Origin of the sequence: Actinopolyspora mortivallis DSM 44261 (assembly GCF_000384035.1) — a bacterium.
GTDB classification, from domain to species: Bacteria; Actinomycetota; Actinomycetes; order Mycobacteriales; family Pseudonocardiaceae; genus Actinopolyspora; species Actinopolyspora mortivallis.
The window spans coordinates 1,687,148-1,744,818 of sequence record NZ_KB913024.1 but is presented as its reverse complement, the minus strand read 5'-3'; the positions used below and the strand labels follow the sequence as shown (position 1 = coordinate 1,744,818).

At 67.7% G+C, this 57,671-nt stretch carries 45 protein-coding genes and 3 rRNA genes (2 of these 48 running past the window's edge); 7 read left to right on the top strand and 41 right to left on the bottom strand.

The window, feature by feature from the left end; translation table 11 throughout:
- Positions 1-164 carry the 3' portion of a MarR family winged helix-turn-helix transcriptional regulator gene (locus ACTMO_RS0108415; protein WP_019854241.1) on the top strand. 328 nt of this gene lie to the left of the window's left edge, so the window shows 164 of its 492 coding nt (coding positions 329-492); its start codon lies beyond the left edge, outside the window; the stop codon is at positions 162-164.
- A gap of 145 nt (positions 165-309) precedes the next feature.
- On the opposite strand, the gene ACTMO_RS0108410 is transcribed toward ACTMO_RS0108415, so the two are convergent.
- The 7 genes from ACTMO_RS0108410 to ACTMO_RS0108380 all read right to left on the bottom strand — a co-directional run bounded on the left by ACTMO_RS0108410 (position 310) and on the right by ACTMO_RS0108380 (position 10,903).
- Positions 310-1,233 carry a sulfite exporter TauE/SafE family protein gene (locus ACTMO_RS0108410; protein WP_051099051.1) on the bottom strand — a complete coding sequence of 308 codons (924 nt, stop codon included), beginning with the start codon at positions 1,231-1,233 and terminating at the stop codon, positions 310-312.
- 136 nt (positions 1,234-1,369) lie between these two features.
- Positions 1,370-1,825 (bottom strand): RrF2 family transcriptional regulator, encoded by a 456-nt coding sequence (locus ACTMO_RS0108405; RefSeq protein ID WP_026449003.1) that lies wholly within the window; start codon positions 1,823-1,825, stop codon positions 1,370-1,372.
- Between the two features lie 147 nt (positions 1,826-1,972).
- Entirely contained in the window at positions 1,973-3,112 is a 1,140-nt protein-coding gene (locus ACTMO_RS0108400; RefSeq protein WP_026449002.1) for a S1 family peptidase, read from the bottom strand.
- Between the two features lie 587 nt (positions 3,113-3,699).
- On the bottom strand, positions 3,700-5,151 hold the full coding sequence (locus ACTMO_RS0108395) for a glutamate synthase subunit beta (RefSeq protein WP_026449001.1): 1,452 nt from the start codon (positions 5,149-5,151) through the stop codon (positions 3,700-3,702).
- Positions 5,144-9,715, bottom strand: coding sequence for a glutamate synthase large subunit (gene gltB, locus ACTMO_RS0108390; RefSeq protein ID WP_019854236.1), 4,572 nt, complete (start codon positions 9,713-9,715; stop codon positions 5,144-5,146). Before gltB ends, ACTMO_RS0108395 begins: the two co-directional genes overlap by 8 nt.
- A gap of 628 nt (positions 9,716-10,343) precedes the next feature.
- Positions 10,344-10,631 carry a 4a-hydroxytetrahydrobiopterin dehydratase gene (locus tag ACTMO_RS0108385; RefSeq protein ID WP_019854235.1) on the bottom strand — a complete coding sequence of 96 codons (288 nt, stop codon included), beginning with the start codon at positions 10,629-10,631 and terminating at the stop codon, positions 10,344-10,346.
- Positions 10,632-10,690: 59 nt separating this feature from the next.
- The gene (locus tag ACTMO_RS0108380; RefSeq protein ID WP_026449000.1) at positions 10,691-10,903 is read right to left on the bottom strand and encodes a DUF2795 domain-containing protein; all 213 of its coding nucleotides are present in this window, start codon (positions 10,901-10,903) and stop codon (positions 10,691-10,693) included.
- Positions 10,904-11,059: 156 nt separating this feature from the next.
- Here ACTMO_RS0108380 and cutA point away from each other — a divergent pair, with 156 nt between their 5' ends.
- From cutA to ACTMO_RS0108360, 4 genes are all read left to right on the top strand, one after another.
- Positions 11,060-11,377, top strand: coding sequence for a divalent-cation tolerance protein CutA (gene cutA, locus ACTMO_RS0108375; RefSeq protein WP_019854233.1), 318 nt, complete (start codon positions 11,060-11,062; stop codon positions 11,375-11,377).
- A 102-nt stretch (positions 11,378-11,479) separates the two neighbouring features.
- A complete protein-coding gene (locus ACTMO_RS0108370) occupies positions 11,480-11,797 on the top strand; it encodes a hypothetical protein (RefSeq protein WP_019854232.1) in 318 nt (105 codons plus the stop codon).
- 207 nt (positions 11,798-12,004) lie between these two features.
- Complete coding sequence (locus ACTMO_RS0108365) at positions 12,005-13,360, top strand: NupC/NupG family nucleoside CNT transporter (RefSeq protein ID WP_019854231.1); 1,356 nt, start codon at positions 12,005-12,007, stop codon at positions 13,358-13,360.
- Between the two features lie 91 nt (positions 13,361-13,451).
- On the top strand, positions 13,452-15,545 hold the full coding sequence (locus tag ACTMO_RS0108360; RefSeq protein ID WP_026448998.1) for a prolyl oligopeptidase family serine peptidase: 2,094 nt from the start codon (positions 13,452-13,454) through the stop codon (positions 15,543-15,545).
- 95 nt (positions 15,546-15,640) lie between these two features.
- On the opposite strand, the gene ACTMO_RS0108355 is transcribed toward ACTMO_RS0108360, so the two are convergent.
- The 4 genes from ACTMO_RS0108355 to cmk form a co-directional block, all read right to left on the bottom strand.
- A complete protein-coding gene (locus ACTMO_RS0108355; RefSeq protein ID WP_026448997.1) occupies positions 15,641-16,474 on the bottom strand; it encodes an aldo/keto reductase in 834 nt (277 codons plus the stop codon).
- Positions 16,475-16,669: 195 nt separating this feature from the next.
- Positions 16,670-18,118 carry a ribosome biogenesis GTPase Der gene (gene der, locus ACTMO_RS0108350; protein ID WP_019854228.1) on the bottom strand — a complete coding sequence of 483 codons (1,449 nt, stop codon included), beginning with the start codon at positions 18,116-18,118 and terminating at the stop codon, positions 16,670-16,672.
- A complete protein-coding gene (locus ACTMO_RS0108345) occupies positions 18,115-18,822 on the bottom strand; it encodes a lysophospholipid acyltransferase family protein (RefSeq protein WP_019854227.1) in 708 nt (235 codons plus the stop codon). The genes der and ACTMO_RS0108345 overlap by 4 nt, the downstream gene beginning before the upstream one ends.
- Positions 18,819-19,544: a (d)CMP kinase gene (gene cmk, locus ACTMO_RS0108340; RefSeq protein WP_019854226.1), complete on the bottom strand. Its 726-nt coding sequence runs from the start codon at positions 19,542-19,544 to the stop codon at positions 18,819-18,821. Before cmk ends, ACTMO_RS0108345 begins: the two co-directional genes overlap by 4 nt.
- A 180-nt stretch (positions 19,545-19,724) precedes the next feature.
- On the opposite strand from cmk, the gene ACTMO_RS0108335 reads away from it, so the two are divergent.
- Both ACTMO_RS0108335 and ACTMO_RS0108330 read left to right on the top strand, forming a co-directional pair.
- Positions 19,725-20,207 carry a cation:proton antiporter regulatory subunit gene (locus tag ACTMO_RS0108335; protein ID WP_019854225.1) on the top strand — a complete coding sequence of 161 codons (483 nt, stop codon included), beginning with the start codon at positions 19,725-19,727 and terminating at the stop codon, positions 20,205-20,207.
- Between the two features lie 70 nt (positions 20,208-20,277).
- Positions 20,278-21,456: a cation:proton antiporter gene (locus ACTMO_RS0108330; RefSeq protein WP_026448996.1), complete on the top strand. Its 1,179-nt coding sequence runs from the start codon at positions 20,278-20,280 to the stop codon at positions 21,454-21,456.
- Positions 21,457-21,495: 39 nt separating this feature from the next.
- Here ACTMO_RS0108330 and ACTMO_RS0108325 read toward each other — a convergent pair whose 3' ends face one another.
- From ACTMO_RS0108325 to ACTMO_RS0108180, 30 genes are all read right to left on the bottom strand, one after another.
- Entirely contained in the window at positions 21,496-22,281 is a 786-nt protein-coding gene (locus ACTMO_RS0108325; protein WP_051099047.1) for a pseudouridine synthase, read from the bottom strand.
- Positions 22,274-22,933, bottom strand: a complete 660-nt coding sequence (gene scpB / locus ACTMO_RS0108320) for an SMC-Scp complex subunit ScpB (RefSeq protein ID WP_019854222.1) — start codon at positions 22,931-22,933, stop codon at positions 22,274-22,276. Before scpB ends, ACTMO_RS0108325 begins: the two co-directional genes overlap by 8 nt.
- Complete coding sequence (locus ACTMO_RS0108315; RefSeq protein WP_019854221.1) at positions 22,930-23,805, bottom strand: segregation and condensation protein A; 876 nt, start codon at positions 23,803-23,805, stop codon at positions 22,930-22,932. Before ACTMO_RS0108315 ends, scpB begins: the two co-directional genes overlap by 4 nt.
- Positions 23,806-23,825: 20 nt before the next feature.
- Positions 23,826-24,773, bottom strand: coding sequence for a ParA family protein (locus ACTMO_RS0108310; RefSeq protein WP_019854220.1), 948 nt, complete (start codon positions 24,771-24,773; stop codon positions 23,826-23,828).
- Positions 24,774-24,926: 153 nt separating this feature from the next.
- On the bottom strand, positions 24,927-25,877 hold the full coding sequence (locus tag ACTMO_RS0108305; RefSeq protein ID WP_019854219.1) for a site-specific tyrosine recombinase XerD: 951 nt from the start codon (positions 25,875-25,877) through the stop codon (positions 24,927-24,929).
- A gap of 54 nt (positions 25,878-25,931) precedes the next feature.
- On the bottom strand, positions 25,932-26,600 hold the full coding sequence (locus ACTMO_RS0108300) for an NUDIX domain-containing protein (RefSeq protein WP_019854218.1): 669 nt from the start codon (positions 26,598-26,600) through the stop codon (positions 25,932-25,934).
- An 8-nt stretch (positions 26,601-26,608) separates the two neighbouring features.
- Positions 26,609-28,312, bottom strand: a complete 1,704-nt coding sequence (locus ACTMO_RS0108295; protein ID WP_026448994.1) for a CTP synthase — start codon at positions 28,310-28,312, stop codon at positions 26,609-26,611.
- 352 nt (positions 28,313-28,664) lie between these two features.
- Positions 28,665-29,858 carry a putative cytokinetic ring protein SteA gene (gene steA, locus ACTMO_RS0108290; RefSeq protein WP_019854216.1) on the bottom strand — a complete coding sequence of 398 codons (1,194 nt, stop codon included), beginning with the start codon at positions 29,856-29,858 and terminating at the stop codon, positions 28,665-28,667.
- 80 nt (positions 29,859-29,938) lie between these two features.
- The gene (gene recN / locus ACTMO_RS0108285; RefSeq protein ID WP_026448993.1) at positions 29,939-31,717 is read right to left on the bottom strand and encodes a DNA repair protein RecN; all 1,779 of its coding nucleotides are present in this window, start codon (positions 31,715-31,717) and stop codon (positions 29,939-29,941) included.
- Positions 31,718-31,830: 113 nt separating this feature from the next.
- On the bottom strand, positions 31,831-32,724 hold the full coding sequence (locus ACTMO_RS0108280) for an NAD kinase (RefSeq protein WP_019854214.1): 894 nt from the start codon (positions 32,722-32,724) through the stop codon (positions 31,831-31,833).
- Positions 32,721-33,605 (bottom strand): TlyA family RNA methyltransferase, encoded by an 885-nt coding sequence (locus ACTMO_RS20745; protein ID WP_084792097.1) that lies wholly within the window; start codon positions 33,603-33,605, stop codon positions 32,721-32,723. Before ACTMO_RS20745 ends, ACTMO_RS0108280 begins: the two co-directional genes overlap by 4 nt.
- Before the next feature lie 4 nt (positions 33,606-33,609).
- Positions 33,610-33,852, bottom strand: a complete 243-nt coding sequence (locus tag ACTMO_RS0108270; protein WP_019854212.1) for a hypothetical protein — start codon at positions 33,850-33,852, stop codon at positions 33,610-33,612.
- A gap of 191 nt (positions 33,853-34,043) precedes the next feature.
- Positions 34,044-35,084, bottom strand: coding sequence for an HAD hydrolase-like protein (locus tag ACTMO_RS0108265; protein ID WP_019854211.1), 1,041 nt, complete (start codon positions 35,082-35,084; stop codon positions 34,044-34,046).
- Positions 35,085-35,197: 113 nt separating this feature from the next.
- Positions 35,198-35,965, bottom strand: coding sequence for a tetratricopeptide repeat protein (locus ACTMO_RS0108260; protein WP_211212926.1), 768 nt, complete (start codon positions 35,963-35,965; stop codon positions 35,198-35,200).
- Between the two features lie 544 nt (positions 35,966-36,509).
- Positions 36,510-36,627 (bottom strand): 5S ribosomal RNA (gene rrf, locus ACTMO_RS0108255).
- Positions 36,628-36,736: 109 nt separating this feature from the next.
- Positions 36,737-39,847, bottom strand: a 23S ribosomal RNA gene (locus tag ACTMO_RS0108250).
- 153 nt (positions 39,848-40,000) lie between these two features.
- Positions 40,001-41,564 (bottom strand): 16S ribosomal RNA (locus ACTMO_RS0108245).
- Together the 16S, 23S and 5S rRNA genes form the textbook arrangement of a ribosomal RNA operon.
- Positions 41,565-42,040: 476 nt before the next feature.
- Positions 42,041-43,312, bottom strand: coding sequence for a tyrosine--tRNA ligase (tyrS, locus tag ACTMO_RS0108240; RefSeq protein WP_026448992.1), 1,272 nt, complete (start codon positions 43,310-43,312; stop codon positions 42,041-42,043).
- 70 nt (positions 43,313-43,382) lie between these two features.
- Positions 43,383-44,036 carry a DNA-3-methyladenine glycosylase gene (locus tag ACTMO_RS0108235; RefSeq protein ID WP_211213052.1) on the bottom strand — a complete coding sequence of 218 codons (654 nt, stop codon included), beginning with the start codon at positions 44,034-44,036 and terminating at the stop codon, positions 43,383-43,385.
- 19 nt (positions 44,037-44,055) lie between these two features.
- Positions 44,056-45,525 carry an argininosuccinate lyase gene (argH, locus tag ACTMO_RS20740; protein WP_084792327.1) on the bottom strand — a complete coding sequence of 490 codons (1,470 nt, stop codon included), beginning with the start codon at positions 45,523-45,525 and terminating at the stop codon, positions 44,056-44,058.
- A 132-nt stretch (positions 45,526-45,657) separates the two neighbouring features.
- The gene (locus tag ACTMO_RS0108225; protein ID WP_019854206.1) at positions 45,658-46,854 is read right to left on the bottom strand and encodes an argininosuccinate synthase; all 1,197 of its coding nucleotides are present in this window, start codon (positions 46,852-46,854) and stop codon (positions 45,658-45,660) included.
- Entirely contained in the window at positions 46,847-47,416 is a 570-nt protein-coding gene (locus tag ACTMO_RS0108220) for an arginine repressor (RefSeq protein WP_019854205.1), read from the bottom strand. The genes ACTMO_RS0108225 and ACTMO_RS0108220 overlap by 8 nt, the downstream gene beginning before the upstream one ends.
- On the bottom strand, positions 47,413-48,339 hold the full coding sequence (gene argF / locus ACTMO_RS0108215) for an ornithine carbamoyltransferase (RefSeq protein WP_019854204.1): 927 nt from the start codon (positions 48,337-48,339) through the stop codon (positions 47,413-47,415). Before argF ends, ACTMO_RS0108220 begins: the two co-directional genes overlap by 4 nt.
- Positions 48,339-49,562, bottom strand: coding sequence for an acetylornithine transaminase (locus tag ACTMO_RS0108210; RefSeq protein WP_019854203.1), 1,224 nt, complete (start codon positions 49,560-49,562; stop codon positions 48,339-48,341). Before ACTMO_RS0108210 ends, argF begins: the two co-directional genes overlap by 1 nt.
- Complete coding sequence (argB, locus tag ACTMO_RS0108205) at positions 49,562-50,485, bottom strand: acetylglutamate kinase (RefSeq protein WP_019854202.1); 924 nt, start codon at positions 50,483-50,485, stop codon at positions 49,562-49,564. The genes ACTMO_RS0108210 and argB overlap by 1 nt, the downstream gene beginning before the upstream one ends.
- Positions 50,482-51,648, bottom strand: coding sequence for a bifunctional glutamate N-acetyltransferase/amino-acid acetyltransferase ArgJ (gene argJ / locus ACTMO_RS0108200; RefSeq protein WP_026448991.1), 1,167 nt, complete (start codon positions 51,646-51,648; stop codon positions 50,482-50,484). Before argJ ends, argB begins: the two co-directional genes overlap by 4 nt.
- A 155-nt stretch (positions 51,649-51,803) precedes the next feature.
- A complete protein-coding gene (gene argC / locus ACTMO_RS0108195) occupies positions 51,804-52,829 on the bottom strand; it encodes an N-acetyl-gamma-glutamyl-phosphate reductase (protein ID WP_026448990.1) in 1,026 nt (341 codons plus the stop codon).
- Positions 52,830-53,057: 228 nt separating this feature from the next.
- On the bottom strand, positions 53,058-55,550 hold the full coding sequence (gene pheT, locus ACTMO_RS0108190) for a phenylalanine--tRNA ligase subunit beta (RefSeq protein WP_019854199.1): 2,493 nt from the start codon (positions 55,548-55,550) through the stop codon (positions 53,058-53,060).
- 70 nt (positions 55,551-55,620) lie between these two features.
- A complete protein-coding gene (pheS, locus tag ACTMO_RS0108185) occupies positions 55,621-56,688 on the bottom strand; it encodes a phenylalanine--tRNA ligase subunit alpha (RefSeq protein ID WP_019854198.1) in 1,068 nt (355 codons plus the stop codon).
- Positions 56,689-56,856: 168 nt separating this feature from the next.
- Positions 56,857-57,671, bottom strand: the 3' portion of a protein-coding gene (locus tag ACTMO_RS0108180; protein WP_019854197.1) for a TrmH family RNA methyltransferase. It continues 34 nt past the right edge of the window; the window shows 815 of its 849 coding nt (coding positions 35-849); its start codon lies beyond the right edge, outside the window — the gene reads right to left on this strand; it ends in the stop codon at positions 56,857-56,859.

Below are 57,671 nucleotides of genomic sequence, written 5' to 3'. Positions count from 1 at the left end.
TCACCTACGTCGTGCTGACCGACCACGGCCGCAGAACCGCAGAGGAGGCCAAACACGCCTGTGCCGAGATCCTGCGTCGCACCGTGCTGGCCCCCCTGGGGCCGGAGAACTCGGAACGACTCGCGGAGGCGATGCGCACCCTGCGGACGGCGAACGCCGAATAACGCCCCTTTCGGTCAGAGGCGACCGGGCGGCCACACACGAGACCGGCCCGACGAGGCGGAACATCGCGTCGCCGGGCCGGGTGGCACCGGAAGAGCCCCGGACGGGGAACGCGGGGCACCCTCCCGTCGGGGCTGTGGGAACTTCCTACCGGGCCCTCTCACACAGCGATTCCGGATCCGCGGAGGCCGCCTCTAACCTGGCCAGCCGTCGCTGGTACACCTCCGTGCGCACGGCCCAGACCAGACCGGCCATCCAGACCAAGCCGACCACCACGCTGACGAAGGCCGTCGCCCCCGTGGGAACCCCGACCACACCGAGCAGCACACGGGCGTTGGTGAACACGATCAGACCACCGGCTCCCACCCCCAGGACGCGGACCGGCAGTACCCGCACCAGCCACGCCGCCAGCGGAGCGGCCAGCACACCACCGACCAGCAAGCCGAGAATGACGGGCCACTTCCACGCCTGCCCACCGTTGTGCGCCAGGAAACCCGAGGTGGCACCGAGCGAGACGATCAGTTCGCTCGTGTTGACCGTGCCCACCGTGCGGCGCGGCAGAACCCGGCCCGTGCTCAACAACGTGGAGGTGGTCACCGGCCCCCAGCCGCCGCCCCCCACGGCGTCCACGAAACCCCCCACTCCCCCGAGCGGCACCAGCCAACGTCGCCCGGCGGGGGTGAGCCCGCCCCCGTGGACCGGACGCGACCACGCCGAGAACCGCACCACCACGTAGCTGCCCAGCACGAGCAGCAGCACGGCCATCCAGACCCGTGCGGAGCCGGTGGCCACTGAGGAGAGCGCCGTGGCCCCCAGGAACCCGCCGAGACCTCCGGGGATGGCCAGCCAACCGACCATCCGCCAGTCCACGTTCCGCATCCTCCAGTGGGAGGCCCCGGAGGCGACGGCGGTACCGATCTTGGCCAGGTGTACCGAGGCCGAAGCCATCACGGGCACGGTTCCCACGGCCAACAGGCCTGTGGTGGCCGTAACGCCGAATCCCATGCCCAGCGATCCGTCGACCAGTTGGGCGAGAAATCCGGCCACTGCCACGAGTAACAGAGTGGGCACCAATGCCTCCAGACCGTTCCCGCTCGCACTCCGCGAGCCCGAGCGGCTTTTACAACTAAGTTGATAAAAACGGTACACTTTCTGCCGAACCGGTCAAGGCGCTCCCACCACTCGGGAGAGCCTCGACCGCGGTTGTTCACCGCGACTCCCAGACCCCGCTCTCACTGGTCCGGGCCGCCACGTCCGGGGGAAGCTGTCCGGAGACGAGCTGGGCTATGGTGACATTCTCGAGCACTTCGCGCAGACTGCTGCGCACGGCGATCCACACCCACTGCAGGATGGCCACCGAGGGCTCGTAGCACACGTCCTCGGCGCGTGTGCCGTGCACACTGACGAGAGGTCCGTCGGTGGCCCTGATCACGTCGGCGATGGAGATGCTCGCGGGGTCCCGGTCCAGGACCCATCCACCGGCCTGGCCCCGTCGACTCGCCACGAATCCGGCCCGGCGCAGATCGCTGAGCACCGCCTGCAGAAAGTTACGGGGGATTCCCTGGGCGAGCGCCACGTCCTCGGCGCTGACCGGCCCGGTCTGCGCGCGGGCTATCTGGATCAGCGCGCGCAACGCGTAGTCCACCTTGGCCGAAATTCGCATGACCCGATTGTTCATCACCGCCGAGCCCTCGCGCCGCCAGCCCGTGAGCACCCCGCGGGAACGACTCGGGGCCACCCGCCCAGTGGACGGGTGGCCCCGAGGTGTCCTCCCCGGCGGGGATGGCCCCTTTCCGGCGGGAGATGCGGATCAGCCGGTCACCAGGTTCACCCCGTAGGCGTTCAGCGCCTCGTTCACCGGCTGGAAGTAGGTGGTTCCACCGTAGGTGCAGTTTCCGGACCCACCGGAGGTCATTCCCTGGGCCTGGTTCCCGGAGATGAACGAACCACCGGAGTCCCCCGGCTCGGCACACACGTCAGTGCGGGTCAGACCCCGGACGGTGCCGCTGGGGTAGCGCACGGTCTGGTTCTTGGCCTCGATGGTGCCGCAGTGCCAACCGGTGGTCTGCCCGGAACGGCACACCGAGGAGCCGACGGGAGCGGAGCGGGAACCGCGCACCGTGCGCACGGAGCCGTCGTAGGTGTCCACCCACGGCCGCAACGTGTCGTCCGAGCCCGTCCGCACGTAGGCGTAGTCGTTGCCGGGGAACGAGGAACCGGCGAAGGTTCCGCTCGGACTGCTGGTTCGGTCTCCCGGATCACCGCAGTGCCCGGCGGTGACGAAACCACCGGAAACCGCGAAACCGACCGAGCAGACGGTGGAACCGTTGATGGTGTAACGCTGCCCGCCGATCACGTCCGCGTAGGTACGGGGCCGTTCACCGGACTCGACCACCCGCACCCTGTCCGGTGAGACTCCCGTCGAACGTACGAACCGTTCGGCCCGCTCGGCCGTGCCGTGCTCCGTGGTCACCACCACGGAGTTGCTCGCGGAGTCCACGTACCACCCCGTCACCGAGCGCGGGGCACGCTGCGCGTGCCCGTCCAGCACCTTGCCGGCCCGGCGCAGCTCGGCACGGCTGTCGTCGACCAGTTCCGGTACCGCTCCGTGGGCGCGGACCTCGTCGAAACGGTCGGGATCTGTCACCGAGACGACGAGAGCCCCGCTCGCGGCGTCGTAGCGGAAACCGCCGAACCCGGAGCCCAACACGTCCTTGAGACGGTCGGCGGCCTGCCGGGCCGCGGCCTCGTCGGCGAGTCGTTGGCGTGCTTCGTCCCGGGTGAGTCCCAGGTCACGCTGCATGGCCTGCATCATGGTGGTCGCCCGTTCCGGGCCTTCACCCCGGGAATCGGCCACGGAGTTCGCCGTGGCCGGTGCCGTCATGGCGGTCAGGGTTCCGACCGCCAGTAACGCGGTCGCGGCCATCCGACCGGCTAATTTTCGTCGCATCCGTGTTCTCCTTAGCCACGAAACGGATCTGATTCGGTGGCCGAAGAGTTTCCGGAGAAAAGAGAACGACGACAATACTGCTTTTGCAGCAACGTTCGCAAAAGGAGTAGCACCGAGCGATCACCGTCCGTGCAGAAGCACGGACGAGAAGCGATGATCCGGATCGGAACAGAGGAAGCAGTCGACCGCTTTGCGTTGACAGGATCACCACGACTGATAGAGTTTTTTGCTTTCTCTTGGAAGAGAGAAGGAAAATGCCAGGTGAGAGGAGGTTACGTTCCCTCCCTCCCCCATCCGGACCGACCTCGACCCGGCGATGACGCAGAGTGTTCACAGCGAAGAGCGAAACGGGACACATGGAAAGCGAAACGCGAAAAACGGGAACGAAAAAGTATGTTCCAACCGGGAACCATCGCTTCCGCCTCCCCCTTTTCCCTTCCACTTGTCCGGACGGAACAGCGCTCTTACGGGTTGTCCACTACCAGAAAATCTTCTTCGATCTTTAACGCCGACGAAGCAATTCGATCTTTTCGAACCACGAAAAGTGGGGCCCCGTAGGGCCCCACTGACGTTCCGTGAACGAGGAGTCAGGAAAGCGGACGATCCGTCGGAGCGATCGGGGCCGGAAGGGTGTCCCGTCCCATCAGATAACGATCCACTCCCGCGGCCGCCGACCTTCCCTCGGAAATGGCCCAGACGATCAGGGACTGGCCACGTCCCATGTCACCGGCGCTGAACACACCGTCCACGCTGGTCATGAAGGAGGAGTCCCGTGCGACGTTGCCCCGGGCGTCGAGTTCGACCCCCAGCTCCTCGACCATTCCGGTCCGCTCGGGTCCCACGAACCCCATGGCCAGCAGCGCCAACTGGCACGGCAGTTCACGCTCGGTGCCCTCCACCGGGACGAACCCGCCGTTCTCCCGGCGGACCTCGACCAGACGCAGCGCGCGTACCCGTCCCCGCTCGTCGCCGAGGAACTCCTGCGTGTTCACCGAGAACAACCGCTGACCACCCTCCTCGTGGGCGGAGGAGACCCGGTAGAGCATCGGGTAGGTGGGCCAGGGCTGGTTGTCCGGCCTGCTGCTCGGCGGGGTCGGCATGATCTCCAGCTGGGTCACCGAGGCGGCTCCCTGGCGGTGGGCCGTACCGAGGCAGTCCGCACCGGTGTCCCCACCGCCGATGATGACCACGTGCTTACCGGCCGCGTCGATGGGGGCGCTCTCCAGATCACCCTCCCGCACCCGGTTGGCCTGCGGAAGGTACTCCATCGCCTGGTGCACCCCGTCGAGCTCCCTGCCCGGAACGGGCAGGTCTCTGGAGACCGTCGAGCCGCCCGCCAGCACCACGGCGTCGTGCTCGTCGCGCAACTGCTCGACGGTGAGGTCCACACCCACGTTCACACCGGTGCGGAACTCGGTCCCCTCGGCACGCATCTGTTCCAGCCTGCGGTTCAGCCGGAACTTCTCCATCTTGAACTCGGGAATACCGTAGCGCAGCAGGCCACCGATCCGGTCGGCCCGCTCGTAGACCACCACACGGTGCCCGGCGCGTGTGAGCTGCTGGGCGGCGGCGAGCCCCGCCGGTCCCGAGCCGACCACGGCCACGGTACGGCCGGTCGAGGAGGTGGGGGGCTGCGGAGGTACCCACCCCTCCTCCCAGGCACGATCGATGATCTCGATCTCCACCTGCTTGATGCTCACCGCGTCCGAGTTGATCCCCAGCACACAGGCAGCCTCGCAGGGAGCGGGGCACAGCGTGCCGGTGAACTCCGGAAAGTTGTTGGTGGCGTGCAACCGCTCCAGAGCGGCGTGCCAGTCCTCCCTCCAGACCAGGTCGTTCCACTCCGGAATGAGGTTGCCCAGCGGACACCCCTGGTGGCAGAAGGGAATCCCGCAGTCCATGCACCGCCCGGCCTGCTGCTGGAGGTGCTGGTGGGAGAACTCCTCGTAGACCTCCCGCCAGTCCTTGAGCCGAATGTCCACCGGCCGGCGCCGCGGCGTCTCGCGCGGCGTGGTCAGAAAGCCCTTCGGGTCAGCCATGAGCGGCCTCCATGATCGCCTCGTTGACGTCGCGGCCCTCGCGCTCGGCGTCGGCCTTGGCACTGAGCACGCGCTTGAAATCCTTCGGCATGACTTTGACGAAACGCCGCACGGCGCTCTCCCAGTCATCCAGCAACCGGCGTGCCACGGTGGAACCGGTCTCGTGGTGATGCCTCTCGAGCAACTCGGCGAGTTCCCGACGGTCCTGTTCACCGAGCGGATCCAGATCCACCATGTCCGGATTGACCCGTTCGGACCTCAGGTCGAGCACGTAGGCGATTCCTCCGGACATCCCGGCGGCGAAGTTGCGTCCCGTGGTCCCGAGCACGACCACCCGACCTCCGGTCATGTACTCGCAGCCGTGGTCACCCACTCCTTCCACGACCGCCGAGGCACCGGAGTTGCGCACGGCGAAACGCTCGCCGACGACACCACGGACGAACATCTCGCCCTGGGTCGCCCCGTAGAGCAGTACGTTCCCCGCGATCACGTTCTCCTCGGCGGAGAAGGCCGCCTCCTCCGGGGGACGCAGCACGATCCGCCCGCCGGACAGCCCCTTGCCGACGTAGTCGTTGGCGTCACCGGTCAACCGCAGGGTGATCCCGCGCGGCACGAAGGCACCGAACGACTGCCCCGCCGAGCCGGTGAAGGTGACGTCGATGGTGTCGTCGGCCAGCCCGGCACCACCCCACCTGCGGGTGAGTTCGTACCCGAGCATGGTGCCGACCGACCGGTTGACGTTGCGTACCGGCAACTCCAGGGTCAGCGGTGTTCCTTCCGTCAGCGCCCCCTCGCTGAGCTGGATCAGGGTGTTGTCCAGCGCCTTCTCCAGCCCGTGCTCCTGGCTGGAGGTACAGTGCCTGGCCTCTCCCGCGGCGACCTCGGGCACGTGCAGGATCGGGGACAGATCGATGCCCTCGGTCTTCCAGTGTCGACAGGCGGGGTCGGTGTCCAGTACCTCGGTGTGGCCGACCGCCTCCTCGACGGAGCGGAAGCCCAGCGCGGCCAGGTGCTCCCGGACCTCCTGGGCGACGAACTCGAAGAACCGGACGATGTACTCGGCACGCCCGTCGAACTTCGCCCGCAGCTCGGGGTTCTGCGTGGCGACCCCCACCGGGCAGGTGTCCAGGTGGCACACCCGCATCATGACGCATCCGGAGACCACCAGCGGAGCGGTCGCGAACCCGAACTCCTCGGCTCCCAACAGGGCGGCGATGACCACGTCACGCCCGGTCTTGAGCTGACCGTCGGTCTGCACCACGATCCGGTCCCTGAGTCCGTTGGCCAGCAGTGTCTGCTGGGTCTCGGCCAAGCCGAGCTCCCAGGGGGCCCCGGCGTGTTTGATCGAGGACAGCGGCGAGGCTCCGGTACCACCGTCGTGCCCGGAAACGAGCACCACGTCGGCGTGCGCCTTGCTCACTCCGGCCGCGACCGTGCCCACCCCGACCTCGGAGACCAGCTTGACGTGCACCCGGGCCCGCGGGTTGGCGTTCTTGAGGTCGTAGATCAGCTGGGCGATGTCCTCGATGGAGTAGATGTCGTGGTGCGGCGGGGGCGAGATCAGCCCGACTCCGGGGGTGGAGTGGCGCGTGTCGGCGATCCACGGGTAGACCTTGTGGCCGGGCAGCTGACCGCCCTCACCCGGCTTGGCTCCCTGGGCGATCTTGATCTGGATGTCGTCGGCGTTGACCAGGTACTCGCTGGTCACACCGAAACGCCCACTGGCGGCCTGCTTGATGGCCGAACGGCGCCAGTCGCCGTTGGGGTCCACCGTGAACCTGTCGGCGTCCTCTCCGCCCTCACCGGTGTTCGACTTGCCTCCGAGACGGTTCATCGCGATCGCGAGCACCTCGTGCATCTCCTTGGAGATGGAACCGTAGGAGATGCCGCCGGTGGCGAACCGTTTCACGATCTCCGAGACGGGCTCGACCTCGTCGATGTCCACCGGTTCGCGTACGCCCTCTTTGAACCGCAGCAGCCCACGCAGCGTCATCAGCCGCTCGGACTGCTCGTCGACGTGGTTGGTGTACTCCTTGAAGACGTCGTACTGCCCGCTGCGCGTGGAGTGCTGCAGCTTGAACACCGTGTGCGGGTTGAACAGGTGGGGATCGCCCTCGCGTCGCCACTGGTACTCCCCGCCCACGTCCAGTTCCCTGTGGTGGGCCTTGAGCCCGTGTTCGGGGAAGGTCCTGCGGTGCCGCTGGGCGATCTCGTCGGCGAGGGTGTCGAAGTCGAGCCCACCCAACCGGGAGGTGGTGCCCGCGAAGCACCGCTCGACGATCTCCTCGCCGAGGCCGATCGCCTCGAAGATCTGTGCCCCGGTGTAGGAGGACACGGTGGAGACACCGATCTTCGACATGGTCTTGCGCAGCCCCTTGCCGAGCGCCTTGATCAGGTTCTCGGTGGCCTTCTTTCCATCCACCTCGGACAGTTCGCCGCGTCCGGCCAGATCCTCCACGCTGGCCATGGCCAGGTACGGGTTGACCGCCGCTGCTCCGTACCCGATCAGCAGGGCCACGTGGTGCACCTCGCGCACGTCACCCGCCTCGACGACGAGCCCCACCTGGGTCCGGGTCTTCTCCCGGATGAGGTGGTGATGCACCGCCCCCGTCAACAGCAATGAGGGAATCGCCGCGTACTCGGCGTCGGCCCCGCGGTCGGAGAGCACGATGATCCGCGCCCCCGAGGCCACGGCCTCGGAGACCTCGCGGCAGATCTCGTCGAGCCGTTCCCGCAGCGCCTGGCCGCCCCCCGCGGCGCGGTAGACCATGTGCACGGTCACCGACTGCAGGTCGGGACGGTCCCCGTCGTCGTTGATGTGGACGAGCTTGGCCAGTTCGTCGTTGTCCAGTACCGGGAAGGGCAGCACGAGCTGGTGACAGGCGGCGGGGTCGGTCTCCAGCAGGTTGTGCTCGGGACCGACGTGGGTGCTCAGCGAGGTCACCAGCTCCTCGCGGATGGCGTCCAGCGCCGGATTCGTCACCTGGGCGAACAGCTGCGTGAAGTAGTCGAACAACTGGCGCGGACGCTCGGACAACGGCGCGAGCGGAACGTCGTTACCCATGGAGCCGACCGGCTCGGCACCGCCGACGGCCATCGGCTTGAGCAGCTTGTCGACTTCCTCCTGGGTGTAGCCGAACAGCTGCTGGCGCTGCACCAGCGAGGAGTGCGTGGGCACCTCCCGGGAACGCCGCGGCAGGTCCTCGAGGTACACCATTCCTTCGTCGAGCCACTGGCGGTAGGGGTACTGGGAGGCCAGCTCGCTCTTCACCTCGTCGTCGGGAACCACCCGTGCCTGCTCGGTGTCGACGAGGAACATCCTGCCCGGCTGCAACCTTCCCTTGCGGGCGATCCGTTCCGGTGCGATGTCCAGTACACCGGTTTCACTGGCCAGCACGACCATGTTGTCGTGCGTGATCCAGTAGCGTCCCGGACGCAGCCCGTTGCGGTCGAGTACCGCACCGACCCGTGCGCCGTCGGTGAAGGTGACCAGCGCCGGCCCGTCCCACGGCTCCATGAGGTTGTTGTGGAACTCGTAGAAGGCACGGCGTTGCGGATCCATCTCCGCGTGGTTCTCCCACGCCTCCGGGATCATCATGAGCACCGCGTGCGGCAGGGAGCGTCCACCGAGGTGCAGCAGTTCGAGCACCTCGTCGAAGGTGGCCGAATCACTGGCGTCCGGGGTGGCTATCGGATAGAGCCTGGACAGATCCCCCGGGATCAGGTCGGTGTCGAGCATGCTCTCGCGGGTCCGCATCCAGTTCCGGTTCCCGCGCATGGTGTTGATCTCACCGTTGTGCGCGATGTACCGGTACGGATGTGCCAGCGGCCACGAGGGGAAGGTGTTGGTGGAGAACCGCGAGTGCACCAGTCCGATCGCGCTGGTGAACCGCTCGTCGGTCAGATCCATGAAGAAGGCGTCGAGCTGCGCCTCGGTCAGCATCCCCTTGTAGACGAGAGTGCGCGCCGACAGGCTGGGGAAATAGACGTCGACACTGTGCTCGGCCCGCTTGCGCAGGCAGAAGGCGCGGCGTTCCAGCCGCATCACGGGGTCCTGCCCGTCGGTGCCGGCGCTCGACCGCTCGGCGACGAACAGTTGGCGAAAGCGCGGCATCACACTCCGCGCCAGCGAGCCCGCGCAGCTCGGCTCGACCGGCAGTTCCCTCCACCCGAGAACACGCAGCCCCTCCTCCGTGGCGAGACGCTCGATCTCGGCCACGGCGCGTTCGCACTCGACCTCGTCGTCGGGAAGAAAAGCGTTGCCGACCGCGTAGGAACCGGCGGCGGGCAGCTCGAAGGGGACCACCTCACGCAGGAAGGCGTCCGGAACCTGCGTCAGGATTCCCACACCGTCACCGGTGTCCGGATCCGCGCCTTTGGCGCCCCGGTGTTCCAGGTTACGCAGGGCCTGCAGCGCGTTACGTACGATGGCGTGGTCCTTGCGGCCGCTCATGTCGGCGACGAGCGCCACACCGCACGCATCGTGATCGTTGGCAGGGTCGTAGAGCCCCGCACCGTCGGCGCCCCGTTGCGCACGACCTCTCGCATTCTGGGAAACCGGCATTCGGATCCTCCCGTCCTCAGGCAACGATCCCAACCGCGTGGACACGACAGAGTGAGACCGTAGAAACCTCTCCGGAGCTGACAAGAAGGATGCGCCGTTGCACTCTTGGTCAGTTCGCGAAACTATACAGATCGCCGCCGCGCTCGACTACGTGTAAGTAACACGCGTTACACTCGCGCGTCGTTTTCCCACGAAGTGGGAACTCGTGGCGGTGTACGGCAGTCCGGGCCCGACCGGTCGGACGCCACCGGTCCGAGAGCTCGTTCGTCGAGTGCGTGTTCGGCGAGGAGGTTGTTTTCCCTTCGGAAGGTAGCAGCGATCCTCCTGGGGAACAAAGATTTCATTCAATACTGAAACAACAGTGACTATAGACACGTTGTTCCGCTCCCCATCACACCACGAAGCCCGAAGAACGAGAGAGAAGCGGCTCCCTCACCAAAAAGAAGAACGAAAACATTCTTCCGGCGAATTCGCCAAACGGAAAGAATTCCTCTAAAAGTCCCAGCCGCTCACCGGGATTCCACGGGTTGGCCCGGAACACGCCCCCTGCCACCACACCGGAGACGGCACGAGGGCGTTCCCCTACGCCCCGGCGAAACCGGACGCCGGGGTCACGGACGAGAGAGTCTCATTCCGCGTTGTGCAGCCGCTCGATCCGCTCGGCCAACCCCAGGTCGTTCTCGGTCACCCCACCGGCGGAGTGTGTGGTGACGCGTACGGTCAGCCGGTTGTAGTCGTGCACGGACAGATCGGGATGATGGTTGGCCTCGTTGGCCAGGTGCGCGATCGCGTTGGCCATGCTCATCGCCGTGAGGAAACCCTTGAGCTGCCAGGTCCTGTGCACCGCCCCGTCACGGTACTCCCAACCCGACGCCAGCCTGCTCACGATGGTCTCGCGATCCAACAACTCGGGCACTGCGTCCACCTCGCCTTCACGTACACGTACCGCGTGCCACCACCCCGTGACGGGTCGTCTCACTCGGAGCCCTCCCGTTCGGGGCGTTGGGGAAGAGAGTTCTCGACCTCCGCACCGTCCTGGTAGACCCCGGCGGGAAGCGCCCGCAGTGCGCGCAGCGTCCGCGGATCCGCCTGTCGCTGCTCCGCGTAACGGAGCAGCTGTTCCCGGTCCGCCGGAAACTCCAGTCCCTGTAGGGCCTTGCTCACCCGTCGTTCGTCCGCGTCGGTCATGATCCTCTCCTCACGGGCACGGTACGCGTTCCTTCGGTGCTCGGAGACCACCGGGCGATCATCGACTCACCCTCTCCCCGGGGAATACCGTCCGTCCGAGGCGGGTAAACCTCGCCTGGTGGATCTTCGCCCGCCCGCCGCAGCTAGCCTGAGGCCATGGCGGAACACCTACAGGTCGTCACGACCACCGACTCGGCAGACACCGCCGCGGAGCTGGCGCGCGGGGTGGTCCACGGCCACCACGGAGCGTGTGTGCAGGTCGCGGAGGTGCGCAGTTTCTTCCGTTGGGAAGGGGGGGTCCAGGACGAGCGGGAGTGGCAACTGCAGATCAAGACTTCGCGGAGTCGCCTCGACGGACTCATCGAGCATCTCCGCAAGCACCACAACTACGAGGTCCCGGAAATCATCGCCACACCGATCGTCTCCGGCGATCCGGAGTACCTGTCCTGGATCGACGAGGAAACCAGCCAGTAGGAGCTCGCCGCGGCGTTCGCCCCCGTCGGACGCCGCGGCGACGGAGACGACCACCAGCCCGAACACGGACGTCGCGAGCGCGACACCCAAGGATCCAGCCGGATGAAACAGCCGACCATCACCCGCACCGACATCTACACCGCGACCGTCGGGCCGGCACTGGGAACACTCCTGGCGACGCTCACCCTGCACTGGGAGTGGATCCCGGCCGGCGTGTTCGTCGCGCTGGCGGGACTGGTGCTGATCCGCCTGCACCGCGCCGCCGCGGACTGGGGGAACCGCGCGGGTGTGCTGGCCCTGCTGGCGGGGCTGTTGCTGTGGCTGTGGCTGGACGACGGCAGGTGGGCGGTGCTGGGGGCCTTCCCGCTCGTGTTCGTGTTCATCCACAGACTCGCGGCCGCCGTGGAACGGCGTCGTTGACCGTTCACAACCCCGGGGATCCTGACCACCGAGTGTGCCCACCCGCCTCCGGCACGAAACCCGGATGCTGATCCTCTTCCGCTCACCGAAAGACTCCGGTTCCACGCCGCGACGAAACGTGTCCCGCTCTGTCCGTCCGCTCGGCCACGTGTCAACATTCGGCGATCCGACAATGGTGACGTAGGCGGTCAGCGTTCGCGAAACGTGATGAACCGCCCACCGGGCGAAAGCAGAAAGGACTGTTTCGTGCACATACTGTGGGGCATCGGCGGCATGATCGTGCTGCTGCTGATCGCGGTCGCCCTGTCCACGAGTCCCCGTTCCATCCGACCGCGCACGGTGCTCGGAGCCCTGGCGATCCAAGTTATTTTCGCTTTTTTGGTGCTGCGGTGGGAGCCGGGAACACGGGTTCTGGGTGTGGTGGCCGACGGCGTCGGCAGAGTGATCGACTCGGCCAACGAGGGCATCGAGTTCATGGTCGGCCCGCTGCTCGGGCAGCTCGAGGGCAACGCCACCGTGTTCGCCTTCCAGGTACTGCCCATCATCGTGTTCATCGCCTCGCTGACCGCGGTGCTCTACCACTGGAACATCCTGCAGTGGGTGGTGCGCCTCATCGGAGGAGGTCTGCAGAAAGTACTCGGCACCACCAGGGCCGAGTCCCTGAACGCCACCGCGAACATCTTCGTGGGACAGACGGAGGCCCCCCTGGTCGTACGGCCCTATCTGGCGCGGATGACCCGATCCGAGTTCTTCGCCGTCATGGCCGGAGGACTGTCCACGGTGGCGGGAACGGTACTCGTGGGGTACTCCCTGCTGGGAGCCAACCTGGAGTACCTGATCGCCGCGAGCTTCATGGCCGCCCCGGCCGGGCTGCTGATGGCCAAGATCATCGTTCCCGAAACGGAGAAGTCCACCAGTGACCGGGCCGTGCTCGCCAGCACGGGCGGCTCGGCCACGAGCTCCGCGGAAACCCCCGAGGAGGGGTCCGCCGACACCGACGCCCCCGACGAGGAGGAGGCCCCGGCCACGCCGGAGAGCTCCGAGAAACCACGCAACGTGATCGACGCCGCCGCCGTCGGTGCCTCCGACGGGATGCGACTCGCGCTCAACGTGGGGGCGATGCTGTTCGCCTTCATCTCGCTGATCGCGCTGCTCAACCTGATCCTCGGTGGAGTCGGCGGCCTGTTCGGACTGGAGGACCTCACCTTCCAACGCGTGCTCGGCTACGTCTTCTCACCGGTGATGGTCGCCATCGGCGTACCGCTCAACGAGGCCGTGGAGGCGGGGAGTTTCCTGGGGCAGAAACTGGCCCTCAACGAGTTCGTCGCCTTCGCCGACTTCGGCCCCGCCGCCGAGGGGCTCTCCGACCGCACCACCGTCATCGTCACCTTCGCACTGACCGGATTCGCCAACTTCGGCTCGCTGGGCATCCTCCTCGGAGGACTCGGAGGAATGGTCCCCTCCCGGAGACCCCTGATCGCCCAGTTCGCCATCCGGGCCGTGCTGGCCGGCACGCTGGCGAACCTGATGAGTGCGGCGATCGCCGGCATCCTCGTGCCCTGAGGAGTCGTGTCCCCCGTCCCGACGGCCAGGGGCGGGGGACGCACCGGCCCACCCTCCACACGGCCGGACGAGGGTTTGACAGGCTACTGCCATGACCGCAGCCGATACGTTTCCTCGTCACAGCGCCCGAACCCAGGGATTCACCCTGGGGGCGCCACGCGATTTCACTGTGTCACCGGACGGGCGGCGGGTGCTGTTCCTGCGGTCCTCGAGCGGCACGGACCGCAACAACGCCCTGTGGATGTTCACCCCGGAGGACGGACGGGAACGCCGTGTGGCCGACCCGGCCGAACTGGACGACACCGACGACGCCTCCCCCGCGGAGAGGGCCCGGAGGGAGCGCGTCCGTGAACGTGCTTCGGGAATCACGAGCTATGCGACCGACTCCCCGGTGTCCACGGTCGCTTTCGCGCTTTCCGGGGCGCTGTTCGTCGTCGACCTCGACACCGGGGACGTCACCCGGCTGCCCGCTCAGCATCCGGTGGCCGATCCCCGACCCAGCCCGGACGGGACACGAATCGCCTACACCTCCGGGGGCGCCCTACGGGTGATCGGCTCCGACGGCAGCGGGGACCGGGCGTTGGCCGAGCCCGAACACGACCAACAGAGCTGGGGCACCGCGGAGTTCATCGCCGCCGAGGAGATGAACCGCCGACGCGGTTACTGGTGGTCGCCGGACGGATCGGCGGTGCTGGCCACCCGGGTCGACGAGTCCGCCGTGGCCCGCTGGAACCTCACCGATCCCACCGACCCCACCCTTCCCCCGCGCACCACCGCCTATCCCGCCGCGGGCAAGGCCAACGCCGAGGTCCGACTGGAACTGATCGACCTCGACGGGTCCCGGCGTCTTCCGGTGCGCTGGGACCACGAGAACCATCCGTACCTGGTCACCGTGCACTGGTCCGCGTACGGACCGCCGCTGCTGGCCGTGCAGACCCGCAACCAGCGCAGTCAACCGGTGCTCGCCCTCGACACGGAGACCGGCGAGACCCGCGAAGTGCACCGGGAAACCGACGAGCACTGGGTGGAGATCAAGACCGGCTGGCCCGCCTGGACTCCCGAGGGCTCACTCGTGCGGATCTCACCCGTGGACGGGGCGTACCGCCTGCTGGTCGACGGCGAGGACCGCACCGGTGACGAACTGCAGGTCCGTGCGGTGCTGGACATCGGTGAGGACGACATCATGATCGCCGCCTCCGACGGGGACCCGACGCAGATACACGTCTGTCTGGTCGACGCTTCGGGGGTGCACAGGCTCAGCGACACTCCGGGGGTGCACGGTGCCGCACGCGGCGGCCCCGTCACGGTCCTGGCTTCGGCGGGTCTGCGGGAACTGCGCACCCGTGTACGGGTGCTGCGCGGAGGGGAGACCGTTGCCGAGATCCCCTCCCACGCGGAGGAGAGCACGATCGTCCCCCGAGTCGAACTCCTCCGACTCGGCGCGCGGGAGCTCGCCGGAGCGCTGCTGCTGCCCAGCTGGCACACACCCGAGCACGGCAGCCTCCCCGTACTCCTCGATCCCTACGGCGGACCGCAGGCACAGCGGGTGCTGCACCGCAGACACGGGTACCTGACCTCACAGTGGTTCGCCGAACAGGGATTCGCCGTGCTGGTCGTCGACGGGCGCGGGACCGGCGGGCGCGGCCCGGCGTGGGACCGCGCCATCGCGGGGGACACGGCCGGACCGCCGCTTCAGGACCAGGTGGACGCCCTGCACGCCTGCGCCGCCGAGCACGAGGAACTGGACCTGAAGCGGGTGGCCATCCGCGGGTGGTCGTTCGGGGGCTACCTGGCGGCCCTGGCGGTGCTGCGTCGTCCCGACGTGTTCCACACCGCGATCGCGGGGGCCCCGGTCAGCGACTGGCTGCTGTACGACACGCACTACACCGAACGCTACCTGGGTGATCCGAACGAACACCCCGAGGTCTACACCGCGAACTCGTTGCCCCACCTGGCCGGAGAGCTGGGAGGAGAGCTGCTGCTGATCCACGGGACGGTGGACGACAACGTGGTGTTCGCGCACTCCCTGCTGCTTTCCGAGGCCCTGACCAACGCGGGCAAGGCCCACACCCTGCTCCCGCTGCCCGGGGTCAGCCACATGCCCACCTCGGAGAGCAAGACCGAGAACCTGCTGCTGTTGCAGCTGGACTTCCTGCGCAGAACACTGCCCTCCCCCGACGCCTGAGCGGGCCCGCCCCGTGGTGCCCACCCGTCCACCGGGAGGGTGCCACGGGGCCGTCGACCGGGAAGCCTCCTCCACGGTGCTCACGGAGCGACAGCTCAGAGGATCTCCAACGGCCGGGGCCGCCGTGGCGGGGGAAAGTGCTCGTCCAACTCACGCAGCTCCTCGGCCTCCAGCGTGATCCCCAATGCCGCACGGTTTCGCTCGACATGCTCCACGGTGGCCGCTTTGGGGATCGCACACACCCCCTCGGTGTTCAGCACCCACGCCAGGGCGATCTGGGCGGGCGTCACCCCACGCCGTTCGGCCAGGCTCCGCAGCACCGGCTCCCCCCGCAGACGGCCCTGCTCGATCGGAGAGTAGGCCATCACCGGCAGGTCCCGCCGCCGACACCACGGCAGCAGGTCGAACTCGGGACCGCGTCGGGTCAGGTTGTAGAGCACCTGGTCGGTCTGCACCCGTGCTCCCGCGGAGGTCCCGAACAGCTCGGTCATGTCGGCGGGATCGAAGTTGCTCACCCCGAAACAACGGATCTTCCCGCTGCGCTGGAGGTCCTCGAAGGCCTCCATCGTCTCCTCCAGGGGAACGGATCCCCGCCAGTGCAGCAGATACAGGTCCAGTCGGTCGGTTCCGAGCCGCCGCAGACTGCGTTCGCAGGCGGCGACCGTACCGGCACGGTCCGCGTGGTGCGGAAGGACCTTGGACACCACGAACGCCTCGTCACGGCGGCCGGACAGGGCCGTGCCGACCACCTTCTCCGCCCCACCGGAGCCGTACATCTCCGCGGTGTCCACCAGACCGATCCCGAGATCCAGTCCGTGTCGCAGAGCTCTCACTTCCGCGTCGTGGTCGGAGGTGCGCTCCCCCATCCCCCAGGTTCCCTGGCCGAGGACGGGCAGTTCTCCTCCGTCGGGCAGTCGTAGACCACGCACAGTCATGCACCTTCCGTTGTCACTCGAACGGGCGGTGCCGGGCGTGACCACCCTACCGACGTCACCGAGGAACCCCGTGGAAGGGTTCCCGTGGAGCGCCGGAGCGACAGCCACGAGGACCGAACCACTCCGGTACGCGGAACGACCGCCCGACAGGGCATTCCGAACCCTCTTCGGAGAGCGGGGACACGGTGACTAGCTACGCGCGTTCCGGTTCTCCCTGACCCGAACCACGACCCGAACGGGCGTACCGGCGAAACCGAAGGCCTCCCGGAACCTGCGCTCCAGGAACCTGCGGTATCCGGCCTCCAGGAAACCGGTGCTGAACAGCACGAGTGTCGGCGGTCGGGTCTGCGCCTGCGTGGCGAACATGATCTTCGGCTGTTTACCCCCACGGACCGGAGGTGGCTGGGCGGCCACGACCTCCGAGATCCAGGAGTTGATCCTGCCCGTGGAGATGCGCTGGTCCCACGACTCCAACGCCCGGCGCAGCGCGGGGGCCAGCTTGCCGAGCGCGCGTCCTGTCTCGGCGGAGACGTTGACCCGTTCCGCCCACCGCACCTGGACGAGGTCGCGGTCGATCTCCTTCTCCAGCTTCCTGCGGCGCTCGTCGTCGACGAGGTCCCACTTGTTGTAGGCGATCACCAGAGCGCGTCCGGTCTCGATGACGGTGCCGATGATCCGCAGGTCCTGCTCGGTCAGTGGAACGGAACCGTCGATGAGCACCACGGCCACCTCGGCGGCCTCGATGGCGGAGCGGGTGCGCAGGGACGCGTAGTACTCGGTCCCGTCGGCCGTCTTCACCCGCTTGCGCAGACCCGCCGTGTCCACGAACCGCCAGACCTCGTTGTCCAGCTCCACCAGCGAGTCCACCGGATCCACGGTGGTTCCCGCCGTCTCGTCGACGACGGCGCGCTGCTGCCCCACCAGCCGGTTGAGCATGCTGGACTTGCCCACGTTGGGCTTGCCCACCAGCGCGACCCGCCGTGGCCCCCCGCTCGGGGAGAGCTGCTCCCGCGGTGTCTCCGGCAGTCGCCGCAGCATCTCGTCGAGCAGGTCACCGGAGCCACGTCCGTGCAGGGCACTCACGGGGTAGGGTTCCCCGAGCCCGAGGGACCACAGCTCGGCGACCTGCGCCTCCGCCGCCTGGTTGTCGACCTTGTTGGCCACGACCAGCACCGGACGGTCGGAACGGCGCAGCACCTTGGCCACGGCCTCGTCGGTGACGCTCACCCCCACGTTGGCGTCGACCACGAGCAGGATCGCGTCCGCCGTGGACATGGCCATCTCCGCCTGGGCGGTCACACTCGCGTAAACCCCCTCGGCGTCCGGATCCCAGCCCCCGGTGTCGACGACGGTGAAACCACGTCCGCTCCACACCGCGTCGTAGCTGACCCGGTCCCTCGTGACCCCGGGCGTGTCCTTGACCACCGCCTGACGGCGGCCCAACAGCCTGTTGACCAGGGTCGACTTGCCGACGTTGGGCCTGCCCACCACGGCGACCACCGGCTGTGCGAGCGGCGTGTCCCGCTCGTCCTCCCACTGCTGCTCGCCGAACCGGTCGTAGTCAGCCCAGTCCGACTCGTCGGACCAGGTTCCGTCGAGACCGGCGTCGCCGGCATCGGCAAGCGGTTCCTCACTCACGCCTCATTACCTCTCAGGTCTTCGTCTGGATCGTCGCGCTCGGGTCGGGATCCGTCCAACTCGGCGAGCAGCCCCACCAGCTCGGTACGTATCCGCTCGGTGGCCGCGGTCAACCCGGCCCTTCCCGGCCGCGGCCGCTCCATCGGTTCCCCGACGAGAACGTCCACTCTGGGACGGAAACGCCACCCCGACGGGCCACGAGCGGTTCCCCGGCAGGCCACCGGCACGATTCTGGCCCCGGCGGAACGAGCCAGCCAGGCCGCACCGTGTTGCGCGGCGGCCATCGTCCCCTGCCGAGTGCCCTCCGGGAACACCCCGACCACTCCTCCGGCCCGCAGCACCCCGGATGCGGCCAGAAGGGCACCACGGTCGGCGACACCCCTGCGGATCGGAACCTGTCCCAGCTTACGCAACACCCATCCGAGCGGCCCGCGGAACAGCTCGTGTTTCACCAGAAACGTCGCATCCCGCGGCAACACCGCGAACAGCACCGGACCGTCGAGCAGCGAACTGTGGTTGGCCACCAGCACCACCGGACCGCTCTCCGGTAAACGTTCCCCGTGCCACAGGCGGATCCGCCACCCCGCGCGTAGTCCGAACCGCCCCACCCGACGGGCGAACCCACGCAGCCCCGGAGAACTCCCCACCGGCAGCGTACCCGGTGTGGGCCTCGCGGGTCGCACACCGTCACCGTCCGAGCTCATCGCCGACTTCGCTCCGAGCACGCCAGCAGTCCCCGTTGCGCGACGAGGTCGTGCAGCCGGCGCAGCACCTGCTCCAGGTCCAGGTCGGTGGTGTCCACCAACACCGCGTCCTCCGCCATCCTCAGGGGGGCGATCCCCCTGTTCGAGTCGAGCGAGTCCCTGCGCGTGACGTCGGCCCGCACCCGACGCGGATCGGCCTCCCTGCCCGCCGCGGCGTCCTGGGCCGAACGGCGACAGGCCCTGGCCTCGGAGGAAGCGGTGAGATAGACCTTCAGCCCGGCCTCGGGGGAGACCACCGTGCCCACGTCACGCCCCTCGACGACGATGCCTCCGACGGGAGTGGTGGCCACCGTGATCAGTCGACGTTGCTGCGCCACCAGGATCTCCCGCACCTCGGCAACCGCGGAGACGGCGGAAACGGCCTCGGTCACCGCACCACCCCTGATCTCGGAGCCGACGTCGACCCCGTCGAGGGTCACCCCCGGAGACTCCGGGTCGGTACGCATCTCCACACGACAGCGGCGCGCCACCTCGGCTACCGCCTCCTGGTCGGTGGGTTCCCTCCCGGCACGCAGCACCGCCGAGGTCACGGCACGGTACATGGCCCCGGTGTCCAGGTACGCAGCACCGAGGGAGTCGGCGAGCCGACGGGCCGCGGTGGACTTTCCCGTCCCGGACGGCCCGTCAACCGCCACGATTCCGTTGAGCTCGGGCTGGGACACCTCGCATGACCTCCTCGTGCCGTGGCCGGAACGCATCGCTCGGTCGGACTAACCGACCGGACACTCATTCTGCCCGCCCGGTACCGGACGCTCCCAATCGCGTCCCCACCTGGACCGCGGGAGGGGCGAAAACCCCACCACCGGTTACTCGTGGAGCGGAAAAGCCCTAAGATCGAGGGCGTGGATGTCACCGTGACCCCGCTTCCGGGGCTGGGCACGCAGCAGGAGTTCACCACCGGTTCGGGACGCAGGATCGGGGTGATCACTCACCGGGACGGTCGCATCGAGCTGATCGTGTCGGACGCGCAGGATCCGGACAAGATCTGCGCCGCGACCGAGCTGACCGGTGAGGAGACCAGCACGCTCGCCAACCTGCTCGGCGCACCGCAACTGGTGGGCAAACTCACCGAGCAACAACGTGAGGTGACGGGGGTGACCACCTGGCAGCTCCCGCTCGTACCCGGCTCCCCCTACGACGGCCGCACCCTCGGTGAGACCGAGATGCGCACCAGAACCTCCGTGTCGATCGTCGCCGTCATCAGGGACGGCTCGGTACATCCCTCCCCCCGTCCGGATTTCGTGTTCGCCGGAGAGGACCTCGTGGTCATGGTGGGCACCGCCGAAGGGCTCCGCGCGGCGAGCGAGATCCTGGAAAACGGCTGACCGCGAAACCACTCATCGACGGATCAGGATCCGTCCGGGACGCGCGTGTCCGGCGGGCGAGAGGAACCACGTGCAACACACGGCAACAGCGTTGATCGAACTGGGAGCCGTCTTCTTCGGCCTGGGAGTCCTCGGGCGACTCGCCTGGAGGATCGGACTGTCCCCCATACCGCTCTACCTGCTCGGGGGACTCGCCTTCGGCCAGGGGGGACTGGTTCCGCTGACCGGGATCGAACCGTTCACCGAGCTCGCCTCGGAGATCGGGGTGGTGCTGCTGCTGTTGCTGCTCGGCCTCGAGTACTCGGCGAGTGAACTGGTCACCGGACTGCGCCGCTCGTGGACGGCCGGACTGATCGACGCCGTGCTCAACGCGGCTCCCGGCGCGCTCGTGGCCCTGCTGCTCGGATGGGGACCGACCGCCGCCCTGGTCCTGGCCGGAGTCACCTACATCTCCTCCTCCGGGATCATCGCCAAGGTCCTGGCGGATCTCGGGCGACTCGGCAACAGGGAGACTCCGGTGGTGTTGTCCGTGCTCGTGTTCGAGGACCTGGCCATGGCCGTGTACCTGCCGATCCTGACGGCCCTGCTGGCCGGGGTGGGGATCATGGGAGGACTCGGCACCGTCGGCATCTCCGTGCTGGTGATCAGCCTGGTGCTGGTGCTGGCCCTGCGCTACGGGCGCTACGTCTCGGCGGTGGTGGACAGTCCCGACCCCGAGGTGTTCCTGCTCCGTCTGCTCGGAGCCGCGCTGCTGGTGGCCGGCGTCGCCGCCCGGTTGCAGGTCTCGGCGGCCGTGGGGGCCTTCCTGCTCGGGATCGCCATCTCCGGGTCGACGGCGACCAACGCCAGCAGGATACTGAGTCCCCTGCGGGACCTGTTCGCCGCGGTGTTCTTCGTGGTGTTCGGCCTCAACACCGACCCCTCGGCCATCCCGCCGGTGCTGCCCTTCGCGCTGCTGCTGGTGGTGATGACCACGACGACGAAGTTCCTCACCGGCTGGGTGGCCGCCGCCAGACAGGGGATCCGGCGGATGGGACGTGCCCGGGCGGGGGCAGCGCTGATCGCACGCGGCGAGTTCTCCATCGTCATCGCGGGGCTGGCGGTCGGCTCGGGCGCGGTTCCCGGGCAACTGGCCGCGCTTTCCACCACCTACGTGCTGTTGATGGCGGTCATCGGCCCGGTGGCCGCACGGGTCGTGGAACCCGTCGCCCACCGGGTCGTCAACACCGTGGCCGGGAGCCGGAGCTAGTCCCCGGGCGCCGGGAGGACACCAGCGGGATCCGGGGGTTCACAGTCCCACAGCGCGGTAGAGCGAGCCCAGTTCCTTGTTGTTCAACGGTCGGATCGCCCCGGGGCGTTCGTTGGTCAGCCGCACCTCGCCGATCGCCGTGCGCACGAGCCGCTGCACGGGGTATCCCGTCTCCTTGAAGAGACGTCGCACGATGCGCTTGCGCCCCTCGTGCAGCACCACCTGGACCAGGGTCCGTGTTCCGCTGCTGTTGCGGTCGACGAGGCGGAAGGAGTCGACCTTGGCCGGCCCGTCCTCCAGTTCGACCCCCTCCTGGACCCTGCGTCCCAGGTCCTTGGGAATGGGACCCTGCAACTCGACGAGATAGGTCTTGGGCACCTGGTAGGAGGGGTGCATCAACCGGTTGGCCAGTTCCCCGTCGTTGCTGATCAACAACAGCCCCTCGCTGTTGAAGTCCAGTCTTCCCACGTGGAACAGTCCCGAGTCCCGCTTGGGCAGGTAGTCGCCGATGCAGGGGCGGTCCTGGTCGTCGGACATGGCACACAGGATGCCCGGCGGTTTGTTGAGCAGCAGATAGGTGGCCTTCTGATCGGTCACCACCCTGGTGCCGTCCACGTGGATCACCGATTCGTCGGGGTTCACGCGGGTACCGAGCGTGGTCACGGGCTGACCGTCAACCTCAACGCGCCCCTCGACGATCATCTCCTCGGCCGCTCGCCGGGACGCGACCCCAGCCTGCGACAGCACCTTCTGCAACCTAACCCCTTCCGCTCCGCCACCGGAAGCGCGGGTGTTCGCACCTGTCGAGTCACGTTTTTCAGACATCATCGATCGCATCCACTTCGGGCAACAGGGGGGCCAGCGGCGGCAGCTCCCGCAACGAGGACAGGCCGAGCCGTTCGAGGAACAGCTCGGTCGTGCAGTAAGCGGTACCGCCGGAATCGGGGTCCGTACCGGCCTCGTGGATGAGCCCACGCGCCAACAGAGTACGTACTACCCCGTCCACGTTAACACCACGCACGGCGGCCACCTTCGAGCGCGTCACCGGTTGCCGGTAGGCGATGACCGCGAGTGTCTCCAACGCCGCCCTGGTGAGTTTCGCGCGCTGGCCGTCGAGCAGATAGCGCTCCACCACGGGGGCGTAGACGTCACGGGTGTAGAGGCGCCATCCCTCACCCACCCTACGCAGCTCGACACCGCGTCCCGCTTCCGTGTAGCTCGCGGCGAGCCGTTCCAGCGCCGCCGTCACCCGCTCAACCGGTTGCCGTACGACACCGGCCAGCAACTCCTCCCCCGCGGGCACGTCCACCACGAGCAGCAGCGCCTCCAGCGCCGCCTCCAGGGCCGCGTCCGACTCCAGGTCGGGCCACTGCCCTCCTCGTTCCGAAGGGCCGTTTCCCGGGTGCCGTTCCCTCTCCCCGGCGGCCTCCCCCTCGACAGGGACCTCGCCCGTGTCGCCGTCTTCCTCCTCGCTCACCCGTAATCCTCTTCCTCGACACTGTCGCGTTCCCGGGCAGCGATCTCGCGTGCCTCTTCCACGCTGCCCCCCACCCAGCGCACCACCAGCTCCTCCAACGGAGCGGCCTGTTCGAACGTCACGACGGTCTCGCGGTACAACTCCAGCAACGCCAGGAACCGCGCCACCTTCTCGAGCACGGTGCCGCAGTCCCGCACCAGCTCCGCGAATCCCGCGCTGGTCCTTTCGGCGAGCAACACACGCAGCACCGCCGCGTGCTCCCGCACCGAGACCTGGGGAGCGTGCAGGTGCTCCAGCGAGACCGACGGAGGGGGTTTCGGACGGAACACGGCCGCGGCCACCTCGGCCAGACCGTGCGCATCGACCCCGAGCACCACCTCGGGCATCAGGTCCAGATAGCGCTGCTCCAGCGAAACGGCACGGGGATAACGACGTGCCGCCCCGGCCTCCCACTCCCGGAACGTCTCGGCCACCCGCTTGTAGGCCCGGTACTGCAGCAGCCGCGCGAACAGGAGGTCCCGCGCCTCCAGCAGGGCGAGGTCCTCCTCGTCCTCCACCTCGGCCGCGGGAACCAGCCGGGACGCCTTCAGGTCCAGCAGAGTGGCCGCGACCACCAGGAACTCACTGGTCTCGTCCAGATCCGCGTGTTGGCCTAGTTCCTTGGTGTAGGCGATGAAGTCGTCGGTGACCCGGTGCAGCGCTACCTCGGTGACGTCGAGACGGTGCTGGGAGATGAGCTGCAACAGCAGGTCGAAAGGTCCCTCGAAATTGTCCAGCCGTACCGTGAAACGCCCTCCGGAGGACTCCTGGGCCGCGGCGACCTCGGAGAGTTCCCGTGACGTGTCCTCCTCAGCGGTTCGTTCCCCGCTCACCTCTGCCTTTCACTGACGAGTCACCGTGCTATGACCTCCCGCGCCAGTGCACGGTACGCCTTCGATCCCGAGGAGCGGGGAGCCCATCGGGTGATCGGCTCCCCGGCGACCGTGGTCTCCGGGAACCGGACGGTACGGTTGATCACACTGTCGAACACGATGTCCCCGAACGCCTCGACCACCCGGGACATCACCTCACGCGAGTGTAGCGTGCGCGGGTCGAACATGGTCGCGAGAATCCCGCTGATCTCCAGCTCCGGATTCAGCCGCTCCCGCACCTTCTCGATCGTGTCGATCAGTAGGGCCACTCCGCGCAGACTGAAGAACTCGCACTCCAGCGGGATCATCACCCCGTGCGCCGCGGCCAGCGCGTTGACGGTGAGCAGCCCGAGCGAGGGCTGACAGTCGATCAGCACGAAGTCGTACTCGGCGACCACCGGCCGCAGCGCACGTTCCAGCGCCTGTTCCCTGCCGACCTCGGCGACGAGCTGTACCTCCGCCGCGGAGAGGTCGATGTTGCTCGGCAGCAGGTCCATCCCCGCCACGCTGGTCGATCTGATCACGTCCTGCAGCCCCACCGAACGCTCCATGATGACGTTGTAGATGGTCTGCTCCAGTTGGTGCGGCTGCACACCGAGACCTACCGACAGCGCGCCTTGCGGATCGAAATCGACCAGCAACACCCTGCGGCCGTACTCGGCGAGGGCGGCCCCCAGATTGATGGTCGAGGTGGTCTTGCCCACCCCGCCCTTCTGGTTGCACATCGCCAGCACCGAGGCGGGTCCGTGTTCCTCCAGCGGAGGGGGTTCCGGGATGTGCCGACGTGGTCTCCCCGTCGGACCGACGTCTCCACCGAACGGGTCGCTGTCGACGACCTCACCGTTGGCCGATTCCGAAGTGTCCGGGGTGATGCTCAGGTCGACCGCGCCCCGGTACCGCCCACCGGCGGAGGGCTGCGGCGTCGACATGGCGGTGGTGACTCCTTAATCGGGTGACTGCATTGCGGAAAACTCTCCGGTGCGCAGCCTAGGCCGCGCACACACACCACGGCAACGCGCCTCGCCGTCCAACCGGCGAAAACCGCGTCACCCGGCCAGGATATCCGAGGAACACCGCGGATATCACCGTTTCGGTCCCTGCGCGCGGGGATGGCTCGTGGCGTAGACCTCGCGCAGCGTGCGCATCGTGATTCGCGTGTACACCTGGGTCGTCGCGACCGAGGCGTGCCCGAGCAGTTCCTGCACGACCCGGACGTCGGCCCCACCCTCCAACAGGTGCGTGGCGAAGGAGTGCCGCAGCACGTGCGGAGACACCGACGTGTCCACCCCAGCACGCTCGGCGGCGGACTTCAGAATCTGCCATCCCCCCTGTCTGGACAGTCTGCCCCCTCTGGCGTTCAGGAACAGCGCCGGAACCGAACGCACCCGCCCCACCAGCCCCGGACGGGCCCGTACCAGGTAGGCCTCGAGCGCGTCGAGGGCGGGACGCCCTACCGGAACCCGACGTTGCCCACCTCCCTTGCCGTCGAGCAGTACCGTGCGCTCCCGCGTGTCCACGTCGTCCAGGTCCAGCCCGACCGCCTCGGAGATGCGCGCCCCACTGGAGTACAGCAGTTCCAGCAGTGCACGGTCCCGCAGCCCCCGAACACCGGTGGCGACTCCCTGTTCCAGAAGCCGCAGCACGTCGTCCACCGGTAACGCCTTGGGCAGACGCCGGGGCAGGGCGGGAGGAGTGACCTCGCGTGCGGGGTCGTGGTCGACCAGCCCCTCGGCGAAGGCGAAGCGGTGTAGCCCCCGCACCGCCACGATCGTGCGAGCCGCCGAGGCGGGAGCCAGTGCCACGCCTCCGGACTCCCCGGTGCGCAGGGTGGCGAGGAACTCGCCGACCACCTCGGAACTCACCTCACGCAGTGTTCCCACACCACGACCCACCAGGTACGTTCCGTAACGTCGCAGGTCGCGCGTATAGGCCTCCAACGTCGCCGAAGCGGTACCGCGTTCCACCGCGAGGTGGTTCAGATAGGCGCCGAGCGTTCCACCCAGCCCCTCCGGAAACTCCTCGAACTCCGCCACGGAAACGCTCCGTCGAACGACCGTACCGACACGCCCCCGTCAACAGGGCCGTCTTCAGTCCCGCCCCCGCGCCGCGAACCGTCTCGGACGGTCCGTCCACTCCGCCTCGCTGCTCCTGGGTACCATCCGTCCGTCCCGCACGGCCTGAGCCGCCAACAGCCCGGAAACGGCCGGTGCGTTCACGATCTCACCGGCGAAAACGGCTTCGACGGCTCGATCCAGTTCCGTCCGGCGCACCACGAGGTCGGCCTCCTCGTCGGAAACCGGTTCGGGTCGACCGACCTCGGAGAGCCCCCGGGCGAGATAGACCCGTTCGGCCTGGTCGGTGAACCCGGGAGAGGCCGCCACGTCCACCAGCACCGACCACTCCTCCGCCGCCAGGCCGACCTCCTCGGCCAGTTCACGCCGTGCGGTGTGCAGGGGATCCTCCCCCGCCACGTCGAGCAACCCCGCCGGCAACTCCCACAGCCTTCTGCCCAGCGGATAGCGGTACTGGTGGACGAGGACCACCCTGTCGTGCTCGTCCAAGGCGACCACCGCGACCGCACCGGGGTGTTCGACCACCTCCCTGCGGGAGCGTCCTCCCCCCGGCATGGCGACCTCATCACTGCGCAGCGCCAGAATGGTGCCGACGTAGACGTCGGAACTGGACAGTGTGTCGAACCGGTGTCGTCCGTCCGTCCGGTTGACCGGACCTTCCGCGGACCCGAGGTTGGGGGACATCGTGCTCCTCAGACGCTCGCTGCCGTGTGGGTGGACTCCGGAAGCTCCACCGGAAGTCTCTCGGCCGCCCGATAGTCCAGCGCGGCTCGGACGAAAGCGCTGAACAGCGGATGAGGCCGAGTGGGGCGGCTGGTCAGTTCGGGATGCGCCTGGGTTCCCACGAAGAACGGGTGCTGCTCCCTCGGCAGCTCGAGGAACTCGACGAGCCGCCCGTCCGGCGAGGTTCCGGAGAACACCATCCCGGCGTCACTCAGCCGTTGCCGGTAGGCGTTGTTCACCTCGTAACGATGCCGGTGCCGTTCGGATACCCGCAGGGTTCCGTAGGCCTGGGCCACGATCGAGTCCTCCCGCAGTTCCGCGGTGTAGGAGCCCAGGCGCATGGTTCCGCCCATGTCCCGCTCCCCCGCCACCACGTCGTGCTGGTCGGCCATCGTGCTGATCACGGGGTGCTGGCAGGAGTCCGCGAACTCGGTGGAGTTCGCCTGCGGCAGCCCGGCCACGTTGCGCGCGAGTTCGATCACCATGCACTGCAGACCCAGGCACAGTCCCAGAAGCGGGATGCCGTTCCTGCGGGCGTACTCGATCACCCCGAGCTTGCCCTCTATACCGCGCACCCCGAAACCACCGGGGATCAGTATGCCGTCCACACCGGACAGCGCGCGCGCCGCGGCGGCCTCGTTCTCACAGTCGTCCGAGGGAACCCAGGAGATGTCCACCTTGGCATGATGGGCGAATCCTCCGGCACGCAGCGCCTCGGTGACCGAGAGGTAGGCGTCGGGCAGGTCCACGTACTTGCCGACCAGCGCGATCCGCACCCGCTCCGTGGGATTGTGCACCCGGTCCAGCAGGTCGCTCCACACCGACCAGTCCACGTCGCGGAAGGGCAGACCGAGCCTGCGCACCAGGTAGGCGTCCAACCCCTCGGAATGCAGCACCCGCGGAATGTCGTAGATCGAGGGCGCGTCCGGGCAGGCCACGACACCGTCTGAGTCGACGTCGCACATCAACGCGATCTTGTTCTTGAGCTCGGTGGAAAGCTCGCGGTCCGCCCTGCACACCAGCGCGTCCGGGGCGATCCCGATGTTGCGCAGCTCCTTGACCGAATGCTGGGTGGGTTTGGTCTTGAGTTCCCCGGAGGGGGCGAGATACGGAACCAGGGAGACGTGCAGGAAGAAGCAGTGGTCCCGCCCGACGTCGTGCCGAAGCTGCCTGCAGGCCTCCAGGAACGGGAGTGACTCGATGTCGCCGATCGTTCCACCGACCTCGGTGATGACCACGTCCGGGGTCTGCCCGTGTTCGTCGGGCTCGGCCATCGAACGGATACGGGCCTTGATCTGGTCGGTGATGTGCGGAATCACCTGTACTGTATCTCCCAGGTACTCCCCCCGACGCTCCTTGGCGATCACCGAGGAGTACACCTGTCCGGTGGTGATGTTGGCGTTGCGGGTCAACGCACGGTCGAGGAAACGCTCGTAGTGCCCGATGTCGAGATCGGTCTCGGCCCCGTCCTCGGTGACGAAGACCTCCCCGTGCTGGAAGGGGTTCATCGTCCCCGGGTCAACATTGAGATACGGGTCGAGCTTTTGCATGGTCACCCGGAGTCCCCGGGAGGTCAGCAACTCGCCCAGGCTGGAAGCCGTGAGCCCCTTACCGAGGGAGGAGGAAACCCCTCCGGTAACGAATACGTGCTTGATCGTGCGTGCTTGCGGCACCAAGAAAAGCTCCCCGTGGTCGATGCCGTCACCGTACAGGTGTCTGTGCTGGCAGGAACCGTTGACACCGTCGTTCCCACGGGATTTCAGCGTATCGCACCGGCACGGCGACGCCCAGCCGGCCCCACCGCCGGCCGCCCGCCTCGGACCCTCCGAGCACTCCACGCGCCCCTTGAATCATCCGGTCGAAGTATGTCGCCACTGCCGGCTGTCCGGCACCCTCGACCGAAGAGTGCGCACACCGACGGCCCGGCGGGACGCTCCCTCCCCGATCGCGCCGGGCCCGGCCGGGCGGCTGTCACCTACCACACGCCGCCCGGCGCACTCGGGGCGAGGTACGCGACCGACTCCCTCACGGAAGCAGCCCCCGACCGAACTCGAGCACGGACTCCGCGAACCCCCACAGGAACGTGAACCGGGGCCCCTCCCCGTACAACGCCACAGCGAGGAACCCCGCCAGCAGCGTTCCGAGAACCAGCAGGAGCACCATCACGTTCGAACGGCGAGCCCGCTCGAGTTCCGGCACGGCGGCACCGTCCACCACCTTGCCCCCCAGCCGCATCCGGATCAGAAAGGTGGACGGGTTGGACCGCGCCCGCCGCGCGTCCAGGAACTCGTCGAGGGTGGCCCTGAACCCGGCGGTCACCACGAGGGAGGCACCGTGCACGTCAGCCAGCAACAACGCGAGGTCCTCCGGATTGCCTCCGGCGGGAAAGGTCACCGCGCCGAGCCCCAACTGCCGGATTCGCTCCGTTCCCGGAGCGCTCCCGTCCGTTCCCGCCGGGATGACCACCTCCGCCGCGGCACCGAGGGCCCGCTCGTCCACCGAGGTGGGATCTCCCACGACCACGTCCGGTTTCAGGCCGGCGGAGTGCAGCGTCTCGGCGCCCTTGCCCACTCCCACCAGCAGGGGAGAACACTCGCGGATGTAACGTCGCAGTCGACGCAGCTCGGTGTCGTGCCCTTCCCCCGGAGCCAGCACCAGCACGTGCCGTCCCGACATGTCGACCCTGAGCTCGGGAACCCCGATCCCGTCCAGCACGAGCATGCGTTCCCGGCGCAGGAACTCGACCGAGTTCACCGCGAAATCCTCGATCCGTGCCCGCATCGCGGACTTGGCCTCGCTCATGCGGGCCGCCACGGTGTCGGACCGCTGCTCCGAACCGTGGACGATCAGCTGCTCCCCCTTCTTGTCGCGGAGGAACACCCCTCCGCTGTGCAGCCGCACGGTGGCCCCGTCCCGAATCCGGTGCAGCACCTCCCGACCCACGTCGTCGATCAACGTGACCCCGGCGGCCAGCAGGACCTCGGGACCGAGATTCGGATACTTCCCCGAGATGGAGGAGGAGGCGTTGATCACCGCGGACGCCTCGCACTCGACGATCACCTCCGCCGTTCGACGGTCCAGATCGACCCGGTCGAGGAACACGATGTCCCGCGGCGCGATACGTGGCGGGAGTTCACCGTCCCGCCGCTGCACCCGAGCGGTTCCGACGATGCCCGGCAAGGTTTCCTGCTGGCTTCCGAGCAGGTCAGTGAGTCGCATACACCGATGGTGACAAAACGAACACCCGGAGTTTCCACGCCACGCCGAACACCCGCCGCGACAACCCCCTTCCGGGGGCGTCACCCTCCCGCCGAGCTCCGCGCTCCGCACTCGGACTTGTACCGGTCGGCCACGGACAACAGTTCCTCGGCGTGGGCACGTCCGGTCTCGGTGGAATCCAGACCGGCCAGCATCCGTGCGAGTTCGGAAACCCGCTGCTCGTCGGAAACGATGCGCACGTCACTGTGGGTGAAACCGGTGGTCTCCTGCGCCTTGTCCACCACGAGATGCCGGTCGGCGTAGGCGGCCACCTGCGGCAGATGGGTCACCACCACCACCTGGTGGCTACGGGCCAGCCGCGCGAGCCTGCGTCCGATCTCCACCGCCGCTCGTCCGCCCACTCCGGCGTCGACCTCGTCGAAGACGAGAGTGGGAACGGTGTCGGCGTCGGCCAGCACCACCTCCAGACCGAGCATCACGCGAGAAAGCTCTCCCCCCGAGGCTCCCTTGTGCAGCGGAAGCGGCGGCGCCCCACCGTGGGCGCGCAGTCGCATCTCCACCTCGTCGACCCCCTCGGAGCCGGCGTGCAGCTCCTGTCCGTCCACCACGATCGACTCCTGCCCCCCGGCCCCGGCCAGCTGTGGGCGCACCACCACCTCGAACTCGGCCTGGGCCATGGCCAGTCCCGCCAGTTCCTCGGTGACCGCCTCGGACAACCGCCGCGCCGCCTCCACACGGGCAGCCGTGAGGGCACGCGCGTGCGTGACGAGCTGTTCGGCCAACCGGTCCCGGTGCGCGGCCAGCTCGGCGAGGGCCTCCTCGGAGGTGTCCATCCCCTGAAGCCGCCCCCGTGCCTGTTCGGCCCAGGCGAGAACACCGTCGATGTCCTCGGCGTATTTCCTGGTCAACTGCTTGAGTTCCGCCTGGCGGGACAGAATCCGCTCCAGCTCGGCCGGGTCCGCCTGCAAGTCGTCCAGGTAGGAACTCAGCTCCGCACCGACGTCGCTGAGCACCGCGGCGGCCTCCGAGAGCCGTCCTTCGAGTTCACGCAGCCGCGGATCCTCCGCCCCTCCGAGAGACCGTCTGGCCTGCCCGACCAGCGTCACCGCCCCGGTGTCGTCGGGACTCTCCTCGGTCGCGCCACTGACCGCGGACAACGCGTCCGAGGCGATCTCGCGCAGCCGGTCGATGTCGGAAAGCCTCCGTGCCCGCTCCACCAGTTCCACATCCTCCCCCGGACGCGGATCGGCGTGCTCTATCTCGGAAAGACCGTGACGCAGCAGGTCCGCCTCCCGTTCGAGCTCCCGTGAGCGCTCCCTACGGTCGGAAAGCTCCCGCACCACATCGAGCCACTCCCGTCGGACCCGTCGGTACTCGGCCAACGGCTCCTCCACGGCGCGGCCGGCGAACCTGTCCAACGCGCCGCGCTGCTCGCCGGGGCGTAACAGGCGAAGCTGGTCGTTCTGCCCGTGCACCGCCAGCACTTGGTCCGCGAGCTCGGACAGCACCGCGTTCGGAACCGAACGCCCCCCGAGATGCGCGCGGGACCGTCCCTGCGCGTTGACACTGCGCACGGCGATCAGGCTTCCGTCCTCGTCCGGTTCCGCTCCCGCCTCTGCGGCGACCTCGGCCGCCGGGGAGTCCGGTGCCAGAGTGAAGCGCCCCTCCACCACGGCGCGTGCGGCCCCGGAACGCACGCGAGAACTGTCCGCACGCCCCCCGCCCAACAGGTGCAGGCCGGTGACCACCATGGTCTTTCCCGCTCCCGTTTCACCGGTGACCACGGTCAGACCGGGGTGCAGCTCGAGAGTGGCCCCGTCGATCACGCCCAAGCCTTGGATGTGCATCTCCGCCAACACAGCACGCACCCTAGCGGGAATCGACCTGGTTCGGGGGCCCCGGCTCACCCGTGCCGCGTTCCCCGTGGCGAGAACGGCAGCGACTCCCTCGGCGCAGCGGACGACAACGACGACTATTCGGAAACCGGACCCCGCCAGCCCTGCACGGGGAGCTCGAACTTGCGTACCAGACGATCCGTGAACGAGGTGTCGTGCAACCGCACCAACCGCAAGGGATTCTCCGAGGCCAACACCTCGACCCGTGCCCCGGCAGGAAGGTCGAAATGCCGCTGACCGTCGCAGCAGAGCACCGCGTCGTGCCCGTTGTGGTCCACCTCCAGCGCCAGCACCGACTCACGGGCCAGCACCAAGGGGCGGGCGAACAGGGCGTGGGCGTTGCTCGGTACGACCAGCAGCGCCTCCACCTGTGGCCAGACCACCGGGCCTCCGGCGGAGAACGCATAGGCGGTCGAGCCCGTGGGGGTGGAACACAGCACCCCGTCGCATCCGAAGGTGGAAACCGGGTGACCGTCCACCTCCACAACCACGTCCAGAATGCGCTCCCTGCTGCTCTTCTCGACGCTGGCCTCGTTGAGTGCCCAGGTCGTGGCGAGCACCTGGTTCCCGAGTCTGGCCGTGACGTCGATGGTCATCCGCTCGTCGACGTGGTAGCGCCCCTCCACCACGGCGTCGACCGCCTCGTCCAGGGCGTCGAAGTCGGCTCCGGCGAGGAAACCGACCCTGCCGAGGTTCACTCCGAACACTGGCACCCCGGCCATTCTGGCCAGCTCGGCGGCGCGCAACAGTGTCCCGTCCCCACCCAGCACCAGAACCAGTTCGGTGCCCTCGGCCGCCAACGGCCCGGGAGCCACCACCACGCTGTAACAGGCGGGGCTGAGCTGAGGAGCCTCCTCGGCGAGCACCCTGACCCGCATTCCGGCCCCGATCAGCCTGCCCGCGACCTTCTCCGCGGTGCCTAGGTTGTACTGCCTGCCGGTGTGAACCACGAGAAGAACGTCGCGAGTCACGGAGCGCCCCCCTTTCCACCCACTCGCTCCGACGTCCGCTCGGCCGTCTGCCCTCCCGCCCGCTGCTCGCCGGGGGAGGAGGTGACCGCCTCCGTCACCATGGTGGTCACGTCGGGGCCGTCCGCACGGACCCGCTGATTCAGCCACACGAAGTACTCCACGTTGCCCGAGGGACCGGGCAACGGACTCGCCGTCACCGCCTGCGGACGAAGCTCGTGCTCGGCGGCGGTGGCGATCACTCCGAGCACCGCCTCGGCGCGCAGCGCCGGATCCCGCACCACGCCCCCCGTGCCGAGACGCTCCTTGCCCACCTCGAACTGCGGCTTGACCATGAGCACCAGGTCGGAGTCCTGGTGCACACACTCACTGAGCGCGGGAAGGATCAACCGCAACGAGATGAAGGAGAGATCCGCCACCACCAGATCCACGGGTTCGCCCACGTCCGCGCGCTCCAGGTGCCGCACGTTCTTCCGCTCACGAACCACGACCCGCTCGTCGGTGCGCAGCTTCCAGTCCAACTGCCCGTAACCGACGTCGACGGCGATGACCTCACGGGCGCCACCGCGCAGCAGCACGTCGGTGAAACCTCCCGTGGAGGATCCCGCGTCCAGACACCGACGCCCTTCCACTCCGAGCCCGTCAGCGCCGAACACTTCGAGTGCCCCCAACAGCTTGTGGGCACCTCGCGAGACCCATTTCGGGTCCTCGAGATCCTGGGCTACGACGATCGAGGCATCCTCCTCCACCGAGGTCGCGGCCTTGTGGGCCACGAAGCCACGAACCGTGACCCGCCCTTCGGAAATCAGTTCGGCGGCGTGCTCCCGGGAACGCGCGAGCTTGCGCCGTACGAGTTCCGCGTCCAACCGTGCTTTGCGAGGCACCGCCTCAACTCCCGCTACCACTAGCTCCGGACAACAGTTCGTCGGCCCGGTTCAAGGCGTGCGTCAGCGCCTCGTGCACCGCTTCGAACCTGGCGACATGCTCGGAAACAGGCAGTTCGTCCAGCTCGTCCAATCCCCGCATACGTTGCCGGACGTTCGCCTCAGCCGCACGAACCCCCTCCGTGGTCGCGTCAGCGGGCTCGGCGAGCCCGTCCGCCTCTCCCTCGGAGTGTCCCGTAGAATCCATCGGTTTCCCGCCTCGTCCACGCCAAAACAGTGACACCAATCACAACACCCGAAAGCCACCCCCGGAAAGAGTTCGGGAGTCGTGAACGACACCACCACGCTATCGGATGACGACGGCAACCGGGCACGAGCGAAACGTCACCACGAGGCGGCACCGAACACCACGGAGCACTCCGCCGGCGCGCCCGTGGATCAGCGGTCGGTGCCGCTGTCCAGTCCCAAACGGTACAGCGCTCGCTGCGCCCGGCGATCCCCGGAACGCACCCGCACCGGTCCGCCCGCGGCGCTCCACCACACGGCGCACAGGCTCCGCAAGGCGGCCAGGTCCTCCCGTGGGGAAGCCTGCCGAGAGGCCTGCTCCCGGCGGTGCCGCGCTTCCGGGGCGCTCAACGTCATCCCGTCCCCGGTCACCTCGGCCTTCCACTCCGGTTGGGGCGTGATCGCCGACTCCTCGACGGGAGCGCACAGCGCCGTCAGGTCGGCAGCCAGATAGTCGGGACGGGCTTCGGGAGGGGCGGCCAGCACGTCAGCGGCCCCGCTCACACCGGTCAGCACCAACATCGAGCACATGTCCGCCCCTCGTGCCCCGGCCGTGTCCGTTTCCAACCGGTCCCCGACGAACAACGGTTTCGTCGTTCCGACGGCGGCATGGCTCAGGAGCGGCTTCTCGGGTTTGCCCGCCACCACCGGGCTACGTCCGGTCGCCACTTCGAGAGCGGCCACCAAGGCACCATTGCCCGGGAGCTCACCACGTTCGGTGGGCAGAGTGGTGTCCCTGTTACAGGCCACCCAGACAGCCCCGGCACGGATCGCCAGGCAGGCCTCGGCGAGGTCTCTCCAGGCCGTCGCCTCGGAATGTCCCTGCAAAACCCCGACAGGTGTCTCGTCCGCGCTACGGACGGGGCGTAGTCCCCGGGAAACCACTTCCTCTGCCAACGCCTCGGTGCCGAGCACCAGCACGGAGTCCCCGGCGGTGAGCCGCTCGGCCAGCAACGCCGCGCCCGCCTGAGCGCTGGTGCTCACGTCGGAGGAAGTAGCCGGTATCGACATGGAGTTCAGTTTCTCGGCCACCTGTTCGGGACGGTTCGACGCGTTGTTGGTCACATAGCGGACCGATACCGGCATGGCTCTCAGTCGCGAGAGCGTCGGGACGGCTCCCGCGACGGGGGTTCCTCCCCGATACACGGTGCCGTCCAGATCCAGTAACAACGCGTCGTAGTCTTCGGCCAGCATACGTGCCCCACTCGCCTCCACCGCCACCACTCGGAATCCTGCCCGGAGGCGTCCGCTACCGAGGAACCTTGACAAGGATCCTCAGTCAGCGGTCGGATTCCGGAAAACGTGGATCAGTCCCAGACACCCAGATCGACGTCGTGCGCGGGTCGTTGTCCGCTCGTTCCCTCTTCATCGGGACGTCGCTCGGCAGCGTCGACGTCCACCTGTTCCACCAGTCTCTCGGCCTCCTCGGTACCTCCGAGCAGGGGAACCAGTTCGTCCAACCGTTCGGGAGCGTCGGTGGCTTCCTCGTCGTCGGCATTCGCCGCGTGGACGAACCAGGTGAAAGCTTCCTCGTTACGCCCCACCGCGACCAGGTTGTCGGCATAGGCGTAGAACAGCCGCGCACTCCACGGATTCCGCTGCCTCGGATCGAGCTCGGGGAGCTGCAGACTGACCACGGCGGCCTCGAGCTGCCCCAGATCACGGCGTGCTCCGGCCGCGACGATCCGTAGCTCGATCTCCTCGTCCTTGGGAAGACGGTTGGTTTCCTCGGAACGGAGCAGTTCCAGAGCACGCTGGGGTCGCCCCATCGCACGTTCACAGTCGGCGATCATCGCCAAGTGGGACTGCCCGCCCATTCGACGCGCCGCACGCAACTCCGACAGTGCCTCGCTCCAGTTGCCCACGTGGTAGGCCGTGACACCGTTGGCTTCGCGCGCCGCCGGAGTTCGTGAGGCCTTCTTCCTCGCGTAGCGTGCGTGCTCCAGGGCCTTCTCAGGCTCGGAGTCGAGCAGCATACCGGATGCCACCACGTGAGCACCCACGTCCTCGGCCACCATTTTCGGCAACGACCGGAAGTCCCGGCGTACTTCCGGATCCAGCTGGGAGACATCCACGTCGGGTGGCAGCTTCGGGGCCCTCGGACGGGACTCGTCGCGCTCCGAGAACTCCTTGTTCCCACGGGAGTTCTCTCCGCGCCGGGGACGGCCCCTGCCCGCGGCCCGCTTCTCGGAGTCACGGAAGGAGTCCGCGCGCTCTCGTCGGTTCCGGTCCGTACGCTCGTTGCGTCTGCTGTCGTGGCGGTCCCGCTGTTGGGGACCTCCGCGGGCACGATCACGGTGATCGCGTTCGTTCTTGGGAAAACGTCCGTTCCGGTCGGCTCCGGCGGGCTTGTCCCGATTCTGTGGTTTCCGATTTCCGCCGTTCGGACGGGATTCCTTGTTCCTCGGAGGTTTGCCACGACCGGCGGAATCACCGGTGCCACTTCCTCGACTCCGAGAACCACGCCTGTCGTCAGAATCAGACACCGGACCTCCCGAAACTCATGAGAACGAACAACACCAGCCTAACCGCCCGAGCACACAGGCATCACCGCGGTCGGGTCCGCTTCGGGAGGTTGCCGGGAGAGAAAGGGGATGTCGGGGGTGGGTGTGGTGGGGGGGTCGGCGGTGTCCGTGGTTCCCGCACTCGTGGGGGTGCAGTAGGTCGGGCGCTGGAGGGCTTAGCTGCCGGGTTCGGGATGGGTCCGGGCGTGTCCCGCTCCGCTGTGGCCACCGACCCCGCCGCCACGGGGGGGCGGGGGCGTGTGTTGTATGGAGTTGTGGTGCCCCTTGTTGGGGGGTGGGTGGTTGAGGCTGTGTAGTGGTGGCGAGCGCGGGGGTGGGGTGTGGGTGTTCGTCGTTCGGCCGGTTAGTACCCGTCCACTGAGCACATTGCTGTGGGTGCATGTCGGGCCTATCGACCCAGTCGTCTGCTGGGGGCCTTATCCCCCCGGTGGGGGGTGGGAGACGTGGTCTTGGGGTGGGCTTCCCGCTTAGATGCTTTCAGCGGTTATCCGTGCCGAACGTAGCGAACCAGCCCTGCCCCTGGCGGGACAACTGGCAGACTAGAGGTTCGTCCGTCCCGGTCCTCTCGTACTGGGGACAGCTCCCCGCACGTCTCCGTGCGCGCGCGGCGGATAGGGACCGAACTGTCTCACGACGTTCTAAACCCAGCTCGCGTGCCGCTTTAATGGGCGAACAGCCCAACCCTTGGGACCGACTTCAGCCCCAGGATGCGACGAGCCGACATCGAGGTGCCAAACCATGCCGTCGATAGGGACTCTTGGGCAAGATCAGCCTGTTATCCCCGGGGTACCTGTTATCCGTTGAGCGACACCGCGTCCGCGTGCCGGTGCCGGATCACTAGTCCCTGCTTTCGCACCTGCTTGACCTGTCGGTCTCACAGTCAAGCTCCCTTGTGCACTTGCACTCGTCACCTGGTTTCCGTCCAGGCTGAGGGAACCGTTGGGCGCCTCCGTTACTGTTTGGGAGGCAACCGCCCCAGTTAAACTACCCACCAGGCACTGTCCCTGGTCCGGGTGACGGACCGAGGTTAGACGCCCACAACGACCAGAGTGGTATTTCACCAGCAACTCCGGCCACACTGGCGTGTGACCTTCCCAGTTTCCCACCTATCCTACACAAGCCGCCGCGGACGCCCATACCAAGCTGTAGTAAAGGTCCCGGGGTCTTTCCGTCCTGCCGCGCGAAACGAGCATCTTAACTCGTCGTGCAATTTCGTCGGGTCCGTGGTCGAGACAGCGCCCAAGTCGTTACGCCATTCGTGCAGGTCGGAACTTACCCGACAAGGAATTTCGCTACCTTAGGATGGTTATAGTTACCNCCGCCGTTTACCGGCGCTTCGGTTCGCCGCCACACCCCCTCGTGGGGGGTTCACGGCTCCCCTTAACGTTCCGGCACCGGGCAGGCGTCAGTCCGTATACCGCGTCTTACGACTTCGCACGGACCTGTGTTTTTAGTAAACAGTCGCTTGGGCCCATTCTCTGCGGCCGCTGCCAGCTCACCCCGCAGGGGGGGTCACCAGCGGCGGCTCCCCTTCTCCCGAAGTTACGGGGACATGTTGCCGAATTCCTTAACCACGGTTCGCCCGCTCGCCTCGGTATGCTCTACCAGACCACCTGTGTCGGTTTCGGGTACGGACCGCCCTCACACTCGCTAGAGGCTTTTCTCGGCAGCCGGGGCTTACCCACTTCGCCACACTGGCTCGGCCTCCGGTCTCACCGTCGACGCCGGCCCGGATTTGCCTGGGCCGGCCGGCTACACCGTTACCCCGGGAACCACCATCGCCCGGGTTGGGCTACCCTTCTGCGTCACCCCGTCGCTGACCAACACACCCACCACACACACCACCACCGGTCCAGCCGTGGTCTCGCGAACGAGACCGGGCCCACCGGTTGATGCTGGTGTCGTGGGGGCTGGTATGGGACGTGTCAAGGCGGGTACGGGAATATCAACCCGTTGTCCTGTCGACTACGCCTGTCGGCCTCGCCTTAGGATCCGACTCACCCAGGGCGGATCAGCCTGGCCCTGGAACCCTTGGTCATTCGGCGGGACAGATTCTCACTGTCCTAGCACTACTCATGCCTGCATTCTCACTCCCCCACACTCCACACCCCCTTACGGGGATGCTTCACCGCGGTGAGGGATGCTCCCCTACCCACCACCCCGCCAGGGGCGGTGCCACGGCTTCGGCGGTGTGCTTGCAAGCCCCGCTATATTATCGGCGCAGGATCACTTGACCAGTGAGCTGTTACGCACTCTTTCAAGGATGGCTGCTTCTAAGCCAACCTCCTGGTTGTCTCGGCGATCCCACATCCTTTTCCACTCAGCACACACTTGGGGGCCTTAGCCGGTGATCTGGGCTGTTTCCCTCTCGACCCTGGAGCTTGTCCCCCAGGGACTCACTGCCGCGCACTGCCTGACACCATTCGGAGTTTGGTTGACGTCAGTACCCGCACCGGGCCCTTCGCCATCCAGTCGCTCTACCAGCACCAGGCCTGTCACGACGCTGCACCTAAATGCATTTCGGGGAGAACCAGCTATCTCCGAGTTTGATTGGCCTTTCNCCCCTACCCGCAGCTCATCCCCCAGGTTTTCAACCCTGGTGGGTGCGGGCCTCCACACGGTCTTACCCGCGCTTCACCCTGGCCACGGGTAGCTCACTCGGTTTCGGGTCTAGAGCACGCGACTGTCCCGCCCTGTTCGGACTCGCTTTCGCTGCGGCTTCCCCTCACGGGTTAACCTCGCCACGCACCACTAACTCGCAGGCTCATTCTTCAAAAGGCACGCCATCACACCCCCGCACGGGGATGCTCTGACGGCTTGTGGGCGCACGGTTTCAGGAACTCTTTCACTCCCCTCCCGGGGTACTTTTCACCAGTCCCTCACGGTACACATCCACTATCGGTCACCAGACGTATTTAGGCTTACCAGGCGGTCCTGGCCGATTCACACGGGATTTCCCGGGCCCCGCGCTACTCGGGACATGCGTGCACGCCCACCCGACCGTGTTCACCTACGGGGGTCTCACCCACTGCGCCGGTGCCTTCCAACACCTTCGGCTCACCATCGGGCACACGCGCCTGCGCGGCAGCACAGACACCACACACTCCCACAACCCCGGGCACGCACCGTCTGCCGACTCGCCCACGCACCCGGTTTAGCCTGCTCCCCGTTCGCTCACCACTACTGAGGGAATCACTGTTTGTTTTCTCCTCCTGGAGGTACTGAGATGTTTCAGTTCCCCCCGTGCCTCCCGATGCCCTATACCACTGTTCAGGCACCGGTGACCGGGCATCACCCCGGCCGGGTTTCCCCATTCGGACACCCTGGGATCACAGCTCGGTTGACAGCTCCCCCAGGCCTATCGCGGCCTCCCACGTCCTTCTTCAGCGTCTGATGCCCAGGCATCCACCGTACGCCCCTGGACACGAAACCACACACCGACCACCACACGATGATCAGATGCTCGCCACCACTATACAGTTCTCAACCAGCCACCAGAGCCCACCACACGGGTGCGCCCCCAGAGAACCCAACAGTGCCCCACCACGCGTGCGTGTAACGCCCGCCTCAACAGGGTCTCCTTAGAAAGGAGGTGATCCAGCCGCACCTTCCGGTACGGCTACCTTGTTACGACTTCGTCCCAATCGCCAGTCCCACCTTCGACCACGCCCCCCCCGCAACCGGGTTGGACCATGGGCTTAGGGTGTTACCGACTTTCATGACGTGACGGGCGGTGTGTACAAGGCCCGGGAACGTATTCACCGCAGCACTGCTGATCTGCGATTACTAGCGACTCCGACTTCACAGGGTCGAGTTGCAGACCCCGATCCGAACTGAGACCGGCTTTCCGGGATTCGCTCCACCTCACGGTCTCGCCACCCTCTGTACCGGCCATTGTAGCATGTGTGAAGCCCTGGACATCAGGGGCATGATGACTTGACGTCGTCCCCGCCTTCCTCCGAGTTGACCCCGGCAGTCTCCCGCGAGTCCCCGGCCGCACCGCTGGCAACACGGGACAAGGGTTGCGCTCGTTACGGGACTTAACCCAACATCTCACGACACGAGCTGACGACAGCCATGCACCACCTGTACACCAGCCCCGAAAGGAAACCCCATCTCTGGAGCGATCCGGTGTATGTCAAACCCAGGTAAGGTTCTTCGCGTTGCATCGAATTAATCCACATGCTCCGCCGCTTGTGCGGGCCCCCGTCAATTCCTTTGAGTTTTAGCCTTGCGGCCGTACTCCCCAGGCGGGGCGCTTAATGCGTTAGCTACGGCACGGACACCATCACCCGGTCCCCACACCTAGCGCCCAACGTTTACAGCATGGACTACCAGGGTATCTAATCCTGTTCGCTCCCCATGCTTTCGCTCCTCAGCGTCAGGAACGGCCCAGCAAGCTGCCTTCGCCATCGGTGTTCCTCCTGATATCTGCGCATTTCACCGCTACACCAGGAATTCCGCTTGCCCCTACCGCCCTCGAGTCTGCCCGTATCGGCCGCACGTGCCCGGTTAAGCCGCACATTTCCACGACCGACGCGACAAACCGCCTACGAGCCCTTTACGCCCAGTAAATCCGGACAACGCTCGCGCCCTACGTATTACCGCGGCTGCTGGCACGTAGTTAGCCGGCGCTTCTTTAGCCCCTACCGTCACATTCGTCAGGGCCGAAAGGGGTTTACAACCCGAAGGCCGTCCTCCCCCACACGGCGTCGCTGCGTCAGGCTTCCGCCCATTGCGCAAAATTCCCCACTGCTGCCTCCCGTAGGAGTCTGGGCCGTGTCTCAGTCCCAGTGTGGCCGATCACCCTCTCAGGCCGGCTACCCGTCATCGCCTTGGTACGCCCTCACCGCACCAACAAGCTGATGGGCCGCGAGCCCCTCCCAGGCCGGAACCCCCCCTCACAGGAGAGAACCTTTCCCACACCCCCCATGCGGGGCATGCGAGCCATCCGGTATTAGCCCCAGTTTCCCAGGGTTATCCCCACGCCCAGGGCAGGTTACTCACGTGTTACTCACCCGTCCGCCACTCCCACACCCCACCCACCCCCCAAAAAGAGGGGAAGGCACCCGGGGTGCGAGCGTTCGACTTGCATGTGTGAAGCGCGCCGTCAGCGTTCGTCCTGAGCCAGGATCAAACTCTCCAACAAACAACCAGAGAAAAAACCCCAGCAAAAACACTCACAACAACCACAAGACCCACAACACAGGCCCCACACGCACACACAACACGAGGCACTGTTGAATTCTCAAAGAACACACCCACCACCGTGGGCACACACCCAACCTAGCACACCACCAATCCCGCCCCACATCACGGGGCAGAACCAGCACCATGCCAGATCAAGTGATCCCGACGACCTCCACGCAACGGAATCCCGTCCGTCTCGGTCGTCTCTCATGTTACATCAGGACCGTCCACCCCGAAGCCGGGGGAGGGAGATCCCGCCAGCCGACACGGCCGAGCACTGGCGGCCCTCCGCAGAGAACCCCATGCATCAAGCGCCCTGCCGCGCTGGCAAGAACTAATTTACGCGGAGGCAACCCGGATGTCAAACCGGCCTCGCCCGCCGCGAAGACCCCAGGTGAGCGGGGCATCCCGCCCTGCCGCTCCGACGGAACGGCGCTAGACCAACTTGACTCCCGCGGTGTGGCGCTTACCACGACGCAGCACCAGCCAGCCACCGTGCAACAACTCCTCCTCGCTCGGTGACCAGGTCTCGTCCAACACCTTGACGTTGTTCACGTAGGCCCCGCCCTCGGCGATCGTCCTCCGGGCCGCCTTACGACCTCCGACCAGACCGCTCTCCACGAGCATGTCCACGATGTCCGGCTGATCGGCGAGTCGCAGCCGCACGTTCGGGACCTCGGACATCACCGACTCGAGCGTCTGCGACTCCAGCCCTCCGAAGTCCCCCTTGCCGAACACCGCCCGGCTCGCCGCGACCACCTGCTCGGTCGCCTCGGCACCGTGTACCAGGGTGGTCAGTTCCTCGGCGAGACGTCGTTGGGCCCGCCGTTCGCTCGGATGTTCCCTGGTCGCCCGTTCGAGGTCCTCGATCTCCTCCCGCTCCAGGAAGGTGAACAACCGCAGGTACCTGCCCACATCGGCGTCGGCGGTGTTGAAAAAGTACTGGTACCAGGAGTAGGGGGAGGTCCTCTCCGGGTCCAGCCAGAGATTGCCACCCCCGGTGGACTTGCCGAACTTGCGCCCTTCCGCATCGGTGACCAGCGGCATCGTGAGCGCGTGTGCGGTAACCCCCTCCTGTCTGCGCAGCAGGTCCACCCCGGCGACGATGTTGCCCCACTGGTCGGACCCGCCGAGCTGCAGACGTGTTCCGTACTTCCGGTAGAGCTGCACGTAGTCGTTGGCCTGCAACAGCATGTAGCTGAACTCGGTGTAGGACATGCCGTCGGACTCCAACCGTCTCCGGACGGTGTCCCTGGACAGCATCGCGTTGAGCGGGAAGTGCTTGCCCACGTCACGCAGGAAGCTCGTCACCGGCAGCTCAGCCGTCCAATGGGCGTTGTTCTCCATGACCGCCCCGGTGTCCGAACCGTCGAAGTCCACGAACAGTTCGAGCTGCCGACGGATCCCCTCGGTCCACTCGGCGATCACGCTCTCGTCGTGCAGGCTGCGTTCCCCCACGTCCCGTGGATCGCCGATCAGACCGGTGGCCCCGCCCGCCAGCACCAGGGGACGGTGCCCGGCGAGCTGGAAGCGACGCAGCGTCAGCAGCGGGACCAGATGACCGGCGTGCAGGCTGGGCCCCGTCGGATCGAAACCCGCATACAGTGTGAGTGGTGGTGAATCCAGATCCCGTCGCAACGACTCGAGATCGGTGGTCTGCGCGATCAGTCCGCGCCAGGAAAGCTCGTCGAGAATGTGCTCACTCACGGTGTCAGTCTCGCTCATCATCCTCGGAGCCCCGCACCGGGGCAGGGGACCCGAAGGGGAGGGAGCCCGCTCACTCTCCTTCGGTGAGCCGGCCCACGCCGGTGGCGCTTCCGGTGGTGGTGCCGGCGCGTCCGCGGCCACCACGCCGGTAGGAACTGACGGCGGGAGAGCCGTGCACCCAGGAACGCCACGGAAGCTCCGTCGCGGTGGACACCCCCACCCTGGGTCCGCTGCGGATGTCGTCCTCGTCCACCTCCGATCCCCGGAGCAAACGGATCGGAGAGCCCGGATCAGTGAGATCGGTCCCGTTGTGCTCCCGGGTGATTCCCAGCACTCCGGCCAACCGCGCGGGCCCGCTGGCCAGCGCGGTGTCCTTCCGGACGGCGGGGCGACGAGCACGCGCCAGTGGGAGGCCACTCAGCACCTCCCCCGCCCGCAGCAGCACGGCTCCGGGGACGCCGTCCTCCAGGCACACCACGTTCACACAGAAGTGCATCCCGTACACGAAGTAGACGTAGAGATGGCCGGCGGGCCCGAACATCACCGAATTGCGCGCGGTCCGTCCCCGATAGCAGTGTGAGGCGGGATCGTCCCCTCCCCGGTAGGCCTCCACCTCGACCAGTCGTACTCCGACCTCCCCTTCCGGGGAGGTCGACCACAGCTCGCCGCCGAGCAGGAAACGCGCCACGCGCAGTGGGTCACGGGCGAGTTCGGAACGTGTCACCTCGGTCACGACCCTGACACTACCGAGCGGGGACCTCTCCGGCGGCGGGCCCCTTCTGCCGGGAGGAGTCTCCCCGCGGGAAGAGCGCCACGGAACGCTCCCGGATCCGGGAGCGGTGCTCGGTGATCCGTTCCCGCACCCGACCCGCCTGTTCGGCGACCCGCTCCGGTGCGGTCCCTCCCCGGGAGTTGCGGGCCGCCACCGCCCCCCCGACCGTCAGCACCTCGCGGACCTCGGGGGTGAGTTCGGGGTGGACTCCGGCGAGTTCGGAGCCGGTGAGTTCGTCGAGTCCCACGCCCCGCTGCTCGGCCAGGCGTACGCACTCCCCCGCGGCCTCGTGCGCCGTGCGGAACGGAACCCCCCGCCGCACCAGCCATTCGGCCAGATCGGTCGCCAAGGTGAAACCAGCCGGGGCCATCTCCGCCATGCGTTCGGTGTCGAACGACAGGGTGCCCAGCATTCCCGCCATCGCGGGAAGCACCAGCTCCAGCTGCCGTACCGAGTCGAACACCGGTTCCTTGTCCTCCTGCAGATCCCTGTTGTAGGCCAGCGGCTGCGCCTTGAGGCTGGTCAGCAGGCCGGTGAGATTTCCGAGCATCCTCCCGGACTTCGCTCGGGCCAGCTCGGCGACGTCGGGGTTCTTCTTCTGCGGCATGATCGAACTGCCCGTGGCCCACGAGTCGTCCAGCGTGACGTAGCCGAACTCCGCCGTGTTCCACAGCACCACTTCCTCCGCGATCCGGGAGAGATTCACCCCGAGCATCGCGAACGCGAAGGAGGCCTCGGCCGCGAAGTCCCGGGCCGAGGTGCCGTCCATGGAGTTGTCCACCCCCTGGTCGAAGCCGAGTTCCTCGGCCACCGCGTCGGGGTCCAGCCCCAGGGAGGACCCGGCCAGCGCCCCCGCCCCGTACGGAGACTGCGCGGTGCGGGCCTCCCAGTCGCGCAGCCGTTCGACGTCGCGCAACAGTGCCTGGCAGTGCGCGAGCAGGTGGTGGGCCAACAACACGGGTTGGGCGTGTTGCAGGTGGGTTCGCCCCGCGAGCACCGCATCGGGATGAGCGGCGGCCTGTCGCTCGAGTGCCCCGACGACGTCGAGCGTGCCCTCCGTCACTCGGTGGACGGCGTCCCGCAGCCACATCCTGAACTGGGTGGCCACCTGGTCGTTGCGGGAACGACCGGCACGCAACTTGCCCCCCAGCTGGTTGCCCACACGTTCCAGCAGGCCGCGTTCCAGTGCGGTGTGCACGTCCTCGTCGGTGGGGTCGGGAACGAACTCTCCGGTCCGCACGTCCTCGGCGAGCGTTTCGAGCCCGGCCAGCATCCGGTCGAGCTCCTCGTCGGTGAGCAGTCCGGCCCGGTGCAGCACTCGGGCGTGTGCGGCCGAACCCGCTATGTCGTACGGAGCCAGACACCAGTCGAAGTGGGTGGACAGGCTCAGCGCCGCCATGGTTTCCGAGGGGCCGGAGGAGAAACGTCCTCCCCACAGCATCGTGGACTGCGAGCTGTTGTCATCCACGGGGTTCTCTTCTCGGGACACGCGATGTTCCTCGCAACTAGAAGCACGGTCGGTGGGGTACGGGGGTGGGGCCGCCCCGCACGGTGGCCGGCCCCACCGGGGCACTCAGAGATCCTGTTCGCGCTTGGCGGCGATCTTGCTGGGAAGTCCCCACAGCTGCACGAACCCCTTGGCCAGCCCCTGGTCGAAACTGTCGCCCTCGTCGTAGGTGGCGAGGTTGAAGTCGTACAGGGACTGCTCGCTGCTGCGTCCGGTGACGACGGCGGTGCCGTTGTGCAGGGTCATCCTGATCCGCCCGGAGACGTGCCGTTGGGTGTCGGCGATGAAGGCGTCCAACGAGTTCTTCAACGGGGAGAACCACAGCCCGTCGTAGACCAGCTCCGCCCACCGCTGCTGCACGGTCCGCTTGAAACGGGCGAGGTCCCGCTCCAGGGTGACCGCCTCGAGTTCCCGGTGTGCGGTGATCAGCGCGACCGCCCCGGGGGCTTCGTAGATCTCCCTGCTCTTGATGCCGACCAGTCGGTCCTCGACCATGTCGAGCCTGCCGACCCCTTGGGTACCGGCCCTGCGGTTCAGTTCGGTGACGGCCTGCAGGGGGGTGACAGCGGTCCCGTCGACGGCCACCGGAACGCCCTGGTCGAAGGTGATCACCACCTCGTCCGGTTCCCGCTCCGACGCCGGGTTCTCGGTGTAGGAGTAGACGTCCTCGATCGGGGCGTTCCAGATGTCCTCGAGGAACCCGGTTTCCACCGCGCGGCCCCAGAGGTTCTGGTCGATCGAGTAGGGCGACTTGTTGTCGACGTCGATCGGCAGGCCGTTGCGTTCGGCCCAGGCGATAGCTTTCTCCCGTGTCCAGGCGAAGTCGCGTACCGGGGCCAGCACCTTCGTCTCGGGAGCGAGCGCGCCGATACCGACCTCGAAACGAACCTGGTCGTTCCCCTTGCCGGTGCACCCGTGCGCGACGGTGTCCGCACCGTGTTCGCGTGCCGCCTCCGTGAGGTGCTTGGCGATCAACGGCCGCGACAGGGCCGAGACCAACGGGTACTGGTCCATGTACATGGCGTTGGCCCGCAGGGCGGGCACGCAGTAGTTCTCCGCGAACTCGGCACGGGCGTCGGCGACGACCGCCTCCACGGCGCCGCAGGCCAGCGCCCTCTTGCGGATCGTCTCCAGATCCTCACCACCCTGGCCCACGTCCACGGCCACGGCGATGACCTCCGCGTTGGTCTCCTCGGCGATCCACCCGATGGCCACGGAGGTGTCGAGGCCTCCGGAGTAGGCGAGTACGACCCGGTCACTCATGGTTCTGCTCCTCGTGCTTGTTGGTCCTGTGCTGACGTGTCCCTCGTCCGCGGGTGGGCTCCGAGGGTTCCGGTGGGGAACCCGGTTGCGGTTCGGCGAGATCACGCAGTCGCCGCGCGAGTTCCCCGCCGGTGAGTGGTTCACGGGCGACCACCATCAGCGTGTCGTCGCCCGCGATGGTTCCCGCGACTTCCTCCATCGCCGACCTGTCGATGGCGCTGGCGAGGAACTGGGCGGCTCCCGGAGGCGTCCGCAACACGGTCAGGTTCCCGGATCCCTCGGCGCTGACCAGCAGCTCTCCGAGTAATCGGCTCAACCGGGCCGTGCCACCCTGCACCCCCTGGACCGGAGTGCCGTCCTCCGGGATGACGTAGACCGGCTGTCCTCCGTCCGGTCCCCGGAGTTTGACCGCGCCCAGTTCGTCGAGGTCCCGGGAGAGCGTCGCCTGGGTGACCTCGATGCCGTCCTCGGCCAGCAGTCCGGCCAGCTCGGTCTGGCTGCGGACTTCCGTACCGGTGACGATCTCGACGATGCGCGCCTGTCGCGCCACCCGCGTGGTCATCGCTGCTGCACCAGCCACGTCAACAGTGCCTTCTGCGCGTGCACTCTGTTCTCGGCCTCGTCGAACACCGCGCTGGACGGACCGTCCAGCACCTCGTCGGTGATCTCCCACCCCCGGTGGGCGGGCAGACAGTGCAGCACACTGGTCTCCCGCTTGCCGGTGGCCTCCAGCAGGGCGGTGTCGAGCCGGAAGGGGCGGAAGGGTCCCACCCTGTCCTTGCCGTCGTTCTCCTGTCCCATGGAGGTCCACGAGTCGGTGGCGAGCACGTCCGCCCCGGAGACAGCCGCTTCCGGACTGTCGAACACCTCGACGGAGCCTCCCGTTTCGGCCGCCCGCTTGTGTGCCGCCTCGAGTACCCACTGTGCGGGGGCGAAACCGTGTGGGGCCGCCACACGAACGTGCATTCCCGCGGTGACGCCCCCGACCAACAGGGAATGCGCCATGTTGTTGGCACCATCACCCAGGTAAGTGAGAGTCAGCCCGGGCAACGGGCCGTGCCGCTCGCGCACGGTCTGCAGGTCCGCGAGCACCTGGCAGGGGTGGAACTCGTTCGTCAGCGCGTTGACCACGGGGATGTCCGAGGCCGAACTCATGGCGTCGATCCGTTCCTGGGCGAAGGTACGCCACACCACGACATCGACGTAACGGGTGAGCACCCGGGCGGTGTCCTCGATCGTCTCCTCGCGCCCGAGTTGCATGGTCCGGGCGTCGACCACCACCGGATGCCCCCCCAGTTGCGCGATCCCGGTCTCGAAGGAGAGACGGGTCCTGGTCGAGGTCTTCTCGAAGATGACGGCGACGGACTTCGGCCCGGCCAACGGCGTGGAGTTCTCCCGTCCGCTCTTGAACGCGGCGGCCAGATCGAGAATCTCCTGCTGCTCCCGGGGGGTCAGATCGTCGTCCCGGAGAAAATGACGCGACATCACTGTTCTTCCTCTCCACCTGTGGACATCGGCACCATCTCGGACAACATCCCGGCCAGGTCATCCACGAACCGCCGCGCCTGCTGCCTTCCGAGGACCAGCGGAGGCGCCAGCCGCACCGTGTCCGGCCGCACCGGGTTGAGGAGATAGCCACGCTGACGTGCCGTGTCCACCACGGCCGGGGCGATCTCCTCGGTGAGCTCGACAGCGATCAGCATCCCCGCCCCGCGCACCTCGGCTACCAACGGATGGTCCAGCTTCTCGATCATGGCGACCAGCTCCGCGCCCACCTCGCTGCCGTGCCGCAGCAGGTCCTCGGACTCGATGGTGTCCAGCACGGCGAGCGCCGCCGCACAACAGACCGGGTTCCCGCCGAACGTGGTGGCGTGCTGGCCGGGGGCGAGCAACGTGGCCGCCTCGCCGATACCGATGCAGGCCCCCAGGGGCAGCCCCCCACCCAGCCCCTTGGCCAGGGTGATCACGTCGGGCAGCACCCCGTGACGTTGGAAGGCGAACCAGTGGCCGGTGCGACCGATCCCGGTCTGCACCTCGTCGAACACCAACAGCGCGCCCGCACGGTCGGCGATCTCCCGGGCGGAGGCGAGGTAGTCCTCAGGGGGGAGGACCACTCCCGCCTCCCCCTGCACGGGTTCCAGCAGCACGGCCGCGGTGTCCTCGTCCACGGCGGCTTCGAGCGCGGTGACGTCTCCGTAGGGGACGTGGCACACTCCGGAGGGCAGTGGTTCGAAGGGTTCCCTCTTGGCGGGTTGTCCGGTCAGCGCCAAGGCTCCCATGGTCCGGCCGTGGAATCCCCCGGAGGCGGCCACCACCCGGGGGCGACCGGTACGCCGGGCGATCTTGAACGCTGTCTCGTTGGCCTCGGAGCCGGAGTTGCAGAAGAACACACGTCCCTCGGTGGAGGCTCCGCTCAACGCGAGCAGACGTTCGGCCAGGCGCAGTTCGGGCTCGTGGCTGTAGAAGTTCGACACATGGCCCAACCTGGAGATCTGCCCGCTCACCGCCGCCGTGACCGCGGGATGGGCGTGACCGAGCACGTTGACCGCGATCCCACCCAGCAGGTCGAGGTAGCGGTGGCCCTCGACATCGGTGACCTCACAACCGGATCCGGAGACCAGTTCCACCGGAGGTGTTCCGTAGGTCTGCATGATCGAGCCGCGCCAACGCCGCGCCGCCTCGAGATTGCCGTCCTCCTCGGAGGGCATCAGGCACCGTCCTTTCCTGGGTCCTGGTCGGGTGGGACGACCATGGTGCCCACCCCCTCGCTGGTGAAAACTTCGAGCAGCACGGAGTGGGCCAGCCTGCCGTCGATCACGTGGGCCCGGTTGACCCCTCCGGAGACGGCCTGCAGACAGGCCTCCATCTTGGGGATCATGCCCTCCGAGAGGGTCGGCAGCAGTGCGCTCAACCTGTGGGTGTCCACGCTCGACACCAGCGAGTCCCGGTCCGGCCAGTCGGTGTAGAGGCCTTCGACGTCGGTCAGCACCACCAGCTTCTCGGCGCGCAGGGCCACGGCCAGGGCGCCCGCGGCCGTGTCGGCGTTGACGTTGTGCACCACCCCGTCCCTGTCCGGAGCCACGGTGGAGACCACGGGGATCCGTCCCGCCTCGACCAGGTCGAGAACGGCGGTCGGATCCACGTTCTCGACGTCGCCGACCAGCCCGATGTCCACCGGCTCCCCGTCCACCACCGCCTCGCGTCTGCGCGCGGTGAACAGCTGGGCGTCCTCCCCGGACATCCCCACGGCGTGCGGTCCGTGCTGGTTGATCATGCCCACCAGTTCCCGGCCGACCTGGCCGACCAGCACCATGCGGACCACGTCCATCACCTCGGGGGAGGTGACCCGCAGACCACCCCGGAACTCTCCGGTCATCCCGAGCCTGTCCAGCATGTTCGTGATCTGCGGGCCTCCACCGTGCACGACCACGGGACGCAGCCCCGCCAGGCGGAGAAAGACCATGTCCTCGGCGAAGGCCCGCTTGAGGTCGTCGTCGGTCATCGCGTTGCCGCCGTACTTGACCACGACGGTGGCCCCGCGAAAGCGTTCCAGCCACGGCAGCGCTTCGGTCAGCACGCCCGCCTTCCGGGCCGCCGTGGTGAGTCGGTCTTCGGATGATGTCTCGGTCATGAGGAATAGGCGCTGTTCTCTTCGACGTATCCGTGGGACAGATCGGTGGTGTACACGGTCGCCTCGTGGGGTCCGGACCGGAGATCGATCACGATCTCGACCTCACGGCCGGAGAGGTCCACCACCTCCCGCTCGGCGACCGGGACTCCGGCGGAGTACAGGGTCACTCCGTTGAGCGCGATCTCCATCGCCTCCGCGTCCGTGTCCGTGTCCGCCAGGGCACGCCCCGCGGCCATGGCGATGCGTCCCCAGTTCGGGTCGGAGCCGAACAGGGCCGTGCCGACCAGGTTGTCCTCGGCGACCACCCGGGCGATCCGTACGGCGTCGGCCTCCCGCACCGCCCCGCGTACCGTGACGTCGACGGCCTTCGTGGCTCCCTCCGCGTCGTACTGGAGGTGCCGGACCAGCTCGGCACACGTTTCCGTGAGGATCCCGGTGAGTTCGTCCGTGTCGACGGCGACGCCGGAGGCCCCGGAGGAGAGCAGGAGCACCGTGTCGTTGGTGGAGGTCCCTCCGTCGACGTCCAGCCTTTCGAAGGTGGTGGCCGCGGCCCGGCGCAGGGCCTCGTCCAACACGTCCGGTTCGGCCACGGCGTCCGTGGTGAGCACGGCCAGCATCGTCGCCAGGTTGGGTGCGATCATGCCCGCCCCTTTGACCATGGCTCCGACGGAGAAGCCGGAGGGATGCCGCACGAACGCCTGTTTGGGGCCACTGTCGGTGGTGAGTATCGCCGTGGCGGCGTCCTCGGCGGCCCGCCCGCTGTCGGAGAGTTCCCCGGCCGCGGTGCTCACACCACTGAGCAGGGCCTCCATCGGAAGCCGCTGTCCGATGAGGCCGGTGGAGCAGACCGCGACCTCGATGGCGCCGGTTCCGAGTTCCCCCGCGACCCTCTCCGCCGTGGAGTGGGTGTCCCGGAATCCCTCGGGGCCGGTACACGCGTTGGCTCCTCCCGAGTTGAGCACCACCGCGCGGAGACGCCGTTCGCGCAGCACCTGCTCGGACCACAGCACCGGTGCCGCCTTCACCCTGTTCGTGGTGAACAGCCCGGTGGCTTCCCGGCGGGGGCCGTCGTTGACGACCAGGGCGAGATCCGGCCGTCCCCCTTCCTTGATCCCGGCCGCCACTCCGGAGGCCCGGAAACCGCGCGGGCCGGTCACGCCCACGGGCTGGGGACCGTTCCCGTTTCCGGAGGAGGGGGTGGGGTGCTCGTGGTGGGTACTCACTGTGCTCCTTCCGGCCGCTCGTTCACGACGCGACCCATCCGGTTTCGGGTCTTCGGTCCCGCCGTGGTGGTGTTCGTGAACCCCCCTCGTACTCCTCACGGCGCCACCCCCGCGCGGGGCAGACCCGTCTCCTCCGGCACCCCGAGAGCGAGGTTCATGCACTGCACGGCCGCGCCCGCCGTGCCCTTGGTCAGGTTGTCCTCGGCCGCGACGGCGACCAGTCGTCCCGCGTCGACGTCGACGGTCACCTGCAGCTGTAGCGTGTTGGCACCGATCGTGGCCGAGGTCTGGGGCCACTGCCCTTCCGGCAGCAGCCGGACGAACGGCTCCCCTTCGTAGGCGGCGAGGTACTGCTCCCGAACACGCCGGGCGTCGACGCCGGGCAGGAGCGGGGAGCTGCAGGTCGCCAGGATTCCCCGGGACATCGGGGCCAGGATCGGAGTGAACGACACCCGCACCGGTTCGCCGGCCACCGCCCCGAGGTTCTGGATCATCTCCGGGGTGTGCCGGTGGGCCCCACCCACCCCGTAGACACTGGCCGAGCCCATGACTTCGGCGGAGAGCAGGTGCGGCTTGAGCGCCCGGCCCGCTCCCGAGGTTCCCGTGGCCGCCACGACCACGGCCTCGGGCTCCACCAGGGAGGCGGAGAAGGCGGGCGCCATGGCCAGGGAGACCGCGGTGGGGAAACACCCGGGGACGGCCACCCGCCGGGCCCCACTCAGTTCCTCCCTCCTGCCGGGAAGTTCCGGAATGCCGTAGGGCCAGGTTCCGGGGTGCGCTCCGCCGTACCACCGTTGCCACGCCGCTGGATCCTCGAGTCGGTGGTCGGCTCCGCAGTCGATCACCACGGTCTCGTCGAGTCCGTCGGACAACTCCGCCGAGTGCCCGTGAGGCAGGGCGAGAAAGACAACGTCGTGCCCGGCGAGGGTCTGCACGGTGGTCTCTTCGAGTTCCCTGTCGGCGAGCTCCGTCAGCCCCGGGTGGTGCTCCCCCAACCGACTGCCGACGTTGCCCCCCGCGGTGAGCGCGCCGATCTCCACCCGTGGATGGGCGAGCAGCAGTCGGAGCAGCTCTCCACCCGCGTAACCACTCGCACCGGCCACCGCCGCCCGTATACTCATACGAATGAGTATGCATGATGATGCAATATCAATCAAGGGGTTTTTGACCGCTGTTCGTATTCGTCCCGGCGACACCGGAGACAGGGCGGCAAGAAGCGGCCACGAGCAGCACCTTCGGCGCGTATCACCACACACTCCGGTGAATAAGAATCGGGCGGCCGGTTCACAGCGGAACCGACCGCCCGATCGTGTCCGTCTCCCCGGCCGCGACAACCGGGGCTGAAGTTCTCACCCGCGCAGAGTCGCCCCCACGCGTTCGTGGGCGGCCGCGACAGCGGCCTCCCGCACCTCACTCGCCTCCTGCTGGGTCAACGTCCGGTCCGGGGCGCGCAACTGCAGCGCGAAAGCCAACGACTTCTTGCCCTCGCCCAGCTGTTCACCGGTGAAAACGTCGAACAACCTGATCTCCTCGATCAGCTCGCCGGCCCCGGACCTGAGGGCGTCGGTGAGCTCGGCCGCCGAGACCTCCTCGTCGACCACCAACGCCACATCGAGCCGCACCGGCGGATAGGAGGAGACCCGCGGAGCGGGCCTCGACTCGGACAGGGGCAGGGCGTCCAGATCGAGTTCCATGGCACAGGTCCGCTTCGGCAGTTCGAGGGCCTCGACCACCTTGGGGTGCAGCTCCCCCGCGTAACCCACCACGGTGTCGTCCACCAGAAGCTCGGCACAACGTCCTGGGTGCCACGGCGGGTTGTTCCCGGTGGAGACGCTCAACGCCACTCCGGCCGTGTCGGCCACCAGTCTCGCGGCCTGGATCGCGTCGGCCCATCCTGCCTGGCGTCCTGCTCCCCACCAGCCGGAACGCTCCCGCTGGCCCGCCAGCACCACACCCACGTGTTTGGGTTGTGCGGGCAACGCCGCGTACAACTCGGCCAGCTCCTCCTCGGAGGGCCGCTTCTGCACTCCCAGTTCGGGCACGGCCTGCTGCTCCTTGCCAGGCAGAACCACCTGGCCGATGTGGAACAGCGCGAGATCCCGCCGCCCCCGGGAAAGGTTGCGCTGCAAAGCCTCCAGCAACCCCGGAAGCAGAGTGGTACTGATCAGGGAACGTTCCGCTTCGAGCGCGTTGGCGGCGCGCAGGGCGTTGCGCCGCGGATCGTCCTCGTCCAACCCGAAGGCCTCGAAAGTCTCCTCACCCGTGAAGGGGAACGGCAGCACTTCGACGTAACCGTCGTGGGCCAGTGCGCGAGAGACGGCACGTTCGCGCAACTGGGCCTGGTCCAGCCCCGCACCGGCCGGAGCGGCGGGAAGCACCGAGGGGATGGTGTGGTACCCCTCCAGCCGCAGTACCTCCTCCACCAGGTCAGCGGGCTGGGTGAGATCGGGCCGCCAGGTGGGGGGCGTGGCCGTGACCACTCCCACTCCTTCCTCGGAGGTGCCCACCTCGATCCGGCATCCGATCTGGGTCAACCGTTGTACGGTCACGCCACGCTCGTACCGCACCCCGGCGATTCGGTCCGGCAGTGCCAACGGCATCGTCACCGGAGCAGGAGGAACCACGTTCCCGACGTCGGTCCGCCCGGCGGCGATCGTGGCCTCGCCGTACTCGACGAGCAGACGCGCGGCACGTTCGACGGCGACCGCGGCCACCGCGGGGTCCACTCCGCGCTCGAAACGCTTGCCCGCCTCGCTCGGCAGACGATGGCGCCGGATCATGCGGGCGATACTGGCGGGATCCCAGTTGGCGGCCTCCAGCAGAACGTCGTTGCTGTCCTGGCCGATCTCGGTGCTGGCGCCCCCCATGACCCCGGCCAGCGAAACCGGACCGGAGTCGTCGCAGATCACGATGTCGTCCGGGTCCAGCTCGCGGTGCACGTCGTCCAGTGTGACCAGGGTCTCGCCCGCCGACGCACGTCGTACCACCACGTCACCGTCGAGCTTGAGCGCGTCCCAGGCGTGGAGAGGCTGGCCGAGTTCGAGCATCACGTAGTTGGTGACGTCCACGGGCAGCGAGATCGACCGGATCCCGGCCAGAGCCAACCTGCGCCGCATCCACCAGGGGGTGGGCGCGGTGGGATCCACCCCGGTCAAACGACGGAGGACGAACCGTGAACAGGCCGTCTCGTCGGCGATCCGCACGGTCCGCGACGGGCGGTCGTCGTCGGGGATGGAACGGTTGGCCGGATCCCCGAAGGGCACGTCCAACGCGTTGGACAGCTCCCGGGCCAGTCCACGCACGGAGAAGCAGTACCCCCGGTCCGGGGTGATCGACAGCTCGATGACCGAGTCGTCCAGGCCGACGATCTCGCCCGCGTCGGCTCCCGGATCCGCCGAGCCCGGAGGCAGTACGAGGATCCCCTCGTGGTCCTCACCGATCCCCAGTTCACGGACCGAGCAGATCATTCCCTCGCTGACCCTGCCGTAGGTCTTGCGCTCGGAGATCTCGAAACCACCCGGCAGCACGGCGCCGGGAAGAGCCACCACGACCAGGGAACCCGCGCTGAAGTTCGTGGCTCCGCACACGATTCCGCGGAACAGCTCCTCACCGGCGTCGGACTTTCCGACCTCCACCCGGCAGTAACGGATGGGCTTTTTGAACCCGGTCAGCTCCTCGACCTCGGCGACCCGTCCGACGACAAGGGGACCGGTGATCGGGGTGAGGTGGGTGACCTCCTCGACTTCCAGCCCGATCCGCACGAACGCCTCGGCCAGACTCTCGGCGCTCGTCTCCTCGGGCAACTCAAGATGCTCGGCCAGCCAGGAAACCGGAATCCGCACTGGATCGCAGCCCTTCTCTATCGTGGTGGGGTCAGAAGTACCGATGTGGACGTCCCGGCGAGGGGCGGACTCAGTATCCGATCCCGAACGCCTCGGTGAATCGGACATCCCCTTCGACCATGTCCCGCATGTCGGGAATGCCGTTACGGAACTGCAGCGTCCGTTCCAGCCCCATGCCGAAAGCGAATCCGGAATAGGTCTCGGGGTCGACCCCGGAAGCGCGCAGCACGTTCGGATGAACCATGCCGCAGCCACCCCATTCGACCCAGCCCGCGCCGCCCTTCTTCTCCGGGAACCAGACATCGACCTCCGCGGAGGGTTCGGTGAACGGGAAGAAACTGGGCCGGAAACGGGTCAACGACCGCGGGCCGAACATCGAACGGGCGAAGGCGTCCAGTGTTCCCTTCAGATGCGCCATGGTCAGATCCCTGTCGACCGCCAGGCCCTCCACCTGATGGAAGACCGGTGTGTGGGTGGCGTCGAGCGCGTCGGTACGGAAGACCCTGCCCGGAGAGATCCGGTAGACCGGCGGATCGTTGTGCAGCAGCGCACGGACCTGCACCGGGGAGGTCTGCGTACGCAGCACCAGCCCCGAGTCGTCGGGGGCGATGTGGAAGGTGTCCTGCATCGTGCGGGCGGGATGGTCCTTGCCGAAGTTGAGCGCGTCGAAGTTGAACCACTCCGCCTCCAGCTCCGGCCCCTCCGATACCTGCCAGCCCATGGCCACGAACCCGTCCGCGATGCGTTCGATGAGCTGGGTGATCGGATGACGAGCTCCGCCGGGAAGCCGGTCGGTCGGAAGGGTGACGTCCACCGCCTCCTCACGCAGCACTCTGGCGTCGCGTTCGGCACTGAGCTGGGCGTGGCGAGCGTCGTAGGCCTCCTGGATCAGCCGACGGGTCTCGTTGACCCGCTTACCCGCGTCGGCCTTGGCCTGCGGGGGCAGCGAGCCGATCTCCCGACGTGCTGTCAACACCGGGGAACGCTCCCCCAGGTGGGCGGGTTTGACCGCGGCCAGCTCGTCGAGATCGGCCGCCTCCTCGAATGCCTTGCGGGCGTCGTCGACCGCGCCTTGCAGCGTCTCCGGTGCGAGCGCGACGACCTCTTTCGGGTCGTACGGGTCGTTGGCTCCAGACATCGTCGCTGTGTGACTCCCGTATCCGACGGCCCGCTCACGCGAACCGACCTTGACGTGTGAAAACTCTTCCCCGGCCGTTAGTCTATGGGATGGCCGTGAACCGGGTCGCCGCCGTCACCACGACCGGACAACGACGTCCGGTCTCGGGCGGGACCACCGAAACCACGCTCACCGCGCACGTCGTGCCGAGGTGTACAGGCAGACGGCCGCCGCCGTGGCCAGATTGAGACTCTCGGCCCGTCCGTAGATCGGCACGCGCACCGTGAGGTCCACCTCCCCGGCGTGTTCCCCGAGGCCGTGAGCCTCGCTGCCGAACACCCAGGCGGTGGGCGTGTCCAGTGCCCCCCGTCGCTCGGCGGTGTGCAGATCCTCGTCCGCTCCGCCCTCGGCACCGACCAGTCGGAGTCCGGCCGCGCGGCAGGCTGTGAACACGGACTCCACGTTCCGCTCCCGGACCAGGGGGAGGTGAAAGACACTTCCGGTGGAGGCACGAACCGCCTTTCCGTTGTACGGGTCGACGGTGTCCCCCGCGAACAGGACGGCTTCGGCACCGGCGGCGTCGGCGACACGCACCACGGTTCCCGCGTTGCCCGGGTCCGCGACGTTCAGCAGTACGGCGACCGTGCGGGGCCGAGTCGCCAGCACCTCCTCCACGGAGGAACGCGGCAGGTCACACACGGCGACCAACCCCTGCGGAGTGACCGTCTCCGACAGTGCGGCGGCGGCCCGCTCCGTCACCGGGCGCAGGGCCACTCCCGCGGCGGCGCAGCGCTCCGCCAGCTCGGGACAACGCCGTGCCCCCTCGGGAGTGGCGAACACCTCCCGTACTCCGCCGGACATCCCCGGCCCGGACCGGCCCTCGGAGTCAGCCTCCAAGGCCTCCACGACGGCCATCGGCCCTTCGGCCAGGAACATTCCGGCACGTTCCCGACCGGAACGGCGAGTGAGCTTACGAGCAGCGCTCACCCTGGAGGAACGCTCCG

Bases quoted from the DNA above. Each gene is read 5' to 3' on its own strand.
- ACTMO_RS0108365 (WP_019854231.1), top strand. From the start codon at position 12,005: ATGAACCGCCCACCGGGCGAAAGCAGAAAGGACTGTTTCGTGCACATA.
- cutA (WP_019854233.1), top strand. From the start codon at position 11,060: ATGGCGGAACACCTACAGGTCGTCACGACCACCGACTCGGCAGACACC.
- ACTMO_RS0108370 (WP_019854232.1), top strand. From the start codon at position 11,480: ATGAAACAGCCGACCATCACCCGCACCGACATCTACACCGCGACCGTC.
- gltB (WP_019854236.1), bottom strand. From the start codon at position 9,715: ATGCCGGTTTCCCAGAATGCGAGAGGTCGTGCGCAACGGGGCGCCGAC.
- ACTMO_RS0108325 (WP_051099047.1), bottom strand. From the start codon at position 22,281: ATGTCTGAAAAACGTGACTCGACAGGTGCGAACACCCGCGCTTCCGGT.
- argF (WP_019854204.1), bottom strand. From the start codon at position 48,339: ATGTCGCGTCATTTTCTCCGGGACGACGATCTGACCCCCCGGGAGCAG.
- argC (WP_026448990.1), bottom strand. From the start codon at position 52,829: ATGAGTATACGGGCGGCGGTGGCCGGTGCGAGTGGTTACGCGGGTGGA.
- argB (WP_019854202.1), bottom strand. From the start codon at position 50,485: ATGACCGAGACATCATCCGAAGACCGACTCACCACGGCGGCCCGGAAG.
- ACTMO_RS0108300 (WP_019854218.1), bottom strand. From the start codon at position 26,600: ATGTCCCCCAACCTCGGGTCCGCGGAAGGTCCGGTCAACCGGACGGAC.
- ACTMO_RS0108210 (WP_019854203.1), bottom strand. From the start codon at position 49,562: ATGCCCTCCGAGGAGGACGGCAATCTCGAGGCGGCGCGGCGTTGGCGC.
- ACTMO_RS0108225 (WP_019854206.1), bottom strand. From the start codon at position 46,854: ATGAGTGACCGGGTCGTACTCGCCTACTCCGGAGGCCTCGACACCTCC.
- ACTMO_RS0108345 (WP_019854227.1), bottom strand. From the start codon at position 18,822: ATGAGCTCGGACGGTGACGGTGTGCGACCCGCGAGGCCCACACCGGGT.
- pheS (WP_019854198.1), bottom strand. From the start codon at position 56,688: ATGTCTGGAGCCAACGACCCGTACGACCCGAAAGAGGTCGTCGCGCTC.
- ACTMO_RS0108380 (WP_026449000.1), bottom strand. From the start codon at position 10,903: ATGACCGACGCGGACGAACGACGGGTGAGCAAGGCCCTACAGGGACTG.
- steA (WP_019854216.1), bottom strand. From the start codon at position 29,858: ATGCGACTCACTGACCTGCTCGGAAGCCAGCAGGAAACCTTGCCGGGC.
- ACTMO_RS0108310 (WP_019854220.1), bottom strand. From the start codon at position 24,773: ATGTCGACGCCGCAGCCCTCCGCCGGTGGGCGGTACCGGGGCGCGGTC.
- argH (WP_084792327.1), bottom strand. From the start codon at position 45,525: ATGCTGTGGGGAGGACGTTTCTCCTCCGGCCCCTCGGAAACCATGGCG.
- ACTMO_RS0108220 (WP_019854205.1), bottom strand. From the start codon at position 47,416: ATGACCACGCGGGTGGCGCGACAGGCGCGCATCGTCGAGATCGTCACC.
- ACTMO_RS0108395 (WP_026449001.1), bottom strand. From the start codon at position 5,151: ATGGCTGACCCGAAGGGCTTTCTGACCACGCCGCGCGAGACGCCGCGG.
- ACTMO_RS0108360 (WP_026448998.1), top strand. From the start codon at position 13,452: ATGACCGCAGCCGATACGTTTCCTCGTCACAGCGCCCGAACCCAGGGA.
- ACTMO_RS0108400 (WP_026449002.1), bottom strand. From the start codon at position 3,112: ATGCGACGAAAATTAGCCGGTCGGATGGCCGCGACCGCGTTACTGGCG.
- ACTMO_RS0108405 (WP_026449003.1), bottom strand. From the start codon at position 1,825: ATGCGAATTTCGGCCAAGGTGGACTACGCGTTGCGCGCGCTGATCCAG.
- ACTMO_RS0108265 (WP_019854211.1), bottom strand. From the start codon at position 35,084: ATGCTGGCCGAAGACTACGACGCGTTGTTACTGGATCTGGACGGCACC.
- ACTMO_RS0108270 (WP_019854212.1), bottom strand. From the start codon at position 33,852: ATGGATTCTACGGGACACTCCGAGGGAGAGGCGGACGGGCTCGCCGAG.